Raw genomic sequence first — 56955 nt, 5'->3', positions numbered from 1 at the left:
CTGAGTCGAACCTGACATAACCTGCTCCTGTCTATACAAGGGTTGGGTTGCCACAGGGCATCTTTATTGACCCTGATCAACTGAATAAAGCGAGTGAAACATAACTGTCTATTCTTGTCTATACAAGTTGCAAGCGGCGTGCCAAACCGATCACAAAAATGATCGGGCGTCAGTACTGGGGAGGACAAACGATCACCGTTATTCCTGCACCTTTATCAGGCAACAGGTGCACGGATAAAGTGCTGATGGCGCGCCTGAATGTATATACATCCAGCCCTTCAGGCAGTAAACTCTGAGCATTATCAGTGAAAGGAAGACGTTATGGCCGAGCATACGGCAATTGCACAACTGGCGGCCGCCATGAGCGATGAACCGGCGCCCATTTATCAGCGGGTCAAGCAGGCCATCGTCAGCCAGATTCGTGAAGGACACTGGAAAGCCAATCAGCGGGTCCCCTCCGAAAGCGAGCTGGTCAATGAGCTTGGCGTAAGCCGAATGACCATCAATCGTGCTTTACGTGAGCTGACCAGCGAAGGGTTTTTGGTGCGTATGCAGGGCGTGGGGACGTTTGTCGCCGAAATGAAAGGCTATACGGCGATGCTCGAAGTCCACAACATCGCCGATGAAATTGCCCAGCGCGGCCATCAGCACAGTTGCAAAATCCTGACGATGGGCCAGAACAAAGCCGATCCTGAGCAGGCCTCTTTGCTGGGGCTGACCACCGGGCAAACGCTGTTTCATTCGCTCATCGTGCATTACGAAAACGAGTTGCCGGTGCAGTTAGAGGACCGTCTGGTCAATCCGCAACTGGCCCCGGACTATCTGGCCCAGGATTACCATACGCTTACACCTTATACCTACCTGATGCGGGCTGCGCCGTTAACGGCAGGCGAACACATTGTTGAGGCGGTGATGCCAGATGCGCGTCAACGTAAACACCTGGCGATTGATGAGCATGAGCCGTGCCTCCTGATCCGCCGCCAGACCTGGAGCGACAATAAGATTGTGACCTACGCGCGCTTGCTTTATCCAGGCTCGCGGTACAAGCTGCTTGGGCGCTTCAAAGCACACGGGTAAGGCGTACGAACAACAGCCTGGCATCGCTGCTGTCGGGTTGTAACAGGGTGGTGTGATCCACCCACCATGCACCCTGCTGTGCGTCTAACCGCGTGTCACCTGCGATGTGCCATTTTCCGGCTAAAACCCATGCCACGCCGTGCTCGCTCACCACGGCTTCCGTCACGACGTCGGCCTGCGCCCGCCATTCACCCCGCCGCGTCATCACGTTAAAATCCTGACTCGGCTCGTTGCCTTGCAGACTGGCCTCCAGCGCCCATTCACCTGCGAAAGCCCAGGGGGCTTCAGGCAGCAAGCGGTGTTCGCATGTCGCGCCGTGAAGCAGGACCGGGCTGCCGTTTAGCAGCGTAATAGTGCGATCCACCCCGTTGAAGGTCGAAAACGGGCCGTCGCAGGCAATGGTTGCGATACTGGCTCGCCAGGCGAAGTCGGCGGCATCAGGGGGAAAGCTGATAATTTCGCGTGTTTCGCCCCCGCCGTTGCGCCAGCGGCTAACGGGTAAACTTTGCAGGGAAAAAACATGTCTCATCGCAGGGCCGCCATTGCCTGGGCAAAACGGGCTGCGCAGGCGTCTTCTGCAGCATGATGCCCGTCGCTAATCACCCGGTTGCCTGCCACATACACGTCGCGAATCTGATCGCGCTGGCCCGCAAATAACCATCGGTTGAGCAGGGCGCGTTCATCCACGCTGCCCAGCCAGGCCGCATCACGTAATACCAGCCAGTCGGCGCGCTGTCCAACGGCCAGGGAACCACTCTTAATCCCGCAGGCCTGAGCGCCGCCCGCCGCCGCCTGCTGCCACAGCAGATCGCCAACCGAGGGCTGGTTTGCCAGCGTAATGCGGTTGCGGCGGCGGTCGCGCAGACGCTGTGCGTATTCAAGCCAGCGCAGCTCCTCCTGGACGCTGAGCGAAACATGGCTGTCAGAGCCAATTCCCCAGCGGCCGCCCTGGGCGATATAGTCCACCGCCGGGAAAATGCCGTCGCCAAGATTGGCTTCGGTGGTCGGGCACAACCCGGCTACCGCACCGCTGTCAGCGAGGCGCGTGACTTCGCTGTCATCAAGATGCGTGGCGTGAATCAGGCACCAGCGTGCATCGACCTCAAAACGATTCATCAGCCAGCTCACCGGACGCTCGCCGCTCCAGGCCAGGCTGTCGTTCACCTCTTTTTCCTGCTCGGCAATGTGAATGTGAACCGGTAGCGAGCGATCGCTGGCGGTTAACACCTCGTGCATTTGCGCCTCGCTCACTGCCCGCAGCGAGTGGAAACAGAGGCCCACGTTGTGCAGCGGCTTGTCTTTCACCCATGCCTCCAGGCGCGACTGCTGTTGCAGGTAGCGGTCGGTCTGCTGAATAAAGCGTTTCTGTCCCGCCACAGGAGGCTGCGCGCCAAAACCGCTGTAGCTGTAAAGCACCGGAAGTAGCGTCTGACCAATCCCTGCGGTATCGGCGGCGGCAATCAGGTGCTGCAGCATGGCATCATCCGCATAGGGCTGGCCGTTAATGTCGTGATGCAGGTAGTGAAACTCTGCGACCTGGCAGTAGCCACCTTTTAACATATCGATGTACAGCAGGGCGGCAATATCGCCGACCTGTTGTGGCGTCAGGCGCTGTACCATGCGATACATTAGATCACGCCAGGTCCAGAAACTGTCCTGCGGATCGCCCGCCACTTCCGCCAGCCCGGCCATGGCGCGCTGAAACGCATGGGAGTGCAGATTCGCGATAGCGGGGATCACCTCGCCGTCCAGACGTGTTGCCTGGCTGTCATCACTGTCGGGCGTGATGGCATCAATCAATCCAGCGGGACTGACGCTGATGCGGACCTGTTTATGCCAGCCATCCGCCAGCAGTGCGCGGGGCGCAAAAAAAATTGCCATAGTTGATCCTCAAGGGATGTGGTTGTATATACATATACATACTTTAAAACAGACTGTAAACGGCGAGAGCAATGAGAGGCAGGAATGGCAGAAGAACTCCAGGTAGACAGTGTGTGGACCGGTGCCGATGTGGTGACCATGCGCGGCGGCCGCTACGCGATTATTGAGCAGGGCGCGCTGGCGGTGAAGGCAGACAAGCTGGTGTGGGTAGGGGCCGCAGCCGATATGCCTGCCTTTATCGCGCAAAAACATCACCGGCTGGCGGGCGGTATCATCACACCGGGACTGGTCGATTGCCATACTCACCTGGTTTTTGGTGGGGACCGCAGTCAGGAATTTGAACAGCGTCTCAACGGGGTCAGTTATGCGGACATTGCGGCACAGGGCGGAGGGATTCTCTCTACCGTTCGGGCCACGCGCGCAGCCAGTGAAGCGGAACTGGTTACATCGGCCCGCTGGCGGCTGAATCGCTTACTGGCCGAGGGCGTGACCACCGTCGAAATCAAATCCGGCTACGGTCTGGATGAAGAGAGTGAATTACGCATGCTGCGCGCTATTCGTCAGTTGCGTAACACGGTGGCCGCAGATGTGCAGGCAACCTGCCTTGCCGCGCACGCTTTCCCGCCGGAATTTAAACAGAATCCTGATGGCTGGATCGCGATTATCTGCGAACGCCTTCTGCCTCAGGTCAAAGCCGAAGGCTTGGCTGATGCGGTGGATGCCTTTTGCGAACATCTGGCTTTTTCACCTCAGCAGGTTGCGCAGGTGTTTGAGCGGGCTAAGGCACTGGGGATACCGGTAAAACTTCACGCGGAGCAGTTGTCTGCGCTGGGCGGTGCGGCGCTGGCCGCGCGCTATGGCGCACTCTCAGCCGATCATCTGGAATATGCTACCGAAGAGGATGTTCAGGCGATGGCTGAACAGGGAACTGTCGCGGTGCTGTTGCCCGGTGCATTTTACCTGTTGCGGGAAACGCAGCGTCCGCCTGTGGCGCTGTTTCGACACTATGGCGTGCCCATGGCGCTGGCGAGTGATGCCAATCCGGGCACCTCTCCGGCCCTGTCGCTGCGTTTAATGCTGAATATGGGCTGCACCCTGTTTGGCATGACACCGGAAGAGGCGCTGGCAGGCGTCACCTTGTGGGGGGCGAAGGCACTGGGACTGGAGGCGAGTCACGGCTCGCTCGAAGCGGGCAAAGTGGCCAGTTTTGTCCACTGGCCGCTGGCACGTCCGGCGGAACTCGTTTACTGGCTGGGCGGCGAACTGCCCTGTACCGTCATCTATCGCGGAGAAACACAATGACCCCTTTTCATTTCACGCAGGGCAGCATTCCCTTACTGGTCAGCATTCCCCATGCCGGTACGCTGTTGACGCCGGACGTTGAGGACGGACTGAGCGAGGCCGCCCGCAGTTTACCTGACACCGACTGGCACATTCCTCAACTTTATGATTTTGTCCGTGATATGGGGGCAAGTATTATCATTGGCCGCTACTCACGATTTGTTATCGACCTCAATCGCCCGTCCGATAATCAACCGCTCTATACCACCGCCACGACCGGACTCTTTCCCGAAACCCTGTTCGACGGTACGCCCACCTTTGCTGAAGGTAAAACCCCCACGCAGGCGCAGCGCCAGGGCTACGTTCAGACTATCTGGCAGCCTTACCATCAGCAGATCCAGCAGACGCTGGCGCAAATGAAAGCGCAGTTTGGTTACGCCTTACTGTTTGATGCGCATTCCATTGCCAGTGAAATCCCGCGTCTGTTTGAGGGCCGACTGCCGGATCTCAATATCGGCACGAACGACGGGGCCAGTTGCAGCAGCGCCGTTATTAACGGGCTAACCTCGGTGTGCAGTGCGCAGGATCAGTTCAGTTGGGTGGTGAACGGCCGTTTCAAAGGTGGCTATATCACGCGCGCCTACGGCCAGCCACAGCAGCAGGTTCAGGCTGTGCAACTGGAGCTGTCGCAAATCAACTATATGGATGAAAGCCCGCCGTTTACCTGGCATGAAGCGCGCGCTGCGCAGCTGAAGAAGGTGTTAAAGCCGCTGCTGCATAGCTTTCTCGAACAGGGAAAAATGGGCTGAGACGTAATCCGATCAACCGAAACAGCCAGGCGGGTTGTTTCGGCGACATGAGACCAACGGGCGTGATGTGTGTCTGTCACGCCAGTCCCATTGTCATGGCATTGCCTCGCCGGGCGTGACGCGCGCCTACCGGCAGCCGCTTTTTACGCCTTTCCCGATAACGCGGAACGATGACGCTCAGCACAGCGTGCTGCACGTGGGATATCGCCCGTTCAGGTACTGTCCGCAGGTGGCGGGTGGCCTGAGCGGTCAGGTTAAACCCTGAGACGGTTCCCCAAAAACCCTAAGAAGTGCTGACAGAAACCCAGGGTGCTTATCCGCGCCGCTTAACATGAACCCACAACCTGCCGCCAGACGGTTTTTGCGCTAAATTCGTGCAGCCTTTGCACGTTTGTTGTGCATCCGTCTGTCGGCTGTTGCAACACACAACCCTTGTGCTGCTGGGGAGAATAACGACCAATCTGGCACGGCCTTTGCTAGCTTGTATGTACAAGTAACCTCTGAACGAAACCCCGTTGTTATTTATCGTGTCTGGCTCACAAAAACATCAAGCCGACAATGAACTCGATAACGTTAACTTGTATATACATGACTCATCATCTTGTGAATTTTTTGTTAAAACAACATCGATGCTGTTAAAACCTTTTTCATCCAGGAGAAGCCGTATGAAGCACCACGTAGCGTTTCGCCGTTTTTGCCTCACGACCCTGTTTTCCAGCCTGCTGCTCAGCACCGTTGCGGTGCAGGCAAAAGAGTGGAAATCGATCACGATAGCCACGGAAGGCAGCTATGAACCCTGGAACCTGACGCTGCCCGGCGGCAAACTTGGGGGTTTTGAGCCTGAGCTGATGGCCAACCTGTGCAAACGTATGGGCATCGAGTGCAAGCTGGTGGTTCAGAACTGGGATGGCATGATTGCCGGGCTGAATGCCGGCAAATATGACGTCATCATGGATGCCATCGTGATCACGCCGGATCGTAAAAAAGTGGTCAATTTCACCCTGCCTTACGCCTCCACACCCGCGACCTTTATTACCGTCAAAGGCACGCTGTTGCCGCCGGGCAAGGGCGTGACGAAGTTGCATGACGATGAGAAAGAGATTGAAGCCGCGCTGGCACCGTTAAAAGCCGCGCTGAAAGGCAAAACCATCGGTATTGCTTCCGGCACGGTATATACGCCTTTTATCGACAAATATTTCAAGGGCGTGGCTGACATACGCGAGTACACCACCTCCGCCGATGCCATTCTGGATTTGCAGGCCGGACGTATTGACGCGGTGTTTGATGACGTGACCTTTGCCAAATCGATGCTGACACGCAAAGACAACAGCAACCTGACCTTCAGCGGTCCACAGCTCGGCGGTCCCATCTGGGGTGAAGGCGAAGCCATGGGTGTGCGCATGGCGGACAACGACCTGAAGGCCAAACTGGACGACGCCATTAAGGCTGCGCTGGCTGACGGCACGGTAAAAGAACTTAGCGAAAAATGGTTTAAAACTGACGTTACGCCATAAGTGAGGTCGAGCATGATGAACCTGCTGGGTTTTGGCGCAGAGGGCTGGGGATGGCTGATTGTCAGCGCAACGCTTACCACGTTGCTGTTGTCGCTGGTCGCGCTAATGGTCGGTGCCATCGTGGGCTCAGCCATCGCCGCCGCGAAACTGTCGTCTCATCGCCCTTTACGCTGGTTAGGCGAGGGCTATTCGGTGATTTTTCGCGGCATCCCGGAGCTGTTAGTGATCTACCTGTTCTACTTCGGTGGATCGGGCCTGATCACGCAGATCGGTCAGTTATTCGGTGCGGAAGGGTTTATTGAAGCGCCGCCGTTTCTGATCGGTGCTCTGGCGATCGGGCTTATTTCAGGCTCCTATCAGGCAGAAGTCTATCGTGCGGCTCGGCTGGCGCTCTCCCACGGTGAAGTGGAAGCGGCGCTGGCGATAGGCATGTCACGCTGGCGTATTCGCCAGCGCATCCTGCTGCCTCAGGTGGCGCGCTATGCGCTGCCGGGCTTATCCAATGTCTGGCAAATGAGCCTGAAAGACTCTGCGTTGGTCTCGGTGACCGGCATCGTGGAACTGATGCGCGCCAGTCAGATAGCGGCCGGGTCGACGCGTGACTACTTCACCTTTTATCTGATTGGCGGGGGATGCTATCTGTTGTTAACCATACTGTCGAATCGGGCTTTTCTGCGCGCGGAAGCCCGGCTGGGCCGTGCCTGGCAAAGCCGGACAGCGGCACAGCATTAAGGAACTGCACCATGATCGATTTTGCCTTTCTTGCTGATACCTTTCTTAGGTTAAGCGCCGCACTGCCGGTCACGCTCGGCCTGTTTATCAGTTCATTCCTGTGCGGCGGGGTGCTGGCGGTGGGCATTCTGGCACTGCGGATGAGCCGCTGGCGTATCCTGAGCGGTTTTGCCCGTGGCTATATTCTGGTATTTCGGGGCTCGCCCTTAATGATCCAGCTGTTTTTAATCTATTACGGCCTGGGGCAGTTTGGCGTGATTCGTCACAGTTTTGTCTGGCCATTTTTACGAGAGCCGTTCAGCTGTGCCGTGCTGGCGCTATCGCTTTGTACCGCAGCGTATACGGCAGAAATATTGCGTGGTGCGTTGCTGGCGGTGCCAGCCGGGCAGGTGGAAGCCGGTATGGCATGTGGTATGTCGCGCTGGCTGCTACTGAGGCGCATTATTGCACCGGTCATGTTGCGCTATGCCTTGCCCGCCTATTCGACGGAAGCCATTCTGCTGGTCAAATCCACCGCACTTGCCAGCCTGGTCACCGTGTGGGATGTCACCGGGGTGGCGCAGCAGATTATTCAGCGCACCTACCGCACGATGGAAGTGTTCCTGTGTGCCGCCGCGATTTATCTGATCCTTAATTTTATTATCGTGCAGCTGTATGCCCTGCTGGAGCGTCGTCTGACGCCGGTTCATCAGCCCGCAAAGAAGCCGTTAGCGGCCGTTAAGCCCATCACTGGAGGGGAATGAGATGCAGGATTCATCCACCGTTACGCTGTCCGCCAGCGATATTCATAAATCATTCGGCACCATGGAGGTGCTGAAAGGGATTTCATTACAGGCCCATAAAGGTGATGTGATTTCTATTCTCGGGGCCAGTGGATCGGGAAAAAGCACCTTGCTGCGCTGCATTAACCTGCTGGAAACACCCGATTCCGGCGTGGTGAGCGTCGGCGGGGAAACCATTGAAATGAAGCGCCATGCGCGCGGGCATCAACTGGCCGCTAATCCCAAACAGGTCGAACGTTTGCGCTCACGCCTTGGCATGGTGTTTCAGAGCTTCAATCTCTGGTCGCATATGACCGTGCTGCAAAATGTGATTGAAGGGCCGCACTATGTCCTGAAACGCGATAAGAAAACCTGCATCGCTCAGGCCGAGCAATTACTGGATCGCGTCGGCCTGCTTAATCGCAAAGGCTTTTATCCGGCCCAACTGTCAGGCGGGCAACAGCAGCGCGTCGCCATTGCCCGCGCGCTAGCCATGGACCCGGAAGTGATGCTGTTTGATGAGCCGACCTCGGCGCTTGACCCGGAGCTGGTGGGGGAAGTGCTGAAGGTCATGCGCAGTCTGGCAGAAGAGGGGCGCACCATGTTAGTGGTGACGCATGAAATGGGGTTTGCCCGTCACGTGTCTAACCGTGTGGTGTTTATGCATCAGGGCACCATTGACTGCCAGGGCACGCCAGATGAGATGTTCGGCGAGGGCGGCTCGGCGCGCTTCAGGCAGTTTATCTCCAGCCACCATACACCGGAGTCTGTGTTATGAGTCGTGTTGTTACATGGGGGGATGCCCCCGTAACCTGGCAGGAGGTGGTCGCGGTGGCCCGCCATGATGCCGAACTGGTGCTGAACGAGCATGCCTGGCAGCGCATTGCCCAGGGCCGGGAGATTGTGACACACATCGTCGCGAGTGGTCAGATAGCCTACGGCATTAACACAGGGCTGGGTGCGCTGTGCAATATCATGCTGGCGGAAGAAGAATTAAGTCAGCTGTCGCGTAATACCTTATTAAGTCATGCCTGCGGCGTCGGGCCGTTGCTGGCGAAGCAGGAAGTCCGCGCCATCGTATGCGCCGCGATAGCGAATTACAGCCACGGGAAATCCGGCGTGTCGGTTGAACTGGTGCGACGGCTGTTGGCGTTGCTGAACCAGCACATTACTCCTCAGGTTCCCTCACAGGGGTCGGTGGGGTATTTGACCCATATGGCACACATTAGCCTGACGCTGATTGGCGTAGGTGAGGCGGAATGCGAAGGGCAGATCCTGCCCGCCAGCGAGGCCCTGACGCGCGCCGGACTTACGCCTTATCGACCCGGAGCAAAAGAGGGACTCAGCCTGGTTAATGGTACGCCGTGCATGACCGGACTGGCCTGCCTGGCGCTGGACGATGCGCGGCATTTGCTGGACTGGGCCGATGTCACGGGCGCCATGAGTTTTGAAGCGTTAAGAGGGCAACTGGTGGCTTTTGACGAAGAGGTGCTGTCCCTGAAAGCCAGTCCGGGTATCCAGCGCAGTGGCGAGCGGTTACGGCGGTTACTGGGCGACAGCCCGCTGTTAAAGATAAGCAGTGGCATTCGGACGCAGGATGCACTGAGCCTGCGATCCATGCCGCAGGTGCACGGTGCCTGTCGCGATCAGTTTGCACATGCAGAGCGTCAGATAGAAACCGAACTGAACGCCTGCACCGACAATCCACTGGTACTGGGCACACCGCAGGCCTGGCGCGTGGTCTCACAAGCCAATCCACATGGTGAATCCGTTGCCATGGCCTGCGATCTGCTGGCGATTGCGCTGGCGGAGCTGGGCAGTATTGCGGAGCGACGTCTGGACCGTCTGGTGAATCCACTGGTCAGCGGCTTACCGCCTTTTCTGGTTGCCCAACCCGGCGTCAACTCCGGCATGATGATTGCGCAATACGTGGCAGCCTCGCTCTGTGCTGAGAACCGTCAGCTGGCGCAGCCCGCCGTGCTGGATAACTACATTACGTCCGGGCTACAGGAAGATCACCTGAGTCTGGGGACCGGTGCGGCACTGAAATTGCTCAAGACCGTGAATAACGTTTATCAAATTCTGGCGATTGAATACCTGCTGGCCGCCCAGGCGCTGGAGTTTCACGGTGAAGCACAGCTGGCACGCAGAACCCTTCAGGCCTGGTGCCAACTGCGTCAGGTGGTGCCGAGCTGGCAGGACGATCGCTGGCTGGCACCAGAGATTGCCCGCGCAGTAAATGTCATCCGCGCGCATCCCGCGGATGCACTCTGACGCTTATCCCCGACGCGCATCCGGGCGCACCAAATCAAAGCGCTGCGCCTCACTGATACCGTAATAAGCGCTGGGGCCGCCAGCGCGTAAAATCGGTTCGGCTTTCGCCGTCTGATAAATGCCGTTTTCCAGTAGCGTTTCATCAATGTGGATGGCGACGGCTTCACCCAGCACCAGCCAGCTGTCGAGGGCGTTGCCCTGCGCATCCTGCAACTGAATAAGCTGCGTCAGTTTACACTCAAAATTCACCGGACTTTCCTGCACCAGACTGGCTTCAACCTGCGAGGCGGCAAGGGGCGTTAAACCGGCAAGGGCAAACTCATCCTGATCGGCGGGTGCAGAAATGGAACTTTCGTTCATGGCGTCAGCCAGCGGCCGGGTTGCCAGATTCCAGACAAACGCTTTGGTTTCAGCAATATTTTGCACACTGTCTTTCCAGCCGCTACTGGCGAAACCAATAATGGGTGGCTGGTAATTGAAACAGTTAAAAAAACTGTAAGGCGCAAGATTGCGGATGCCTTTGGCGCTGATGGAGCTAATCCAGCCAATGGGACGTGGGCCGATAATGGCGTTGAGTGGATCGTGCGGCAGCCCATGTCCGGCGCGAGGCTGATAAGAATAACGTTTGTTCATGGTTGTCTCCCTGTAAAAGCTGATTCAAGCGTAGTGGGTAAATGGCTGTTGCCGTGGCAAACCTGTAAAAAGGCCTCGATCAGGCACCGGATTATTCCTGAATAATAACAGCCGTTACTTTCTGTGCTAACGGGTGAATTTTTATTTATATCAGTTAGTTAAATATTATTTACCGATTTTGCTACTGAAAACAGGTGGTGCAAAAGTAAACGAAAAGTAAACGAGTACATTTTATACATTTCGTGCTAGCAAAGGTTTCGTATTTGTTTAACGAAAATAGCGCAATATACAACCTCATCAATTGTTCTCGTGGTCGATATGAAAAAAATTCTTGTTACAGGATCTTCTGGATTCGTTGGTGGTGCAGTCGTGGCAGAATTGCTGATGCGCCAGGATGTTGAGTTGCTGCTGCTTGTCAGAGCCAGCGATGCTACCCAGGGACTGGAGAGGGTTAAAGATAATTTATCTAAGTTTTCATGTTCGGCACAGGCTATTCAGCGCCTGACCGCAGATCAGATTCTGGTCGGCGATCTCCTGGCGCCTGAACTGTTTCTGGATGATGCGCGCATCGATCAGGTCAGCCACGTCATTAACTGCGCGGCGATTGCGTCATTTGGTGAAAATAACGATATCTGGCGGGTTAACGTTGAAGGAACCTTCAAACTGGCCGCCAGAATGGCAGCACTGCCTGCGTTCGTGAAATTTGTCCACGTTGGTACGGCCATGTCTTCCGCGCCGGATCAGGGTGAAATCGTAAAAGAGGATCTGGTGTTGTCTTCCCGTGAAGATCACATTGTCGATTACACCTATTCCAAATCCTACATTGAAAACAAGATCAAGCAGGAACTGCCTCACCTGCCGCTGGTCATTGCCCGTCCATCCATCGTGGTTGGTCATTCTCAGGAAGGTTGTACGCCGTCAGGCAGTATTTTCTGGGTATTCAAGATGGTGATGAAGCTGGAAAAATTCCTCTGCTCACTCGACGACCGCGTCGATGTGATTCCCGTGGACTACTGTGCTAAATCATTGGTTTTCCTGCTGGATCATGGCTGTACCAAAGAGATGGTTTATCACATTTCTGCCGGTGAACGCAGCAGCAATACCTTCTCTGAAATTGATTCGGCGTTTGCCACAGCAGAAAAAAGTGCACCGCTGGCACCTAACTATCTGCAGGTTGATTTCAGCGAGATCGTTAAAGAGCGCAAGAACTTCAAAAAGATTTATGGGCCTTGTAATGAACGCCTGATGCTGCGCGCGATGCGCCTGTACGGTGAGTTCGCCCGCCTGAATGTGGTGTTCTCTAACGACAAATTGCTGCGCCTGGGTATGAGTTCACCGCCAGGCTTTACCAGCTATATCGATCGTTGCGTAGAAACCACGAAAGGCATGCCAATCCAGGATTTAATGCGCGTCGATTTTAAATAATCCCGCAGGCTTATGATGCGCCGCCAGCACGTTTGCTGGTGGCGCATTTTTTATTGCTAAGCTAACGTCTTCCTCCTTTGCCTGCGCTTTTATTCCCTCATTGATACCGCAAACAGGCGGTTCCACCGCACAGGGCACATTGGCTTATCCGCCACCCTGTCTTCATGCAGCCGAGAATGCTGTTTATTTTCTGCCAGCCACAGCGTATTGTACGCGCGCCTGAAAACATGAGAGAACGTATGAAAAAGTCAGCCAGCCCGTCGCTATTCCACGCCCGAAACCGCCATCAAGGTGAATATGATTTTGCTGCCCTCACGGCGGCACATCCGCCGCTGGCCGCAAAAGTCCGGCCTAATGGTTACGGCGTGATGTCGGTTGATTTTGCCGATCCTGAGGCGGTGATGTTGCTGAACCAGGCGCTGCTCAAACTTTTCTACGGACTTGACTGGCAACTGGCCCCGGGATCGCTTTGTCCACCCGTGCCGGGACGTGCTGACTACCTGCATTATCTGGCAGATTTACTGGCACTGGATAACCAAGGCAAGATCCCTTCGGCGGACGTGTTGGATATTGGGTGCGGGGCAAACTGCATTTATCCGCTGATTGGGGCTGCTGAATATGGCTGGCGTTTTACCGGGACCGAAATTGATGAAGCCGCGCTGAAAGCTGCAGGTAAAATTGTTGCCGCTAACGCCGGTATGCAGCGCCTGATCCGCTTACGCCGACAAAAAAATCCGCAGGCGGTGCTGAATGGCGTGGTGAATAAAGATGCGTTTTTCCATGCGGTCATCTGTAACCCGCCGTTTCATGCGTCGGCCGAAGAAGCTGTGGCAGGTTCCCAGCGCAAATCGCGTAATCTGGGTTTACAGCCTGCCGCACCGCTTAACTTTGGCGGTCAGCACAATGAGCTGTGGTGTGAAGGCGGTGAAAAAGCCTTCGTGGGGAAAATGATTGCGGAAAGCGCCGGCATGGCGAACCAGGTGGTGTGGTTTACCTCGCTGGTGTCGCGTAAAGAGCATTTGCCTGCCCTGGAAAAACAACTAAAAGCACTGGAGACCGAAGTCGTGCGCGTGGTGAATATGGCGCAGGGGCAGAAGCAGAGCCGTTTTCTGGCGTGGAGCTTTATGCCCGCCGCCCAGCGCGCGCAACGGCTGTCTCGCTAACACAGCAGCCCGCAACAGGCTGCTGTGTTAATCACTCAGGAGACGTGCTGTAAAAATTCGCGCAGACGTTCGCTGGGAGGGTGACTGATCAGGCTGTCAGGATCACCGTCTTCGGCAATACGGCCTTTATCGATAAAGATCAGCCGTGATGCCACTTTCTGCGCAAAGCCGACTTCATGCGTGACGATAACCATCGTCATGCCTTCTTCAGCAAGGTCCTGCATCACTTTCAATACTTCATGACGAAGTTCCGGGTCCAGTGCCGAGGTCGGCTCATCGAACAGCATCATTTTGGGCTTAACCGCCAGCGCGCGCGCGATCGCCACACGCTGCTGTTGGCCGCCGGATAGCTCTGAAGGAAAGTGATGGGCGCGCTCGGCCAGGCCTACTTTAGCCAGCAGGCTCTGCGCCAGTTTATGCGCCTCTTCTTTGCTGGCACCGCGTACCCGAATCGGGCCGAATGCAACGTTATCCAGGGCACTCATCTGTGGGAAGAGGTGAAACTGCTGGAATACCATGCCTGCTTCCTGACGAATCAGACGGTCGTCGACTTTAGGATCGTTAACTTTCAATCCATCGACAATCAGCTCGCCGCTGGTAATCTCTTCTAATTTATTGATACAGCGCAGCAGGGTAGATTTACCGGAACCGGATGGACCAATAATCACCACCACTTCGCCCTGCTTAATATTCAGGTCGATATTGTGTAGCACCTGAGTTTTGCCAAAATGCTTTGAGACGTCTTTAAATTCAATCACAGGATTTTCACCCTTTTCTCAATGCGGCGCAGCACAAAGCTCAACACCAGCGTAATCACAAGATAAATAATCGCGACCGCACTCCAGATTTCCAGTGCACGGAAGTTACCGGCAATAATTTCCTGGCCCTGACGCGTCAGTTCGGCCACACCAATCACAATGAACAGGGACGTATCTTTAATACTGACAATCCACTGGTTGCCAAGCGGGGGCAGCATACGGCGCAGCGCTAAGGGCATAATCACATAGCGCAGGGTTTCACGGCTCGACAGGCCCAGCGCCAGTCCGGCTTCGCGAAAACCTTTATTGATCGACAGCACCGCACCGCGCGTAATTTCGGCAATATAAGCGCCAGAGTTAATCATGATGGTCACCACGGCGGCGGTGAAAGGATCGATACGCAAATCCGGGAAGGCCATTGGCAGGGCGAAGTAAATAAACATCACCTGCACAACGATAGGCGTGCCGCGAATAATTTCAATAAAGACCAGGGCAATATGATTGCTTATCCAGCCGCCGTACGCGCGCGCAAACCCCGCGACCAGACCGATAATTAACCCGCCCACCAGGCCAATGATGGAAATAATTAAGGTCATTTTCGCGCCTTCGAGCAGCGCTGGCATGGCTGGCCAAATGACGCTCCAGTCAAACTCCATGGTGAAACTCCACTTGTGTTGCGATGGAAAAAAGCAGGGAAATATTCCCTGCTGAAAAATGAACGCAGACTCAGTTATTATTTAGGATCGGTGCCAAACCACTTTTTATAAAGCGTGTTGTAGGTTCCGTTTTCTTTCAGTGTTTTCAGCGCGCCGTTTACTTTTTCACGCAGTTCGTCACTGCCTTTCGGGAAGGCAATACCGTACTGTTGTGCTTCAATCGATTCGCCTACCGCTTTGAAGCGGCCTTTACCGGCAGTATTAATGAAGTAAAGGATGTTTGGCGTATCATGCAGTACCGCGTCAGCACGATTGGTACCCAGTTCCATATAGGCGTTATCAATATTAGGGAACTGACGCAGGTCTTTCGTTTTGATGTGGCTCTTAGCGTAATCCACTGAACCCGTACCGCTCTTCACTGCGACCACTTTACCATTCAGGTCGTTAATGCTTTTGATGTCATTTTCATTGTTGCGAACCATTACCAGCAGACCACTTTTATAGTAGCCATCAGAAAATTCGATCGCTTTTTTACGCTCATCCGTAATGGTGATACCGGCTAACGCCAGGTCAACGTTGCGCGTTTGTAGTGCAGGGATGATGCCACTGAAGTCCATCGGTTTCAGGGTATAATCCAGTTTCAATTGTTTTGCGATTGCATCCCACAAATCCACATCAAAACCAACATACTTATCACCCTGTTTAAATTCAAAAGGGACAAATGCAGTATCGGTGGCGACGATGAGTTTCTTTTCGGCGGCGGTAGCAGAGAGGGAGAAGGCCAGCGCCAGCGCGGCCACAGAGATGTTAAACAACGATTTCATCATTTTTCCTTATTACGACCAGGCGTCAAGGCCCAGGTTTGCGAGCTATCATATGAAAAAAATATGCCAACTTTGCAAAATACATAAAATCGACTGCCTGACACAAAATCGCTGACACGATTCTGCACGGGGAAGTGAGTTTGCACTAATTGGGTGCTTCATGGTGGTGCGTAGTGCTACGGTGGTGCAGGGGTAGTGTGCATCAGAAGGGAAAAACAGGAAGAGCAGGAAGTGAAAACTGTTAACAAAGTCATAAAATTATAATAACACAGACGTAAAAAAGGCGGGTTTCCCCGCCTGTTTACAGTCTACTGTCTGACATTATTCAATGTTGGACTCGATAAACCACAGGAATTTATCAAGATCACGCGATGCGGCAGTGAAAATATCTGCGGTATCTTCATCTTTTACTTCAGAAATGGCTTTGCGCGTGTCGTTAGCGACAACGCTGTAGCGATCGGCCAGTGCCTTCAGGTGATCCTGAACGCTGTGAATATTCAGCGGATAGCTTTTCAGTGGCGTCTTGTCGTTCACCACCTGGGTTGTACCCAGTGCGACGCCACCCAGCTGTACCACGCGCTCTGCGATGGTATCCTGGTGATCGGTAATCGCGGTGCGGAAGCCGTCCAGCATTTCGTGCACACCGATAAAGTTTGCGCCACGCATGTTCCAGTGGGCTTGCTTAGTGATCAGTGACAGATCAATGAACTCCACTACCAGGCGATTGAGCACCTCAATGGTGGCTCTCTTTTCGTCATCTGCCACGTCATTACGGGTGTATAGTAGATCAGAAGATTTTGTTTTAACCAGTTTAGCGGTACTCATTGTTTCGGTCCTCTCTTTCAATGGTTGTCCTAATCAAGTACGAGATTGAGTATAGCAGTGATTCAGGGCTTTGCAGGATTGGCTTAATCAATGGCTGAAATAGTATTCGCCTTCGCAACGGTCAGACAGTGCGTAAACGAGTTAATAAAGTGTTAAATTTACCAGCAAGTAAAAGTATTATAAAATCATAAGGTTAAATAATTATTCAATGAGCAGGTTGTAGATGTTCTAAATATTAACTTTCTATTACATTTTAGATGAAAATAATTATCAGGATGATTTTTAGTGTTATTTAGCCTGTTTTTCAACATGCTGACGCGCATTATTTTTTAACGTTATCCGTCACTGCAATCTCATTCAGCTGGCTCTTTCTGGGACGCATCGTCAGGGTTGCACCTGCAGACGCCAGGATAATTGCCAGTAACGCCAGGCACTGCGTTCCCGACAGGCTCTCGTTCAGATACATCATGCCCGACAGGGCCGCCACTGCGGGTTCAAGGCTCATCAGCGTGCCAAAGATCCGCGCTGGCAGGCGCGTTAGCGCAATCATCTCCAGCGAATAGGGCAGCGCCGTGGAAAGAAACGCCACCAGAACCGCGACGGGAATGACGCTCCACTGCCAGATGCCACTTGCCGCAAATGTCAGCCCGACGGGGACAAACACCAGGGAGGCAATTAAGGAGCCGATGGCAACGGTGGCAGCACCGTGCTCTGCGCCTGCCCGCTGTCCCGATAAGATATAGCACGCCCAACAGGCACCCGCACCCAGCGCAAACAGCGCGCCCACCGGATCAACGGAGGCAATGCCGGTGCTAAACGGCAGCAGGAACCAGAGTCCCGCCACGGCAAGGATGACCCAGATAAAGTCCAGTGCACGGCGTGAGCCGAGCAGCGCCAGCGTCAATGGACCAACAAACTCCAGCCCCACGGCAATGCCCAGCGGGACAGTGCGGATAGAGAGATAAAACAGGAAGTTCATCGCACCCAGCGACAAGCCATAAATAATGAGTGGCGTGCGTTGTTCCCGGCTAAAACGCAACCGCCAGGGTTTAAATATGACGCACAGGATGAGCGTGCCAAATCCCAGACGCAGGGCAGTAATGCCGGTGGCACCGACAGTGGGAAACAGGGTTTTCGCCAGTGAAGCGCCGCCCTGGAGTGACAGCATAGAGATGAGCAGAACGACGACAGGAATGAAGACTGGCGTAAATGACTTTAACGAAGTGGCTGACATCCTGTAGGCGCTTCCCGATCAATTTAGCTAACAAGATGACCAGTGTAATGGAAATGCAGGTCAAAAAGAGGGCGCAAAGTGATTTTAATTTTTTCTGTTTGGTTGGTTTTTGAGCAAAATTACGGGCAGATAAGTAAATTAATGTCAGGATTTTTTAGGAATTAACTTAAAGCATGAAAATTTGTTTAAGAGGTTTGTTGCAATCATATGACGTATTTTATAAGAAAAAAGAATGACATAGGATACTTCATTAACTTCCTGTTACACCAAACTATGTGTTAGACAACAAAATGCGGGCAGAGTTTCTCGCTATTTTTTGTTATATTTTCAGCGTTGTCAGGAGAGAAGTACTTTCACATTTGAGGTGGTTATGAAAAAAATTGCATGTCTTTCAGCATTAGCCTGTGTGTTAGCAGTAGCAACAGGTTCCGCCATGGCACAGAGCACCGTAACCGGTGGCTACGCACAGAGCGACTACCAGGGCGTTGCTAACAAAGCAAACGGCTTCAACCTGAAATATCGTTATGAAGACGGTTCTAACCCACTGGGTTGGATCGGCTCATTCACCTACACCGAGAAAGATCGTACCGAAGATGGCATCTACAATAAAGGCCAGTACTACGGTATCACCGGTGGTCCAGCATTCCGTCTGAATGACTGGGCAAGCATCTACGGTGTGGTTGGTGTTGGCTACGGTAAATACCAGGCTAACGACACCACGTCACGCGACAAAGCAGACACCAGCGATTACGGTTTCTCTTACGGCGCGGGTATGCAGTTCAACCCAATGGAAAACGTTGCACTGGACGTTGGCTATGAGCAGAGCCGCATCCGTAGCGTTGACGTTGGCACCTGGATCGCTGGCGTAGGTTACAGCTTCTAAGTTAGCGTAGTCGAGTTTTAAAAAAACGGCCCTTTTCAGGGCCGTTTTTATTGGTAACGAAAAATAAGCCGTCAGAGAGTATCTGAGTAGCCATCGGGTAATGCCGGATCGGGTGTGAAGACCTGCGCGCAGATACCACAGCATCACTGTAGCCTTAGAGGCACGGATAGGGCGTAAAGACCTGCGCGCAGATGCCACAGCATCACAGTGGCTGATTGCCTGCCCATGAGTGCTGCCCCGTCGGAGAAATCTGCCGCTGGCGCAACCGTCATCCGCAACTGGACTTCGCCGATGCCAGAGAAGGGCGCGCTACCGCAGGCGACGGTCTCTGCCTGTTAAAAAGGGCGCAGGTAAGTGATGATTCAGGGGACGGAAGCAGTACAGACGTACATGGGGAGCACAGATAAACGGCAGGCGTGGTCAGCGCGGCAACAGAAGAAGCCCGCGCCTTCAGGCGGTCAGCCAAAAGGCGATATCAGCTATCAGCCGCGCCAGATCAGTTTTTGACAGTGACGTTCTTCCGGTTCATTACCCAGAAGTTTGTTTATCAACATCAGGCGCAGTGTAAAAGGGGAACGGGTCAGCAGGCACCACCAGGATTTCATACCTGATGTTGATTTTTCTGCCTGGAAGCATTTGCTGCAGTCAACACAGCTTTTCAGGGTGCTCATAACATCACCTCCCAATAAATTTAACGCAACGGTAAGCAGAGCGGCTTAATCGTGCTTTAATGCATCACTCTGTTTACATTATCGACAAATATAGCATTGGCTATATCATTTAGCCAAGGCTAACGACGAAAAATTTGAGCTTATTTGCGCCTGGTTTACAATGAGCGCAGCTAAAACCACATGGCAGGCCTGGTGTGGAAAAAATAAAGAGGAAGCTGAATGAGTCGTCGTGCCAAAAGCGTGGTTTCTGCCCCGCAAGGACCACTGAAAGATATTGAAGAGCATGTCGAAGGTTTTCGGCAGGTGCGCGAGGCGCATCGTCGTGAGCTAATTGATGACTATGTTGAGCTAATCTCTGATTTAATTGGTGAATTTGGTGAAGCACGTCAGGTCGATATGGCCGCACGTTTAGGTGTTTCGCAACCTACCGTAGCAAAAATGTTAAAGCGATTAGGTACTGCCGGACTGGTTGAGCAGGTGCCTTATCGTGGTGTCTTTTTAACACGTGAGGGGGAAAAGCTGGCTGAAGAGAGCCGTGCCCGCCATCATATTGTTGAAACCTTCCTGTTAGCGCTTGGTATCAGTCCGGAAACGGCCCGTCGCGATTCAGAAGGCATTGAACATCACGTGAGTGATGAAACGCTGGCTGTATTCCAGAAATTTTACGAAAACAATTAACCCTCAGTTAAGGCGCCGGACACCATGCCCATCGTGCTTCGCTCATTTTTGCATGACCATATATTGCACTTGTTAGTCGTTGTTGGGGTTGTTCTGCTGTTTCTTGCTGATTATCGCTGGCCGGATCTTCCCGCCGCGGTGGACTGGCATACCATCATCACCCTGAGTGGATTACTTATCCTGACGAAGGGGTTGGAAACCAGCGGTTATTTTGATGTGTTGGGTGGCCGATTAATTGCGGGCTTCAAGCATGAACGTACGCTGGCGCTGTTTATGGTGCTGGCGGCGGCCCTGCTGTCGACCTTTTTAACCAACGATGTGGCGCTGTTTATTCTGGTGCCACTCACGTTGACGTTACGCAAATTTTCGCATTTACCTATCTCGCGCTTGATTATCTTTGAAGCCCTGGCGGTAAACGCCGGATCGCTGCTGACGCCGGTGGGCAATCCACAAAATATTCTGTTGTGGAGCCACGGCTCACTGAGCGTTGGCGGTTTTATTTTGCAAATGACACCGCTGGCGGTGTGGCTTCTGCTGAGCCTGCTGGTCGTCACCTGGTTCAGCTTTGCCAAACGCACCATTGAAAAGCATGACAACAGTGAACAGCACAGCTGGCATAAACCCCTGTTTGCCGTGAGTGTGGTGTTGTATTTGCTGTTTATTGCCGCGCTGGAATGGCATGTCACCGGCTGGGCGCTGTTGCTGATTCTGGTGTGTTTCCTCATTATGGCTCGTCAGGTATTGCTGAATATCGACTGGAGCCTGCTGGTGGTCTTCATCGTGATGTTCCTGGATGTTTTCCTGCTGACGCGTTTACCGGTGATGCAGGCACATTTCGATGCCATTACCCATCTTGGCAAAGGGGAACTCTATCTGCTGGCTATCGGCCTGTCGCAGATCATCAGTAATGTCCCTGCGACGATCCTGCTGTTGCAAAAAGTGCCGCCAACGGAAGTGCTCGCCTGGGCAGTTAATATCGGTGGGTTCGGTCTGTTACCCGGCTCACTTGCTAACCTTATTGCGTTACGTATGGCCAAAGACCGCGCCATCTGGTGGCGTTTCCACCTGTTCTCCGTTCCTTTACTCGCCTGGTCCATGCTCACCGGCTGGCTGTTGCTAAAACTCGTCGCCTGATCCAGACACATCCTGCCACGGTGCAGGATGTGCTGCCTTTCTCAAGTTACGTAAAGTTGTACTGGATTTTGTCAGTTTTCGATCTAATGTTTAGTGGACTTTCTACGCCCAGGATAGAGGGCCTTAGCCAGCGACGGAAACTATGAGCGAGAACAACAACCGCGATTCACATCAGGAAGACGCAGAACACGCGCCGGATAACAACAGCCAGTCCCACGACAACCCAAGTAATAACGATGAAAAACCGCGCAAACGCCCCGGTAAAAAACCGTTAATTATTTTGGCCGTTATCGTGGTGGTGATGGTGATCGTGGCCTTTTTCTTTTGGTTTACCACCCGTAACGAAGAAACCACTGACGATGCTTTCACTGAAGGCAATGCGGTAACTATCGCCGCTAAAGCGTCTGGCTATGTCGTCAAGTTACTGGTGAAAGATAACCAACGGGTGAAGAAGGGCGATTTACTGGTAGAAATCGACCCCAGCGACAACGAAGCCCAGCGCGCCCAGGCTAAAGCTCAACTTGGTCTGGCAATGGCACAACTGCACCAGGCCCAGGCGCAGCTCGCGCTCTCACGTGTTCAGTATCCGGCCCAGCGCGATCAGGCTCTGGCAGACCAGGCGAAAGCCGAAGCAAATTACCTGAATGCGCAGGCTGACTACCGTCGTCAGCGTGGCGTTGATCCTCGCGCTACCAGCCAACGCAATATTGACGCTGCTTCTGCTCAGTTGCGTTCTGCGCAGGCCCAGTTGCAAAGTGCCAAAGCGCAGGTGGAAGTTGCCTCGCAGGTTGCGCTGCAAATCCGCCAGCAGGAAACCAATGTTGAAGCACGTCAGGAACAGGTTGAGCAGGCAAAAGCCCAGCTCAACGTGGCGGAGCTAAACCTCTCTTATACCCAGGTTCGTGCGCCTTACGATGGCTTTGTGACGAAGCGCAACGTGCAGATGGGCACCCTGGTGCAGGCAGGCAGCGCCTTGTTCTCGCTGGTTTCTCCGGATATCTGGATTACCGCCAACTTTAAAGAGTCGCAGTTGGAGCGGATGAATCCGGGTGACAAAGTGACGATCAGCGTTGATGCCTGGCCGGATATGAAGCTGGAAGGCCACGTCGACAGCGTTCAGATGGGCACAGGATCGCGTTTCTCAACCTTCCCCTCTGAGAATGCCACCGGGAACTACGTGAAAATTGTTCAGCGCGTACCGGTAAAAATCGTGATTGATAAAGGGCTTGATCCAAACCGGCCGCTGCCACTGGGATTATCGGTTGAACCGAAGGTAACCGTGGAATGAGCGAATCGCAGAGCTGGAAACCCGCCAGTAATCCCTGGCTAGTGGCCATTACGGTCACGCTGGCGGTATTTATGGAAATCCTCGATACCACCATCGTAAACGTGGCCCTGCCGCATATCGCGGGTTCACTCTCCTCCAGTTACGATGAATCGACCTGGGTGTTGACGTCGTATCTGGTGGCGAACGGTATCGTGCTGCCCATCTCTGCCTTTTTCAGCCGTCTGTTTGGCCGTAAACAGTTTTTTTTAATCTGCATCGTGATGTTTACCATCTGTTCATTCCTGTGTGGTATCGCCACTGAACTCTGGCAGATCATTCTGTTTCGCATCCTGCAGGGCTTTTTTGGCGGTGGCCTTCAGCCTGTACAACAGTCGGTCCTGCTCGACTATTTCAAACCGGAAGATCGGGGCAAAGCCTTCGGCCTTTCCTCTATCGCCATCATCGTGGCACCGGTTATTGGCCCGACGCTGGGCGGCTGGATTACGGATAATTACAGCTGGCGCTGGGTTTTCTTTATCAATATCCCGGTCGGCGTGCTGACCATCATGGCCATTTTACCTTTGCTGGAAGATCCGCCGTGGGAGCGTAAATGGGCTAAAGGTAAACTCAAGATCGACTATATCGGCATCAGCCTGATTACGCTGGGCCTGGGCTGTTTGCAGGTCATGCTGGATCGCGGTGAAGACGAAGACTGGTTCGCCTCGCACTTTATCGTTTTGTTTGCCGTGCTGGCGCTTGTGGGCATCGTCGGGGCTATTTACTGGTTAATGTATGCACGCAAGCCCGTGGTCGACATTCTGGTGATGAAGGATCGCAATTTCTGGGTCGCAGGCTTATTAATGGCCGGGATGGCGATGATACTGTACGGCAGCTCGGTGGTCTTGCCGCAGTTGGCACAGCAGGATCTTGGTTATACCGCCACCTGGTCGGGACTGGTGCTGTCCCCTGGCGCGGTGTTGATTGTCCTGACCATTCCGCTGGTCTTGAAACTGATGCCGGTGGTGCAGACCCGCTATATTATTGCCTTTGGTTTTAGCTGTCTGGCGTTAGCCTTTTTCTATTCGGCATCCTTAACGCCGAATGTGGACTTCACCACGCTGGTGCTGATGCGCAGTGCACAATCCATTGGCCTGGGTTTCCTGTTTGTGCCGCTGACCACCATTGCCTTTATTACGATCCCCCAACGGTTAAACGCGGACGCCTCGGCGCTGTTTACCATGTTCCGTAATGTCGCGGGGTCGATTGGCATCTCGTTGTCCACGGCGGCGATTACAGAGCGAGAGCAGGCGCGCTCGGCCCATATGGTGCACAACATGACGCCGCTGAATGAACAGTTCAATATTACGGTTCAGCACTGGGCACAGGCGATCCGCGACTTCACCTCTGCAGTGGGCGATCCCGTCACGTTGGCAACCGGTCAGCTCTATAAAGAGATGATTGTCCAGTCACGCATTCTGGCTTATATCGACGTCTTTTCAGGCTTAAGTATCGTTGCCCTGATTTTGATTCCATTTTGTTGGCTGCTGTCGCCTGTCAAAAGCGAAGGCAGTGCAGGAGCACACTGACATGAAAGTTATGAGTACGCATCGCCTGAATCCGCTCAACCTGATGCTGGTGTTAGCGCTGGCGGGCTGCAGCGTCGGCCCGGACTATCAGGCACCTAAGCCCCAGATGCCGGGCAGCTATCACGCCCTGGATTCGCAGGAAAATTCGAAGCCACAAACGTCAGCGGTGGATTCACGCTGGTGGCATAACTTTAAGGACCCGCAACTCGACAGCCTGATTGCACGCGCTATCGAAGGTAATCTGTCCTTACAACAGACGGTATTACGGATTGCCGGCGCGCGTGAGCAACTATCGCAGGCGCAGGGCGGATTATTTCCCAGCCTTAACGGTTCCGCCAAGGTCACGCGACAGCAACTTGGGCTGGAAGGGCTGCTGAAAGCAAACGGTGCCGACCAGCTCGACAGCAACGTTGCCAGCCAGCTGAACGGGCTGACGCAACCGGTCACCTTGTATCAGGGCAGTTTCGACGCCAGTTGGGAACTGGATCTGTGGGGCAAAGTGCGGCGCCAGGTGGAGTCAGCCAATGCCCAGCAGCAGGCGGCTATTGAGCAGCGCAACGACGCACTGGTGTCGCTCGAAGCGGAAGTGGTGCGCGCATGGCTTCAGCTACGCGGCGCGCAGGCAACGGTAAACACGCTGCAACAACAGATTGCCGTGGCCGATCAGACCTGGCAGTTGACGGAAAGCCAGCAGCGTAACGGCCTGGCACCGGTGACCAATGTGGAAAATGCCCGCGCGCAGTTAAGCAGCCTGCAGGCGCAGTTGCCGCAGTATCAGGCACAAACGCGCCAGGCGATGAACGGTCTGGCCGTGCTGCTGGGTAAAACGCCGGGTGCGCTGGATGCTGAACTGAGTGAGCCGAAAGCGCTGCCCACATTACCCGCGTTTGTCTCTGTCGGCATTCCGTCTACGCTGGCACGACGTCGTCCCGATATTCGTCAGGCAGAAGCCACACTTCATGCTCAAACCGCCGAGATTGGCGTTTCTGTCGCCCAGCTGTTCCCCAGTCTGTCGCTGACCGGTCAGTTGGGTGTCCGCAACACTGACGTGAGTTACCTTGACGACTGGAGCAGCCATTTCTACAGCGTGGGGCCGTCGTTATCCATTCCCATTTTCCAGGGCGGAAGATTGGTTTCAAGCGTGAAGCTGGCGCGTGCTCAGCAGGCCAACGCGGCACTCAACTATCGTCAGACGGTGCTGACGGCTCTGCAGGATGTGGAAAATGCCCTGGTCAGTTACCGTGCCGACCAGCAGCGCGTCACCGCACTGGATGAAACCACTGGCGCGCTGCAACGCACCTTCGATCTCGCCAGTGACAGCTATCGCCAGGGATTATCGACTTTCCTTGAAGTACTTGATGCCCAGCGTCAACTGGCGCAGGCGCAGGAACAGGCTACTCAGGCGCGCATGCAAAGTGGACTGGATCTTGTCGCCCTCTACAAAGCCTTAGGCGGTGGCTGGGAAACCTACCAGAACGTGCAACTGCCGCAGTACGACGTATTTGGTCCGGCAACGCAGGTGAATTAACCGGTCCGGCCGTGGCCCTGTAACGGGACACGGCCGGAAAAAACCGTACTGATACCCGCGATGTATTATTTATGCGTTACATCGTCAAATAAAAATCATCAAACTTCCCTGTGCAGTCCCGTGATAACCCGCATCCGAAATAGCCTCTGCTATTTATCTTTACAACGTTACCCAGCAAAAAAATGCGCAGCGGGTGTGAGCGCCAGACCTGCCAGCCCTTTATCTTCTGTCTGACGCGCCCACGTGCTTTTATGTCAGCAACACGCCAGAGAAGGGCGGCATAATCAACCTAGTTAGAAAAATTAACCCCGCTATTATCCGCGAGCCACGGGATAAATACCCCGTTATACGCTGGCTATTTCAGTGGAATTCACTCTGGCGACGGCAAGAAAAACGGGCAGCCGGGCAAGGCATTTAATCCAAATTCGTTGAGGATGATAAAAATAACCGGCAAGAACGTTATAAAATCTGAGGCATGATTCATGCAGTAAGCGTAATCAATGAAATCGTTTACATTGTGCGAGGATAGCCGCTATTTAGTGTTAATTCATGGTTAATAATCTCTCCACATAAGCATCCTGAATACTTCACGGGCATTTAAAAAACCTATCGGAATTATCTGTAGTAATAAATTAATTTATTTTTTTATTTGAATTAGGTAATCTTGTCGCTACAGTTTAATTAAACCCCCTTAATCAAGGATATTGTGATGAGTGACGCATTTAAAGTTCTAAACAACATTCGCACATTACGTGCCCAGGCTCGTGAACTGCCACTGAGCGATCTGGAAGAAATTCTTGAGAAATTGACGGTCGTTGTAACTGAACGCCGTGAAGAGGCTCATGCTGAAGAACAACAGAATCGTGAAAAAGAAGAGAAGTTATCTAAATATCGCGAAATGCTGCTGGCTGACGGCATCGATCCTAATGAATTATTAGGTGCCCTGGAGCAGGGTAAAAAACGCACTAAGCGTGCGCCACGTCCGGCTAAATATTCTTATACCGATGAAAACGGTGAGAAGAAATCATGGACCGGCCAGGGCCGTACCCCAGCAGCAATTAAAAAAGCGCTGGATGAAGGTAAAAGCCTGGACAGTTTCCTGATCGATTAATCGACACAATCCTTGTAAGCGGTAGCCGGAGACATTTATGTCTCCGGCTTTTTTTATTTAAAAAACCCCTTTGTACTCTCTGACTATTTCTGGCATCGGCTTGCTAATTAATCGCCTGTTGGGCCAGGCAGAAGCCGCGCCGTCAACGAATGCCACCGCGGCTTGCGTTTGCGCGGTGCTGAGCAGGCGAAAATCGGCAGGGGCAATAATTAAAAGCGTCGCGTTTTCAAGGGGCATTCAGGCAATCCTTGCCGGAGGCTGGCGTGCGCTACGTCACATCTGGCATAATAGCCGCCGTTTTTCCATCCACTCTCTTCACTAAGGTCAATGCCGTGTTAGTTAGCAGCAATATCACCATGCAGTTTGGCAGCAAGCCACTGTTCGAAAATATCTCCGTAAAATTTGGCGGCGGTAATCGTTACGGTTTAATCGGTGCGAACGGCAGCGGAAAATCCACCTTCATGAAGATTTTGGGTGGCGATTTGGTGCCATCGGGCGGCAATGTCTCTTACGATCCCAATGAACGTATTGGTAAATTACGCCAGGATCAGTTTGCCTTCGAAGAATATAGCGTGCTGGATACGGTAATCATGGGGCACCATGAATTATGGGAAGTGAAGCAGGAACGTGACCGTATTTATTCGTTACCCGAAATGACGGAAGAGGAAGGCTACAAAGTCGCTGACCTTGAAGTCCTGTATGGTGAAATGGATGGTTACAGTGCTGAACCGCGTGCGGGTGAGTTATTACTTGGTGTGGGTATTCCGGTAGAGCAGCATTATGGCCCGATGAGCGAAATTGCACCGGGCTTTAAATTACGTGTTCTTCTGGCACAGGCATTGTTCTCTAATCCTGATATTTTGCTGCTGGACGAACCGACCAACAACCTGGATATCGATACTATTCGTTGGCTGGAGCAGGTGTTAAACGAACGCGACAGCACCATGATTATCATTTCGCATGACCGTCACTTCCTCAATATGGTCTGTACCCACATGGCCGATTTGGACTACGGTGAGCTGCGTGTTTATTCCGGTAATTATGATGAATATATGACCGCTGCCACCCAGGCGCGCGAGCGACTGTTATCGGACAATGCCAAGAAAAAAGCACAAATTGCCGATCTGCAATCCTTTGTCAGCCGTTTTAGTGCTAACGCCTCTAAATCGCGCCAGGCGACATCACGTGCCAAACAGATGGACAAAATAAAACTGGAAGAGGTCAAAGCCTCCAGTCGTCAGAACCCCTTTATTCGATTTGAGCAGGACAAGAAACTGTTCCGTAATGCGCTGGAAGTCGAAGCGATCACCAAAGGGTTTGATAATGGTCCACTTTTTAAAAATTTAAATTTGCTGCTGGAAGTCGGTGAAAAACTGGCGATATTAGGGGCTAACGGTATTGGTAAATCCACCCTGTTAAAAACCCTGGTCGGCGAACTGACGCCGGAAAGCGGCAGCGTTAAATGGTCTGAAAATGCCAAGATTGGTTATTACGCCCAGGATCACGCAGACGATTTTGCCGACGACCTGACGGTATTTGACTGGATGAGCCAGTGGAAACAGCAGGGCGATGATGAGCAGGCCGTACGTGGCATCCTTGGCCGTCTGTTGTTTTCACAGGACGATATTAAAAAGCCCGCCAAAGTGCTGTCCGGGGGTGAGAAAGGGCGCATGCTGTTTGGCAAGCTGATGATGGAAAAGCCCAATATCCTGATTATGGACGAACCAACCAACCACCTTGATATGGAATCCATTGAGTCATTAAATATGGCGCTGGAAATGTATGAAGGAACGTTGATTTTCGTTTCTCACGACCGTGAGTTCGTGAGTTCACTGGCGACGCGCGTGATAGAGATGAAAGCCGATCGTATTGTGGACTTCACCGGTAATTACGAAGATTACCTGCGCAGTCAGGGCATCGTATAAACATAACGGGGTAGCAATAGCTACCCCGTTATCGTTTGGGTCTGTGCGTCAGGTTAGATTGCCTGCGACGACCCGGCTTAACATCCTTTTTTTACTGACCTGCAGCACCCTCCGCTTTACGCATGAACCCTATCAATTAACGGCTCAATCATGATGGCCGCACACTTCACACTCGGGGTCCTGCGATACCTTCATGGTGCGAAACTCAGCGCTCAGCGCATCGTACATCAGCAAACGTGAGCGAGCAGGGGAGCCGAAGTGCGTCAGCAGCTTGAGGGTTTCCATCGCCTGCATTGCACCCACCACGCCCACCAGCGGCGCCATGACGCCCGCTTCCACACAGCTCAGCACCTGAGATCCAAACAAACGGCTGATGCAGCGGTAACAGGGCGCACCGGGTTGCCAGTCAAACACGCTGAGCTGACCTTCCATACGGATTGCCGCACCCGATACCAGCGGCACTTTCAACTGATAACACAACCGGTTGATTTGCTCGCGCACCACCACATTGTCCGTACAGTCCACGACCACCTGCTGCTGGGCGATAAGCGCCTTGAGTGCCTCATCGTCCAGTTGGCCGTGCACCGGATGCAGCTGACAGTGAGGATTAATGGCCGCCAGGCTTTCACGGGCCGATTCCACCTTGTTGCGACCAATATCCGCATCATGATGCAAAATCTGTCGCTGCAAATTAGAGAGTGATACCGTATCAAAGTCCAGTAGCGAAAGATTCCCCACGCCCGCCGCTGCCAGATAGGGCGAGGCTGCACAGCCTAAACCGCCCAGCCCCACGACCAGCACGTGGCTGGCCTTTAAGGCTTCCTGACCGTCAAAGTCAAAACCACGCAACACAATCTGTCGGTTGTAGCGCAGCATCTCGTCGTGGCTCAGTTCGGGCAACATTATCCCTCCAGCAGCGGGTTAAAGGGTTCGACGTCCACCCATTCACCTGCTGCAACCGGGCCGCGCTCGCGTTCCAGCACAATAAAGCAATTGGCCTGAGAAAAAGAACTGTAAACGTGGGAGCCCTGCGCACCGGTGCTGATCACCTCTGGCTCACCCTGGCTATTCTGACGCAGAACGCCGCGCTGAAAATCCAGTCGACCGGGCGATTTTTTCAACGCGGTCGCCGTACGTACGCGCAGGCGAGCGGGCAGAGCGGAGGCGGTTTGCCCCGTCAGGGTGGCCAGCAGCGGCTGCACCAGTTGGTAAAAGGTCACGACGGCAGAAACCGGATTGCCGGGAAGGCCGCAGAACCAACTGTTCGCCAGGCGACCAAACGCAAAAGGTTTACCGGGTTTCATCGCCAGCTTCCAGAAGCTAATCACCCCCAGCTCTTCCAGCATCGATTTGGTAAAGTCGGCTTCACCCACCGAGACGCCGCCGGTGCTGATGACCACATCAGCCTGGCGATCGGCTTCAGTAAAGGCGCTACGCAGCGCAGTGGGATCGTCTTTAATAATGCCGAGATCGATGACCTCGCATCCCAGCTTGTGCAACATCAGCGAAATCGCAAAGCGGTTGGTGTCGTAGATCTGCCCGGCCGCTAAGGGCTGGCCCACAGGTTGCAGCTCGTCCCCAGTTGAAAAAATAGCGACGCGCAGTTTACGCAAAACCTTTACCGTGGCGATGCCCAGCGAAGCCAGCAGGGGCAGTTCGGCCGCGCCCAGGCGCACGCCTGCCGCCAGAACCTGATGACCGGCACGGATATCATCACCCGTTAGTCGAATATTTTGTCCGGCGTTGACCGGCGCGGTGATGACAATATTATTGTCCTGCAGGCGGGTTTCCTCCTGCATGACGACCGCGTCACAACCGGCAGGAACAGGCGCGCCCGTCATAATTCTGATGACGCTTCCCGCTGGCCACTCTCCGCTAAACGGCGCGCCGGCAAAAGCCTTACCGGCCACCCGCAAAGGCTGTCCGCTGGCAACCTCCGCCAGCCTGACGGCGTAACCGTCCATAGCGGCGTTGTTAAAGGGCGGTACGTCTATCGGTGAGGTGATGGCGCAGGCTGTGATGCGCCCGGCGGCTTCTGGCAGGGTCAGCTCAAGCGACTCTGTGATGGGCGTCAGCTGCGCCAGCATCTTATGTTGCGCGTCCTCAAGGGAAATCAGTCCGGCAGTAAAGCTTTCCATTCTATTCTTAGCCTGTCTGTTGCAATGGCTGTCTATTATGGTGACTTTTCCTTTCAGAGTCACATCGGCATAAGCCACAACGAAAGGTTATTAGCGCAATGTCAGTTTCCGCTTTACAACCTTTAGCGGGCTTTCTATATTCAAAAATGGTCTAAATTGACTTAAAACCATTCAAAATCAGTGTTTTTCCTTCTGATGCAACCACAGGGTAACGCTATGGCTAAAGCAGCGATCGCCATTCATGGTGGTGCGGGGGCAATAACCCGTGCGGCGATGAGCGCAGAAAAAGAGCAGGCATACCGTCAGGCGCTTTACGAGATAGTAACGCATGGGCAGAACATGCTGGCTCAAGGCGCATCTGCGCTGGATACGGTGACGGAGGCGGTACGTCGGCTTGAAGAGTGCCCATTATTCAACGCCGGTAAAGGTGCGGTGTTTACGCAGCAGGGGACGCATGAGCTGGATGCCAGCATCATGGATGGCAGGACGTTACAGGCCGGAGCCGTCGCAGGCGTTTCCCGGATTCGTAATCCCGTACTGGCGGCGCGTGCGCTGTTAGATAACAGCCCTCATGTCTTGTTAACGGGGACGGGCGCTGAAGATTTTGCCCGCGCGCAAGGCCTTGAACAGGTTGAACCTGATTTCTTTTCTACGCCCGAACGCTGGGAGCAGCTGCAGCGCGCGCTCGGCAGCGACACCGCGCTGCTGGATCATGATGGCGCGGCGCAAAGTGGTGATCCGCTTGATCCGGATCGTAAGTTCGGCACGGTGGGAGCCGTCGCCCTGGACAATGAGGGTAACCTTGCCGCCGCCACCTCAACCGGCGGTATGACCAATAAACACGTGGGCCGGATTGGCGACTCGCCGTTACCCGGTGCAGGCTGTTATGCCAGCAACGACAGCGTGGCCGTATCCTGTACCGGCACCGGTGAAGTGTTTATTCGCACGCTGGCCGCCTACGATGTGGCGGCACAAATGCGTTATGGCGGGCGCTCGTTACAACAGGCCAGCGTGAATGTTATTCACGACAGCGTGCTGGAGTTAGGCGGCAGCGGTGGGTTGATTGCGATCGATCGTGATGGCAACGTGGCGCTGCCCTTCAACAGTGAAGGCATGTACCGGGCTTTCGCCCGCGCAGATGAGGCCGCAGAGGTGGCAATTTACCGTGAAAGCTGACCGCGAGACCGCCCAGAACACGCCGCCCGGCGCAACACCGTTAACTGACGATCAGGTACTGGCCGTACGCGATCTCAACGTGCGTTTTCAGAACGATGGCATCGTGACGGAGGCGGTGCGCCACCTTTCACTCGACGTTTACCGGGGAAAGACACTGGCTCTGGTGGGAGAGTCCGGCTCGGGCAAGTCCGTGACCTCGCTGGCGTTGATGCGCCTGATTGAGCAGGCCGGCGGTGAGGTGAGTGGCGAGATTATGCTGCGCCGCCGCAACGGCGAGGTACGGGATCTGATGCGTCTGCCGCGCGGCCAGATGCGCCAGGTGCGCGGGGCCGATATGGCGATGATCTTTCAGGAACCCATGACCTCGCTGAATCCGGTGTTCTCGGTGGGTGAACAGATCGCCGAATCCATTCGTTTACATCAAGGCCAAACCCACGCCGGGGCGCTGGCAGAAGCGCGGCGCATGCTTGATCGGGTGCGCATCCCCGACGCGCAAAACATTCTGGGGCGTTTTCCTCACCAGCTCTCAGGCGGTATGCGTCAGCGTGTGATGATTGCCATGGCGCTGTCGTGCAAACCTGCGCTGTTGATTGCTGATGAACCGACCACGGCGCTTGACGTGACGATTCAGGCGCAGATTCTGCAGCTGATTCGTGAACTGCAAAAAGAGATGCAGATGGGGGTGATTTTTATCACCCATGATATGGGCGTGGTGGCTGAAATGGCTGACCGCGTGCAGGTGATGTATCGCGGAGAAGTGGTCGAGAATGCCGAGACGGTGCAACTGTTCAGCGCGCCGCAGCAGCCTTATACCCGTGCTTTACTCGCCGCCGTCCCGGCGCTGGGGGCGATGCGGGGCCAGCCGCTCCCTGCGAAGTTTCCCCTGATTGATAGTGATGAAAAGCCGGACGAGCCGCAAAATACCGTACGCCATGACCAGCCACCGATTTTACAGGTGCGTAATTTGGTCACCCGTTTCGATATCCGCTCAGGTTTATTGAATCGGGTGACAAGGCGGGTACACGCGGTCGAAAATATCAGTTTTGACCTCTATGCGGGCGAAACCCTGGCGCTGGTGGGGGAATCCGGATGCGGTAAATCCACCACCGGACGCTCCCTGTTGAAGCTGGTTGCCAGCCAGGGCGGTAGCATCACCTTTAACGGTCAACGTATCAACGATCTGTCAGGCCCCGCGCTGGCGCATCTGCGGCGCGATATTCAGTTTATTTTTCAGGACCCCTATGCGTCGCTGGACCCGCGCCTGACCGTCGGCTTCTCGATTATGGAGCCGTTACTGGTGCACAAGGTCATGCCGCGCCGTGAGGCGGAACAGCGCGTCGCGTGGCTGCTGGAGAAAGTGGGATTATTACCGGAGCACGCAAGGCGTTATCCCCATGAATTTTCCGGCGGTCAGCGTCAACGTATTTGCATTGCACGGGCGCTGGCGCTCAACCCCAAAGTCGTGATTGCCGATGAGTCGGTTTCTGCGCTGGATGTCTCCATTCAGGCGCAGATCATCAACCTGATGCTCGATTTACAGCGCGAGTTTGGCATCGCCTTTCTGTTTATTTCCCATGACATGGCGGTCGTTGAACGCATCAGCCACCGTGTGGCGGTGATGTATCTGGGACAAATTGTCGAGATGGGGCCGCGCCAGGCGGTGTTTGAACATCCGCAGCATCCCTATACCCAAAAGCTTATGGCCGCGGTGCCGATTGCCGATCCCGCGCACCGACAGCGCGAGCGTAGTTTATTAGTCGATGAGATTCCCAGCCCAATTCGTTCATTGGGCGATGAACCCGAAACGGTTTCGCTCAGGGAAGTGGCCCCCGGCCATTTTGTGGCGCGTCACGCCTGAGCGCGAGCTGAATAATTAAGCGGTCGCTGCGGCGACAAATCAGACAGGGATTACAAGGAGAAGACAATGCAGATAACGATGCGTAAAGGGTTACTGGCTGCGGGCGTACTGAGCAGCGCAATGGCGTTACCCGCGTGGGCAGCACAGGATGCAGTGATTGCCGTTGCCTCTAATTTCACCACGCTTGATCCCTACGATGCCAATGACACCTTGTCACAGGCGGTAGCGAAATCCTTTTATCAGGGGCTGTTCGGCTTCGATAAAGATATGAAGCGCATCAATGTGCTGGCCGACAGCTACCAGGTGAGCGAAGACGGCCTGATCTATACGATTAAGCTGCATTCAGGCGTGAAGTTTCAGGACGGCACCGACTTTAATGCCGAGGCGGTTAAAGCCAACCTCGATCGCGCCAGCAATCCTGATAATCATCTAAAACGCTATAACCTGTTCAAATACATCGCCAGCACTGAAGCTGTCGATCCCACGACGGTGAAAATCACACTCAAGCAGCCTTTTTCAGCCTTTATCAACAACCTGGCGCACCCTGCCGCGGTGATGATCTCGCCTGCAGCGCTGAAAAAATATGGCAAGGACATTGGTTTCCATCCGGTGGGAACCGGGCCGTTTGAGCTTGTGACCTGGAACCAGACCGATTTTGTTAAGGTGAAAAAATGGGATGGCTACTGGAAAAAGGGCTATCCAAAACTCGACAGCATCACCTGGCGTCCGGTGGTGGATAACAACACCCGTGCGGCTATGTTGCAAACGGGCGAGGCGAATTTTGCCTTTCCTGTGCCTTATGAGCAGGCCAAACTGCTGGAGAAAAACAGTAAGCTTGATGTTGTCACCACGCCATCGATCATGCAGCGTTATATCAGCCTGAATGTGACGCAAAAACCTTTTGATAACCCCAAGGTGCGTGAAGCGCTGGAATACGCGATTAACCGTCAGGCATTAGTCAAAGTCGCGTTTGCCGGTTATGCCACTCCGGCCACCGGGGTGGTACCGCCGTCAATTGAGTACGCACAAACCTATCCGCCCATTCCTTACGATCCCGCCAAAGCGAAAGCCTTGCTGAAAGAAGCGGGCTATCCGAACGGGTTCGACACCACGCTCTGGTCATCTCACAATCACAGTACGGCACAGAAAGTCCTGCAGTTTGTTCAGCAGCAGCTGGCGCAGGTGGGCGTTAAGGTGAAAGTGACGGCGATGGATGCGGGACAGCGTGCGGCGGAAGTGGAAGGCAAAGGTCAGAAAGAGAGCGGCGTACGCATGTTTTATACCGGCTGGTCAGCCTCCACAGGAGAAGCTGACTGGGCATTAACGCCGCTGTTTGCCACGGCTGCCTGGCCACCGGCGATCTTTAATACGGCCTTCTACAGCAACCCTAAAGTGGATAAAGATTTAGCGGATGCGCTGAAAACCACCGACAGCAAGCAAAAAGCCGAACGCTATAAAGATGCGCAGGATACTATCTGGAACGATCATCCGTGGATTCCACTGGTGGTGGAGCAGCTGGTTTCAGCCCACAGCAAAAACCTGAGTGGCTTTTATGTGATGCCGGATACGTCATTCAGTTTTGACGATGCCGAGCTGAAGTAATCCGGCGCGCCCGTTCAGGTTGTCGACAGCTGGGCGCTGCCCAAAGTTGGAACCTGAGCGGGTTTTTTGATGCCCGCTGTTTCAGTGCGTACTGAGGCTGCGCTGACGATACCGGGCAGGTCAGCTACGACGGCTGGCTGCTGTGTAGGATGTGACATGTTTAACTATTTTCTTAAACGACTGTTGGGCCTGATTCCCACCCTGCTTATCGTGGCGGTGCTGGTGTTTATGTTTGTGCACCTGCTGCCGGGCGATCCGGCGCGCCTGATTGCGGGTCAGGACGCGGATGCCACGGTTGTGGCGCTGGTGCGACAGGAACTGGGACTGGATCAGCCGCTGCCGCTGCAGTTCTGGCATTTTATCGTGAATGCCCTGCAGGGGGATTTTGGTCAGTCGCTGGTGTCAAGACGGCCGGTATCAGCGGAGATTGCCGCGCGTTTTATGCCGACCCTGTGGCTGACATTAGTCAGCATGGTATGGGCGGTGATTCTGGGGATGGCGATTGGCATTGTTTCTGCGGTATGGCGCAATCGCTGGCCGGATCGCCTGGGAATGACGCTGGCCGTGTCGGGCATTTCCTTTCCGGCGTTTGCCTTGGGCATGTTGCTGATGCAGGTGTTTTCGGTGCAGTTGGGCTGGTTGCCCACGGTGGGGGCCGATAGCTGGCAGCACTATATTTTGCCGTCTGTTACCCTGGGTGCCGCGGTCGCCGCGGTGATGGCGCGCTTTACCCGCGCCTCGTTTGTTGAGGTGATGCAGGAAGATTACATGCGCACCGCGCGAGCCAAAGGAGTGCGTGAGTCGCGTGTCGTGATTAAACACGGGTTACGTAATGCCATGATTCCGGTTGTCACCATGATGGGCCTGCAGTTTGGTTTCCTGCTTGGCGGCTCGATTGTGGTCGAGGTGGTATTCAACTGGCCGGGGCTGGGTCGTCTGCTGGTGGATTCGGTGCAGATGCGCGACTATCCCGTTATTCAGGCGGAGGTACTGCTGTTTTCGCTGGAGTTTATCCTGATTAACCTGTTTGTCGATATGTTATATGCCGTCATTAACCCGGCGATTCGCTTTAAGGACACCTGATGAAAAACTGGCGACGGGAAGCGGCACTTAAAACGATGCCGCTGTTAAACGGCAACCGGGTAAGAACACCGTGGCGGGAATTCTGGCGGCGTTTTCGCCATCAGCCCGTGGCATTGCTGGCTGGCGTCTTCGTGCTGGTGCTGATTGTGTTGGCCTTTACGGCTCCGGCTATTGCGCCGTTCGACGCAGAAAATTACTTTGACTATGACCGCCTGAACGACGGCCCTTCGCTTATGCACTGGTTTGGGGTGGATTCACTGGGGCGCGATATCTTTAGTCGTGTGTTGGTGGGCACCCGAATTTCGCTGATTGCCGGTTTTGTTTCCGTGGCGATAGGCGCGTTTATTGGCACCCTGGCGGGCCTGCTGGCGGGCTACTACGAAGGCTGGTGGGACAGGATAACCATGCGCGTATGCGATGTGCTGTTTGCCTTCCCCGGTATTCTGCTCGCCATTGCTGTGGTGGCCATTATGGGCACCGGTATCAGCAATGTGATTATCGCCGTGGCAATCTTCAGCATTCCGGCCTTTGCCCGTCTGGTGCGCGGCAATACATTGGTGTTGAAACATCAAACCTATATCGAGTCCGCACGAAGCATTGGTGCCTCCGACTGGACGATCATTCTGCGCCACCTGTTACCCGGCACGGTATCGTCCATTGTGGTGTATTTCACCATGCGCATCGGCACCTCGATTATCACGGCGGCGAGCCTGTCGTTTTTGGGGCTGGGCGCGCAGCCGCCGACACCCGAGTGGGGCGCGATGCTGAACGAAGCGCGAGCCGATATGGTGATCGCCCCTCACGTGGCGGTTTTTCCGGCGCTGGCGATTTTTTTCACTGTTTTAGCGTTTAATTTGCTTGGTGACGGGCTACGTGACGCACTTGATCCTAAACTCAAGACATGAAACCTTTTGATTACGAACAAGACTTCAGCACCATCGATTTTCGCAAGCAGCCTGAACGTTATCAGGTCGGCCGCGGGGAGCAGGGCGTGCTGATGGTCCAGCCCTATAAAGACGAAATCTTACCGCACTGGCGTTTTCGCACCGTTGAGGTGGCGAAAGCGTCTGCAGAAGAAATCATGACGTTGTTCGAAGCCTATCGCCAGCAGGATGACTTTGTGGGGATGGACATGGCGCGCAAATTTATCCAGATGGGTTATACCCGCGCCCGTCGCTACAGCAACCATAAAGGCGGCCGTAAATACGCTGCGGATGGCAAAGAACTGCCCCGAGGCAGGGACGAAGAAAAGGCCGCTGCGGCGGCCATTTTCAAAGCGTACTGGGACAGGTTACGTGCAGACGATGACTATCTGGCGCGCAAGAAAGCGCACCAGCAGAAGTACGGTTAAGCGCGGCTGGCCCACAAATCGTATTCGTCCGCGTGTTCAACCTTCACGCGCAGGACGTCGCCCGGCTTAACATTGCTTTCACCATTCAGGTAGACGGCGCCGTCGATTTCAGGCGCATCTGCCATGCTACGACCAATCGCGCCTTCTTCATCCACTTCATCAATGATGACCATAATTTCACGTCCCACTTTTTCCTGCAGGCGTTCGGCAGAGATCTGCTGCTGCAACTGCATAAAGCGGTCATAACGTGCTTGCTTAACGGCTTCATCGACCGGATCGGGCAGTTGATTAGCCGTTGCGCCCTCAACCGGGCTGTACTGGAAGCAACCAACGCGATCCAGACGGGCTTCTTTAATAAAGTCCAGCAGCATCTGGAAGTCTTCTTCGGTTTCACCGGGGAAGCCGACGATAAAGGTTGAGCGCAGCGTTAATTCAGGACAGATTTCACGCCAGCGCTTAATGCGCTCCAGCGTACGTTCTACCGCGCCAGGGCGTTTCATCAGCTTCAGGATGCGCGGGCTGGCATGCTGTAACGGGATATCCAGATACGGTAGAATTTTGCCTTCCGCCATCAGTGGAATGACGTCATCAACGTGCGGATAAGGATAAACATAGTGCAGGCGAACCCAAACGCCGAGTTTCGCTAACTGCTCACACAGGCTCACCATGCTGGTCTTAACCGGCGCACCGTTCCAGAAGCCCGTACGGTGTTTCACATCCACCCCATAGGCAGAGGTATCCTGCGAAATCACCAGCAGTTCTTTGACGCCGGCTTCAACCAGGCGCTTTGCTTCGTCCAGCACTTCACCAATGGCCCGGCTGTCGAGATCGCCACGCATTGAAGGGATGATGCAGAAGGTGCAGCGATGATTACAGCCTTCAGAAATTTTCAGGTAGGCGTAATGGCGCGGCGTCAGCTTCACGCCCTGTTCCGGCACCAGGCTCAGAAACGGGTTATGCTGCGGTTTTGGCACGTAGCGATGGACATGCGACAGCACTTGTTCATAGCTGTGCGGGCCGGTGATCTCCAGCACCTTTGGATGCACCTCACGAATCTGGTCGACTTTAGCGCCCAGACAGCCGGTCACGATGACCTTGCCGTTTTCGTTCAGGGCTTCACCGATCGCTTCCAGAGATTCCTGTACGGCGCTGTCGATAAATCCGCAGGTGTTGACGATAACGATTTCAGCATCGTCATAGCGTGGCACCACCTCATAGCCCTCGGTGCGCAGTTCCGTCAGGATGCGCTCGGAGTCGACAAGGTTTTTTGGGCAGCCAAGCGAGACAAATCCTACGCGCGGCGGCAGTGTATTCGTAGTGGACATAAGGTGGTTTCCGGTTCAGCACAGCAATGGCGCGCGATTTTACCTGTGTTGTGATGAAAATTGTAGCGTTATCTGTAAGGGATTGGTTAAGCGTAAAGTAACGCAAAAACCGGTAAAGGTCAGGCGCGGTTGCCGTTGACGAAACGGCAGAGCAGGCGGGCGGGGGGAAAGCACTAACTCACCGTTCTGTAAAAGAAATTCCAATAAACACCTAATAACTGGAGGGAATAAATATTTAACAATCCTGACTTTACTGGCGGGCTTTTGCCCAGATTCTCGGTTGATATTTGCTTGTTTTCATTAATAATGAATCGCTTAACAAGTACTGAAGGCACCGTTTCTTCAGATCATGACGTGGATAATGTGAGAGCGAAATAATGAAAGAGATCATCAACGGGTTTCTGAGTTTTCAGCAGACAGTCTTTCCCGAAAGAAAAGCGCTTTTTAAAAGTCTGGCATCAAACCAGAATCCAAAAGCGCTGTTTATCTCTTGCTCAGACAGCCGTCTGGTGCCGGAACTGGTGACGCAGCAGGAACCTGGGCAGCTGTTCGTTATCCGCAATGCGGGCAACATTGTGCCCTCTTTTGGCCCGGAGCCGGGCGGTGTGTCAGCGACCATTGAGTACGCGGTCATGGCGCTGGGCGTTTCTGACATCATCATCTGTGGTCACTCCAACTGTGGCGCAATGAACGCCATCGCCTCCTGTGCCTGTATGGATTCGATGCCAGCCGTTGAGCACTGGCTGCGTTATGCCGATGCTGCAAAAGCGGTGGTTGAGCAGCGTGAATACGATTCGCCTGAGAAAAAACTCAACGAAATGGTGCAGGAAAACGTGATTGCCCAGCTAAACAACATGAAAACTCACCCGTCGGTATCGGTCGGGTTACGTCAGGGTAAACTGCGGCTGCACGGCTGGGTGTACGATATTGAAAGCGGCACGATTCTGGCTCTGACGCCAGGCGGTAAAGAGTTTATCTCACTGGCGGAAAACCCGGACACCTGTTTCGAATAACCGCTTCCGCCCGCTATCTTACTGCGGGCGGTCTCTTCTCTTCACGATCCTTTTTCGGTCGGCTTCTCCCGCGCCTGCCATTACGCATCCTGCTGCCAACACCTTGTTTAATCTTTTGTAAATCCTCAACTGCATCCCCGACCCGCTGACTACGCTTAACAACACTGCACCCTGTGAGGAGAAGGCTATGTCCCGTGTTTCGATCCCGCTGTTATTCAGTGGCGCGCTACTCTTTTCCAGCCCGCTGTGGGCTGATGAACTCAAGGTTGAGGTGCTCCAGGATAAGCTGGATCATCCATGGTCAGTGGCGTTTTTGCCGGATAATCAAACCCTGCTGATCACCGAACGATCCGGTCAACTGCGCAGCTGGCGGCCAGACAGCGGCTTGTCCGAACCGATTCAGGGCGTGCCGAAGGTCTGGGCGCAGCGTCAGAGCGGACTGCTGGACGTGGTGCTGGCACCCGATTTTGCGCAGAGCCGCCGCGTCTGGCTCAGCTATACCGAAGCGGACAGCAACGGCAAGGCCGGCGCCGTGGTGGGCTACGGCAAACTCAGTAACGACAATCGCCAGTTAACCGATTTTCATGCGGTAATTCAGCAAACGCCGCGCCTCTCAAGCGGTAACAACATCGGGACCCGGATGGCCTTTGATCGTCAGGGCTTTTTATGGATTGCCTTTGGCGACAACTTTGTCAGCAGCGCCGCACAGGACCTCGATAAACTTCAGGGCAAACTGCTGCGCCTGAACGCGGACGGCAGCGTGCCAAAAGATAATCCTTTCGTTGACAGACAGGGCGCGCGGCCAGAAATCTGGGCCTATGGCCTGCGCAATCCGCAAGGTCTGGCGCTGAATCCCTGGACGCAGACGATGTGGGAAAGTGAACACGGTCCGCGCGGTGGAGATGAGGTGAATATCATCCAGAAGGGCAAAAACTATGGCTGGCCGCTGGCCACCTACGGTATTGATTACAACGGCAGTAAGGTCCCGGAATCTAAAGGCACGCACGTTGAGGGCACGGAACAGCCCGCGTTTTACTGGAAAGTCTCACCGGCGATCAGTGGTATGGCGTTTTATAACAGCGCGCGTTTCCCGCAGTGGAAAAACTCCCTGTTTATCGGGGCGCTGAAAGAGAAGAACCTGATTCGGTTGCACATTAACGGCGAGAAAGTGGTGGAAGAGCAACGCTTACTGGACGGGCGAAATGAACGCATCCGCGATGTCCGCCAGGGGCCAGATGGCTATCTTTATGTCTTAACAGATGAAGCCGAGGGTAAATTGCTGAAGGTAGGGTTGAAGCAGGACGCCAGCGCGTCCCGCGGTTAAATTAGCGGACCCAGTGGCAGACCTGCCAGCCGCGTTTTTCGGCTTCCTGGCGCAGCGGCTCGGCCGGGTTTATCACGTGTGCATAATCGGCCTGCGCCAGCATGGGCAGGTCATTCATGGAGTCACTGTAGGCCCAGGTATGTGCATACTGTTCCGCAGGGCGTTCAGCCTTCCATTCTTCCACCCGTTTCACTTTGCCCTGCTGAAACGTCATGGTGCCATAGGTATTGCCGCTGTAGCGCTCATCCACCACTTCCACGCCAATAGCCAGTGCGCCGCAGGCACCAAGCTGGCTGGCAATTGGATTCACCAGATGCTCGCCGCTGGCGGAAATGACGATAATTCTGTCTCCGCGCGCCTGATGCCAGTCGAGACGCGCCCGCGCTTCAGGAAAGACGCGCGGCATAATATCGCGGTGAATAAAGCGCCGAACCCATCCTTCCACCGTCATCGTTGCCATCCCGGCTAAAGGGGAGAGGGTTTTACGCATATACTCGTCAATGGACAGCGTTCCGGCATAGTACTGACGCATTAATTCCTGTTCTTCATCAAGCAGGTCACTGGAGGCGAAGCCTTGTGAGACCAGCCAGCGCAGCCACAGGCCGGTACTGTCCTCGCTAATCAGCGTTTCATCCAGATCAAACAGGGCTAAATCCATAGGGGGTTCTCCTCGATTGAATAAAGTCAGGTTAACCCAGTTTTGTGACGGCCTTAACTTTTTGATTAAAAAATCAGAATTTAGCGCATTTTTATGTGCGACATTCGTGAGGGAAAATGGCACGCGCGCGGCGCTCAGACCAGGGTTAATCTACTAAAATCTATAAAACTTTACGATTAAGCGGTTTTTTTCATTGACGCCAGCGGGTAGCGTTCTCACAGAAGGTGTTAAGCCTTTGACTTTCGTTTTACTAAGGACAATCCGGCCAAGCCCATGACAAATACTTGCTTTTCATCTCCCCTGCGGCGCATCGCTGCGACCTCGTTGTTACTCATCGCGCCGATGGCTGTTTTCGCTGAACAGGCACCCGCCGCGCCTCAAATTGATGCCAGGGCCTGGATCTTAATTGACTACGCCAGCGGTAAAGTTCTGACAGAGTCGAATGCCGATCAGCGACTCGATCCTGCCAGCCTGACAAAAATGATGACCAGCTATGTGGTTGGGCAGGCAATCAAATCCGGCAAAATTAAACCCGATGATATGGTGACGGTGGGGCAGGATGCCTGGGCTACCGGCAATCCCAAACTGCGCGGTTCTTCGCTGATGTTTCTTAAGCCCGGTGACCGCATTCCGGTGCATGAGCTGAACAAAGGCATTGTGATCCAGTCCGGAAACGATGCCTGCATCGCACTCGCGGACTATGTGGCTGGCAGTCAGGATTCCTTTATTGGCCTGATGAATAACTATGTCAACGCGCTTGGCCTGAAAAACACCCATTTTATGACGGTGCATGGCCTGGATGCCGAGGGGCAGTACAGTACCGCGCGCGACATGGCGCTGATTGGTCAGGCGTTGATTCGCGATGTGCCGGAAGAGTATGCCCTGAATAAGGAAAAAGAGTTTACCTTTAACAATATCCGTCAGATAAACCGTAACCGTCTGCTCTGGAGCAGCAATCTGAAGGTGGACGGTATCAAAACCGGTCACACCTCTGGTGCCGGTAATAATCTGGTGGCCTCAGCCACCGAAGGCGATATGCGGCTGATCTCGGTTGTTTTGGGAACCGCCAGCGATGCCATTCGCTTCCGCGAGAGTGAAAAATTACTGACGTGGGGTTTCCGCTTTTTTGAAACCGTGACCCCAATTAAAGCGGATGCCCCTTTTGCCCAGCAGCGCGTCTGGTTTGGCGAACAGAATCAGGTCAACCTTGGCGTGGAAAAAGACGCGGCACTGACCATTCCTAAAGGGCAGATGAAAAACCTTAAAGCCAGCTACAGCCTGACATCGCCGCAGCTAGAGGCGCCGTTGAAGAAAAACCAGGTGGTCGGCACCATTGATTTTCAACTGGACGGCAAAACGATTGAACAGCGTCCGCTGGTGGTGCTGCAGGATGTGCCGGAAGGCGGCTTCTTCAACCGTATCATTGATTTTGTGATGATGAAGTTTAACGGCTGGTTCGGGAAGTGGTTCAGCTAAAAAACGGAAGGGACGCCGCGGCGTCCCTTGTGTATTACCCTTGTGTCCAGCCTTTACGTATCGGTAAAGCGAACAGCGCCCGATAGAACGGGTTAATGATATTAAGCAGACGTTCGCCATACAGCTGCCAGGCAAGGTGCGACGCCAGGCAACTCAGCATTCCCACCAGAAAACCGCCCAGCATATCCATTGGCCAGTGCACGCCAAGATAAACACGCGACCAGGCAATCGCAGTGGCGACCACCATCAGGATAATGCCCGACCAGAGCCGGTGCCAGAACAGGAAAGCCAGCGCAAAGGTGAAAATCGTGGTGCCGTGATCGCTGGGATACGAGTCGTCGGCAGCGTGTGCCAGAAACTGATGGCCGAAATTGATCGCAAACGGACGCGGATGCGGGAACAGTTGTCCCACGCACCAGGAAATGGCTAATGCATAGAGCAGCGCGATGCCGGTTTTTAACACCAGCACTCGCTGTGACGCCACCTGATCGCGCGGTCCCCACAGCCACAATGCCACAATCAGCAGCGGGACAATGGCAATGACGTCTTTGGCTATGAAGAGGGCAAGCTGCAATAACCAGTGAGGTGAGTCTGAGGTAGCGTTAATCGCCATAAATAGTGTGCGGTTCAATTCTTCCATTACGTGGTCGGTTCCTCTTACTGATGTTCAGATTCTCTCAATCCCGGAAAAAGGGCTTAAGCCAACGGGCAAAAGCAGATTGAGTCTGTCGCATCTGCTAGCACATGTTGCTAACAAAATAAGCTGCCTATCCTGCGTGCAGACGGGCAGAGAGTCCATCACAAGGTTCTTAATCTGCACTAAGGTTGCAAAATGGTTTAAGTTTGGTGAAGTTTTAATGTTGAAGTGGGGCGGGCAGGATGCAAGGCATAAAAAAACCCGCTGGGAAAAAGACCAGCGGGCTCCACAATTTGGGGATTTCAAAGAAAAGCAGTGGCACTTATTCAGACTGTGGTCGGTAAAAAAAGTTCTGGACGTCAGTAAAAAAATTTTATAAGGGCAGTAACGGCCAGATAATAACGATTAATGTGCCCGCCAGCGTCAGCAAAACGTTCGCGATGGCGTAGGTGCCGGCATAGCCCAGCGCAGGGATATTACTGCGCGCCGTATCGCTGATAATCTCCATAGCCGGTGCGCAGGTGCGTGCACCCATAATGGCCCCGAAAAGCAGCGCGCGGTTCATGCGTAAAACATAAGCACCAAACAGGTAGCAAATCACTACCGGCAACAGGCTGACCAACAGGCCGCACAAGAGCATCAGCGCGCCGTTAGCCGATATGCCATGGTCGATACCGCTCCCGGCACTCAGGCCAACGCCTGCCATAAACACCATCAGCCCAAACTCTTTAACCATCGTCAGCGCACCTTGCGGAATATAGCCAAAGGTGGGATGGTTAGCGCGCAGGAAGCCCAGCATAATGCCGGCAAACAACAACCCAGCGGCATTACCGATGCCGAAACTGAAGTTGCTGAATTGAAACGTAATCAACCCGACCATCAGGCCGATGATAAAAAAGGCACAGAATGCCAGCAGGTCGGTTATCTGGCTGTGAATCGCAATAAAGCCAATGCGATCCGCCACACTTTTTACCCGCCGCGCCTCACCACTGACCTGCAACACATCGCCTTTATTGAGCATGATATTGTCGTCAATTGGCATCTCAATCTGGCTGCGAATCACGCGGTTTAAAAAGCAGCCGTGATCGGTAAGATTGAGTTTGCTCAGCCGCTTGTTTACGGCGTTGTGGTTTTTTACCACAATCTCTTCGGTCACAATCCGCATATCCAGCAAATCGCGGTCAAAGACTTCTTTTCCATTACGGAAGCTGGCATCCAGTCGCGCGTGCGCATCCGGATAGCCCACCAGCGAAATATCATCCCCCAGTTGCAGCACCGCATCGCCATCCGGACTGGCGAGGATGCCATTACGGCGGATACGTTCGATATAGCAGCCTGTCTGGCGATAGATCCCGAGCTCACGTAGATTCTTACCGCCGCTCCATGCCACCAGCTCCGGGCCCACACGATAAGCACGAATCACCGGCAGAAACACTTTGCGCTGGCTGTCAGCGTCAAGGCCGCGCTCACGTGCAATTTGTTGTGCGCTGGTGGGTAAGTCCTGATGTTGCAGACGGGGGAGATAGCGAGCGCCAAAAATCAGGCTGACTAACCCTATCAGGTAGGTAACGGCATAGCCCAGACTGAGTTGATCCTGCATCATGCTGAGCTGTTTAGGATCGCTGATGCTCTGGCGCAACGTATCGCCTGCACCGACCAGCACCGGCGTAGAGGTCATGGAACCGGCCAGAAGGCCCGCGGTCAGCCCGATATCCCAGCCAAAGAATTTGCCAAATCCCAGGGCCAACAGCAGGGCGCTGACCACCATCACGATGGCGAGCATGAAATAGTTTTTGCCGTCCCGAAAGAAAATAGAAAAAAAGTTGGGACCCGCCTCAATACCGACACAAAAAATAAACAACATAAAGCCCAGGCTTAGGGCATCTGTATTCATCGAGAAGTGCTGCTGGCCTAATAATAACGAAACCACTAATACGCCAATGGAATTGCCGAGTTGCACCGAGCCAAAACGTAATTTCCCCAGACAAAGTCCCAGAGCCAGCACGAAAAATAATAACAGAATGTCATTACCTCTTAACAATTCTGCGATGTTAACATTCAACATTTTAACTTCTTGTTTACTTGTAACCTATTGAAGAGAGGCTTGTTTTTCGCTATCTTGAGCAAGCCGTAAGATTACCTTCAGCGATCATCGATTTCTGAAAAGGTAACGAGGCCAATATTCTAATCAGAAAAACCATTCTCAGCCATTGGCGACTTTCATTCGTATGGCAAACGGCTGTTTATTTTTATTTCCACCGGGCTCAGCAAGGTCACAGACGATGTTTTGGCGAGTTTTTAATGAGTGGGGAGTTATGCCGCAGCGTTATTATTTCTGGGCAACCTGCCTGTCAGGTGGCGTGTTTTATTGTTTAGTCTTTATGTTTACCCAGGATTTCCGGCTGTTAGATAAGCAGGTGTTACACAGCCAGCCTGAACTGCTGTTTTTTTTGCTACCTGGTGCATTAATGGCGCTGATGCAGCAAGAGGCACCGCTAAAAAGCACGCTGATTATGGCGTTTACCGGGACGCTACTGGCCGCGCTGTTATTGCATGGCGTTTTCGCTGAGCCTACCCGATGGGATTATATTGCTATCTGGAGCCTGAGCGGCATGTTTTGGGCGGGATGCGGTGCACTACTCGTGCGGTTGCTGCGACTGATCGCCGCGTCCAGACGTTAAGTGCTTATACGGGGTTATGTACTGCCCGTTATCCTGTTGAGTCAGGTCAGCCATTTCATTAAGGCGCGGCTGGCATCACGCCAGCGCGCACATTCAGGTTACCGCCTCTGTTGCTCAGGCAACAAATCCCAGATTCTCTTTTGTCCACGCCGCAAACTCGGTGTAGCCACCGATATGCTGATCGTCCAGGAAAATCTGCGGTACGGTGCTGACCGGTTTGCCCGCACTGGCTTCGAGATCGGCTTTGGTGATGCCTTCCGCCTGAATATCAACATACTGGTAGTTGAAATCATCACGATCGGCCTGCAGTTTATCCGCCAGTTCTTTGGCGCGAACGCAGTAAGGGCAGCCGGGACGACCAAAAATAACAGCAATCATTGAGAACTCCTTGCGAGGTACGTTGTGTGATGATGATCACACGACAAAGTCAGGAAAGCCGATAATGATGCCCGCTCGTCGCGCTTAAAGAAAGCAGGATTTACCTGTTAGTCTGATGCCTGCATCCTATGAATCCACAAAGTGAGTCAGAGCGCGATCTGAAACCGCTGATGTGCAATTTAAGGGATGTTATCCATAATTGAGAGTCAATTAGCCTTGAGGCAGGAGAAAGCTATGCGGAACATCGCAACGTTGCCTAAGACCATACTGGCAATGGAAGCGCTGGGCGGTTTGCTTATTGTCGGCGCGCTGGTCGTGGTTAACCGTTGGTTACCTGGCCTGCCCAACGGTGCCGGAAGTAAGCACTTAGCGACCGCGCTGTTTATCATCGGCATTATGCTGATGTTACCTGCCGCCTGGCTGTTGATGTGGCGCTGTGCCAAAGCACTGGCGCCGCAGTTGTTCAACCAATCTGAAAAAAAAGATAATTAGCTGGAGATTTTATGACACCGACTATCGATTTACTGTGCAGCCACCGTTCAATCCGTTCTTTCACTGACCAGAAGGTGAGTACTGAACAGCGTGACGCGATTATTGCTGCGGCGCAATCGGCGTCCACATCCAGCTTTTTGCAGTGCTCATCCATTGTACGCGTGACCGATCCGGCGTTACGCGATCAACTGGTTACCCTGACGGGCGGCCAGACGTGGGTGGCCGATGCGGCGGAATTTTGGGTATTTTGCGCGGACTTTAATCGTCATCTGCAAATCTGCCCGGATGCCCAGTTAGGGCGGGCAGAACAGCTGCTGCTCGGCTGTGTGGATACAGCACTGATGGCGCAGAATGCCATGGTAGCAGCAGAATCCCTGGGGCTGGGCGGCGTATTTATTGGTGGTATTCGTAACAACATCGCCCAGGTAACCGAGCTGCTGGGGCTGCCAAAGTTTGTGCTGCCGCTGTTTGGTTTCTGCCTGGGCTATCCTGAATCCGTGCCGGATGTGAAACCACGTATTCCGCAGTCGATGCTGGTACATGAAAATCGTTATCAACCTGTGGACCCGGCTGTGCTGGCTGATTACGATAGCCGTACGGCGATCTACTATGAACAACGCGACAGCAATCAGCGTAGCGAAACCTGGAGCCAGTTGATTCAGCGCCTGATCATCAAAGAAACCCGCCCGTTTATGCTGGATTACCTGCATCAGCAGGGCTGGGCAACACGCTAATTTAACGCAAGGATTTTGATGGATGAAAATGGCCATTCTGTCGCGCGATGGAACGCTTTATTCCTGTCGCCGTTTACGTGACGTCGCCGAACAGCGCGGTCATTTTGTGCAGATCATTGATCCTCTCTCTTGTTATATGAACATTAACCCCGCCTCGCCCGGTATTCACTACCGCGGCGAGCTGTTGGGGCATTTCGATGCTGTTATTCCGCGTATTGGCACCGGTATTACCTTTTATGGCACCGCGGTGTTACGCCAGTTCGAAATGTGCGGCAGTTATCCGTTAAACGAATCCGCCGCTGTGACCCGCGCGCGCGACAAACTCCGTTCCCTGCAACTGCTGGCCCGGGACGGGATAGATATGCCGGTAACGGGTTTTGCCTCTTCTCCGGATGATACTCAGGACCTGATCGCCATGGTGGGCGGTGCGCCGCTGGTGGTGAAACTGGTCGAGGGAACCCAGGGCATTGGCGTCGTGCTGGCCGAGACGCGCCAGGCGGCAGAAAGCGTCATTGATGCCTTTCGCGGGCTTAATGCACATATTTTAGTGCAGGAGTTTATCCAGGAAGCGCGCGGACGCGATGTGCGTTGCCTGGTGATTGGCGATCGTGTCGTGGCAGCCATTGAGCGTCAGGCGAAAGAAGGGGATTTCCGTTCGAATTTACATCGAGGCGGTACCGCCTGTACGGTTGACATCAGCGAGCAGGAACGTGAGATGGCGGTAAAAGCTGCCGCTGTACTGGGGCTGGATGTGGCAGGCGTGGATATTCTGCGCTCAAAACGTGGCCCGTTGGTCATGGAGGTAAATGCGTCTCCCGGCCTGGAAGGCATTGAAACCACAAGCGGTCTGGACATTGCAGGCATGATGATCGACCACATTGAACGACATGCTACCCCCGGGCTCCGTCCTAAAACCGCGGGTTGACCCGCGTTTTCCAGTGGTTTTCGTGGAATCTCACCCGGTTTTTCCGTAAGCTAGGTCGCTTATTTATCACCCCATGGGATTTTACAATGGATTCTCTTGTCGTTCCGGATATCGACCTGCTGCGTCGTTGGCTGGATCAGCAAAATATCACTTGGTTTGAATGTGATGCTTGCCAGGCGCTTCATTTGCCGCATATGCAAAACTTCGACGGGGTGTTTGACGCTAAAATCGACCTGGTCGATAACGTCATTCTGTTTTCAGCACTGGCGGAAGTCAAACCGACCGCATTAATTCCGCTGGTGGGTGACTTATCGCAAATCAACGCCAGTTCGTTGACGGTTAAGGCGTTCATCGATATACAGGATGACAATCTGCCTAAGCTTATTGTTTGCCAGTCAATGATGACCACGGCCGGGTTAACCTTCGGTCAGTTCTCGCATTTTATGAAGCAGAGTGAAGAAGAGATTTCCATGGTCATCATGGAAGCCTTTGCCAATAATTTGCTGATGATAGGTGAAGATGAAGAGCATGTTGCAAGCAGCGCCATGCATTCTGTCCTGCATTAAACATCTGCGTTGATTAAGCCGTCATCATTGACGGCTTTTTTATTTCCGACGCGCCCTTTGTTACCTGCCACGTATTTCCCCTCCTGGCTGACGCCACAACGACGATTTTTGCGGTTCCGCGCCTGTAATTCTTAATGTTATCAATTGTGAACAACACAGGTTAATTTATAACCGTAATGTTTTATTCTGCATTAAGCCCTTAATTGCCAGATTAATGACGTTGTTTATGCCATAAAAGCCGAACCTCATAGCTTAAACATGCATAAAATATTGAGTTCAGGCGTTTTTTACGCTGAGATCTGGTTAACCCTGAATGGGGGGGCTATGCTTGCGGGGCGGCGACAACAGTGACAATGCCGTGCAGGTATAGGTTTTTACTATTAAACGTCCACTGAATAATGATTCATTGTGTAACTGATTTTTAATCACTAAACGCAAAACCGAATCACTGATGTGCAGCGTTGTTATAACCCGCTCAGGAGGATTAAAAGCATGTTCAACCAACGTCAAAAATGGTTGTCAGGTGTGGTGGCTGGGGTGCTGATGGCTGCTTCAGCCAGTACCATGGCGGAAGATAAGACGCTGCACGTTTATAACTGGTCGGATTATATTTCGCCAGATACCGTGCCTAATTTTGAAAAGCAGACCGGTATTAAAGTGGTCTATGACGTGTTTGATTCCAATGAAGTCCTGGAAGGCAAACTGATGGCTGGTAGCACCGGCTATGACATCGTGGTGCCTTCATCGAGTTTCCTGGGACGTCAACTTCAGTCTGGCGTGTTTCAGCCGCTGGATAAAAGCAAACTGCCAAACTATAAAAATCTGGACCCTGCCTTGATGGCGAAAGTCGCCCAGCATGACCCGGATAATAAATATGCCATTCCATATTTGTGGGGCACCACCGGAATTGGTTATAACGTCGAAAAAGTTAAAGCCGCGCTGGGCGCTGATGCGCCGGTAAACAGTTGGGATCTGGTGATGAAACCAGAAAACCTGGAAAAACTGAAAAGCTGTGGCGTTTCTTTCCTGGATGCGCCCGAAGAGATCTTTGCCACCGTACTTAACTACCTGGGCAAAGATCCTAACAGCAGCGATGCGAAAGATTATTCCGGTGCTGCGACAGATCTCTTGCTGAAGCTGCGTCCCAATATTCGTTACTTCCACTCTTCGCAATATATTAACGACCTGGCGAACGGCAATATCTGTGTAGCCATTGGCTGGTCGGGCGATATTCTTCAGGCGAAAAACCGCGCGGAGAAAGCGAAGAATGGCGTCAACATTGGTTACAGCGTACCGAAAGAGGGCGCACTCGCGTTCTTCGATATGATGGCGATTCCTAAAGACGCAAAAGATATTGATGCGGCTTACGCCTGGCTGAACTACATCATGGATCCGAAAGTCATTGCTGACGTGTCCAATAAAATGAATTACGCCAACGGCAATAAAGCCTCACTGCCGTTAATTAATGCCGATATCCGTAACAACCCGGGTATTTACCCCACACCGGATGCGATGGCCAAACTGTTTGTGCTGAAGATTCAGGACCCGAAACTGGATCGTGTACGCACACGTGCATGGACTAAGGTTAAAAGCGGTAAGTAATTCGACAGCATATGTTATGCAACAGCAACAGAGGCGCAGTACAGGCCTCTGTTGTGCCATTTTTAGCGGCACTGTTTGCCGCGTTGTTCCGCCTGGCTCCGGAGAACTACATTCGTGAACGATGCCATCCCTCGCCCGCAAAATAAAACAGCAAAAGCGTTAACGCCGCTGCTGGAAATTCGTAATCTGACCAAATCCTTTGACGGCCAGCATGCCGTGGACGACGTCAGCCTGACCATTTATAAAGGCGAGATTTTTGCCCTGCTCGGCGCGTCCGGCTGTGGCAAATCAACCCTGTTACGCATGTTGGCAGGGTTTGAACAGCCCACCAGCGGCCAGATTGTACTGGATGGTCACGATCTCTCGCATGTCGCGCCCTATCAACGTCCTATTAATATGATGTTCCAGAGCTACGCGCTGTTTCCCCATATGACGGTAGAGCAGAACATTGCTTTTGGCCTGAAGCAGGACAAACTGGCAAAAGGGGAAATCACCCAACGCGTCGAAGAAATGCTGTCGCTGGTACACATGCAGGAATTTGCCAAACGCAAACCGCACCAGCTTTCGGGTGGTCAACGTCAGCGCGTGGCGCTGGCGCGCAGCCTGGCGAAGCGGCCGAAACTGCTGCTGCTGGATGAACCTATGGGGGCGCTGGACAAAAAGCTACGCGACCGCATGCAGCTGGAAGTGGTGGACATTCTGGAGCGCGTTGGGGCGACCTGTGTAATGGTGACGCACGATCAGGAAGAAGCCATGACGATGGCAGGGCGTATTGCCATCATGAACCGCGGCAAATTCGTGCAGATCGGTGAGCCGGAAGAGATTTACGAGCATCCTACCAGCCGCTACAGCGCCGAGTTTATCGGCTCGGTAAACGTGTTTGAAGGCCTGCTGCGCGAACGTCAGGAAGACGGTTTGGTGATTGACAGCCCCGGCCTGAAGCATCCTCTTAAAGTCGATTCAGACGTATCGGTGGTGGATAACGTGCCGGTTCACGTCGCCCTGCGCCCTGAAAAAGTGATGCTGTGTGAAGACGTGCCTGCCGATGGTTGTAACTTTGCTGACGGTGAGGTGGTCCACATTGCCTATCTGGGCGATCTCTCCATTTACCATGTTCGCCTGCACAGTGGCCAGATGCTCAGTGCCCAGCTACAAAATGCACATCGCTACCGCAAAGGGTTACCGACCTGGGGCGATCAAGTGCGCCTGTGTTGGGACAGTGACAGCTGCGTGGTATTGACGGTTTAAGGAGGCGCGATGAACCAGATTTTTCAACGCACGAAAGCCCCGGCTAAGCTGCTCGGTACGCCGTTGCAGCGCTGGGCAACGCGCATAAAGATGCAGCACGGGCGCAAGCTCGTCATTGCATTACCTTACCTGTGGCTGATTCTCTTTTTTCTGCTGCCGTTCCTCATTGTTTTGAAAATCAGCTTCGCGGATATTGCCCGGGCGATTCCGCCTTATACCGAACTGGTCAACTGGGCTGACGATCAACTCAGCCTGGTGCTGAATCTGGGCAACTATGTCACGCTGAGCGACGATCCGCTGTATATCGACGCCTATTTACAGTCGTTAAAAGTGGCGGCTATCTCCACCGTGATCTGCCTGCTGATTGGTTATCCGCTGGCGTGGGCCGTGGCGCACAGCAAGCCTTCGATGCGTTCTGTCCTGCTGTTACTGGTGATCCTGCCGTCGTGGACGTCGTTTCTGGTGCGGGTTTATGCCTGGATGGGACTGCTGAACAACAACGGTATTCTCAACCGTTTTCTGTTGTGGACGGGCGTGATCGACCATCCGTTAGTGATTCTGTATACCAATACGGCGGTCTATATCGGGATTGTCTACTGCTATCTGCCCTTTATGGTGCTGCCTATTTATACCGCGCTGACGCGAATCGATTATTCGCTGGTGGAAGCCTCACTGGATCTGGGCGCGCGCCCGCTGAAAACCTTCTTCAGCGTGATCGTGCCCCTGACAAAGGGCGGTATCATTGCCGGTTCCATGCTGGTGTTTATCCCGGCGGTGGGCGAGTACGTGATCCCCGAACTGCTGGGCGGTCCGGACAGTATTATGATTGGCCGTATTCTTTGGCAGGAGTTCTTTAACAATCGTGACTGGCCTGTGGCCTCTGCGCTGGCGGTGATCATTTTGCTGATTTTGATTCTGCCGATTATTTGGTTCCACAAACATCAAAACCGTGAAATGGGAGAGAAGGGATGAACAATCTGCCAACGATCCGCTCTCCCTGGCGTACGGCGATTTTAGCCTGCTGCTTTTTGTTTCTTTACGCGCCGATGCTGCTGCTGGTGGTTTACTCCTTCAACAGTTCGCAGCTGGTGACGGTCTGGGAAGGGTTTTCATTCAACTGGTATCGGGTGCTGTTTCAGGACAATGCCATGATCGATGCGGTGCTGCTGAGCCTGACCATTGCCGGGCTTTCAGCCTCGATGGCGGTGGTGCTGGGCACGATGGCGGCGGTGATTATCGTGCGGTTTGGGCGCTTCCGTGGTCATAACGGCTTTGCCTTTATGCTGACCGCACCGTTGGTGATGCCTGATGTGATCACCGGGCTGTCGCTGTTACTGCTGTTTGTCGGCTTAGGGAATGCGCTGGGCTGGCCAACGGAACGCGGTACGCTCACCATCTGGCTGGCACACGTGACGTTCTGTACCGCTTATGTGGCGGTGGTGATTAACTCGCGCCTGCGGGAGCTGGACCGATCTATCGAAGAGGCGGCGATGGATCTGGGCGCGACGCCGTTGAAAGTCTTCTTTGTGATTACGGTCCCGATGATTGCGCCAGCGATTGTGACGGGCTGGCTGCTGGCCTTTACGCTGTCACTGGATGACCTGGTGATTGCCAGCTTTGTGACCGGGCCGGGCGCCACCACTTTGCCGATGGCTATTTTCGCCACGGTGCGACGTGGGGTGAATCCGGAGATTAACGCGCTGGCTTCCCTGATCCTGTTCGTCGTGGGCATCGTGGGCTTTATTGCCTGGCGCGTGATGGCGCATGAAGAAAAGCAGCGTATAAGCGATATTCAGAAAGCGAAACGTGGCTAAAACCGCCGACTTTTGCCATTCTGTGACGAGGCTGGTTAATCCAGCCTCTTTATCGTCATGGTGGAGTAAAAGACATGTCGGAAACCCTTAAGCACGGCTCTGTTTTACCCTCAGCCCCGGTGCCCGTCACGGTGGCTGGCGTGGCGATTATTGCCACGCGCTGTCTGAGCGTGTTAATGCTGGCGAATGCGCTGGGTTACGCCGAAATAGCTAACTTTGTGCACCGCAGTGCGCAGTCATGGGATTCCACGCTGATCTTTATCGCCAGTCAGGTCATTTTCTTATTTGAACTGCGTTGTGCTTTTACCCTGATGCGCGGCAGCAACCGGGGACGCTGGGGATTCGTGGTGGCGCAAATCGTGGTGCTGTTTTATATGCTCATGGCTTCCACCGGCTGGATCTATCCGGAAATTTTCAGCATTCAAGGGGATAATAACCTGCAGATTATCCATCGCACGCTGCTGCAAAAACTGCCCGATCTGGTGGTGCTGTTGCTGCTTTTTCTCCCCGCCAGCAGCCGCGCATTTTTCCGTAAGCGGTGATACAATCGCGCTCCGCCAACCCTTCCGACCGTTAACACAGGCTTTACCATGCACTGCGCGCTCTATGACGCTAACCGTTGCCGCTCTTGCCAGTGGCTCGAAAAACCTTATCCCCAGCAGCTTGATGAGAAACAGTCCCAGCTGACCCAGCTGCTGGCCGTGTTTCCGGTTAAACACTGGCTGCCGCCGGTCACGTCGGCCCAGCAAGGATTCCGTAATAAGGCAAAGATGGTGGTGAGCGGCAGCGTTGAGCGCCCGATTTTCGGTATCGTACAGCGTAACGGTGAGGCGACGGATCTTTGCGCCTGTCCGCTCTATCCCGACAGCTTTTCCCCGGTACTGGCGAGCTTAAAACCCTTTATCGCGCGCGCAGGCTTAACCCCTTACAACATCGAACGGCAACGCGGTGAACTGAAGTATTTGCTGCTGACCGAAAGTACCCAGGGCGGGATGATGCTGCGCTTTGTTCTGCGATCGCACACCAAGCTGGAGCAACTGCGAAACGCACTGCCCTGGCTACAGCAGCAGTTGCCGCAGCTGAGAGTGATTTCAGTCAACATCCAGCCGGTGCATATGGCCATTCTGGAAGGGGATGAGGAGATCGCGCTGACGCCAACGCAGTCGCTGGCCGACGTTTTTAACGGTGTTCCGCTATGGATACGGCCCCAAAGTTTTTTCCAGACCAATCCCCTGGTGGCCAGTGCGCTGTACGCGACGGCGCGCGACTGGGTGCGTCAGCTGCCGATTACCAGCATGTGGGATCTGTTTTGCGGCGTGGGAGGATTTGGCCTGCATTGCGCTTCACCAGAGATACAGCTGACCGGGATCGAGATCAGTGCTGAAGCCATTGCCTGCGCACAACGCTCAGCACAAATGCTGGGCCTGGATAACGTCAGTTTTGCCGCACTCGATTCCACCGCCTTTGCCACTGAGCGTGATGCGGTGCCGCAGCTGGTGCTGGTGAATCCGCCGCGCCGGGGGATTGGAAAGGGGCTGTGTGATTATCTCCGCACGATGGCGCCTGACTATGTGCTCTATTCAAGCTGTAATCCGCAGACGATGGCGCAGGATATTGCCCGGCTGAGCGATTACGATGTGACACAGGTACAGCTGTTCGATATGTTCCCGCATACGGCGCATTTTGAAGTACTGACGCTACTGACGCATCAACGGCTGGGTGGGCCAGTCAGGTAATCTGCTGAACTGAGGACAGTGCAGAACCGGTCAGCAGAACACGCCGCTGGCCCATAATACTTATTCAGGGAACCATTTCTGATTAATTTTCTGCCAGCTACCGTTCGCTTTTAACGCCGTCAGAGCCTGATTAAATTTATCGCGCAGTGGGTCATTACCTTTGCGTACTGCAATGCCCAGGCCGGTACCAAAGTAATCGGCATCCGTTACGTGCTCACCGACGCTGGCCAGTTCGCTGTTACTTTTTAACCACTGATTGACGACTGCGCTGTCACCAAATACGCCGTCAAGGCGACCGCTTTTCATATCCAGAATGGCATTCTGATAGCTGTCATACGCCACGACTGTAATTTCTGGGTGCTTGTCCTGCAGATATTTCTGGTGCGTCGTACCATTCTCAACGCCAATTCGTTTACCTTTCAACGCATCGACAGAACTGAACTTCCCTTTCGGCGCAATCACGATGGCGGAGTTCGCGTAATAGGGTTGAGTGAAATCAACCTGCTTG

58 protein-coding genes (2 of these 58 only partly in view) are annotated in these 56955 nt (G+C 53.8%); 40 read left to right on the top strand and 18 right to left on the bottom strand.

The genetic code is table 11. The features are described 5' to 3' along the window. Window positions 1–18, bottom strand: the 5' end (the start) of a protein-coding gene (hutH, locus tag QNH99_RS15220) for a histidine ammonia-lyase (protein WP_410516873.1). Its footprint begins 1539 nt before the window's first position; the window shows 18 of its 1557 coding nt (coding positions 1–18); its start codon is at window positions 16–18; the stop codon falls past the left edge of the window. Between the two features lie 303 nt (window positions 19–321). Between hutH (QNH99_RS15220) and hutC the strand changes: the two genes are divergently transcribed. Then, window positions 322–1077, top strand: a complete 756-nt coding sequence (hutC, locus tag QNH99_RS15215) for a histidine utilization repressor (protein WP_063878873.1) — start codon at window positions 322–324, stop codon at window positions 1075–1077. Here hutC and QNH99_RS15210 read toward each other — a convergent pair. Continuing rightward, window positions 1061–1606: a HutD family protein gene (locus QNH99_RS15210; RefSeq protein WP_410516872.1), complete on the bottom strand. Its 546-nt coding sequence runs from the start codon at window positions 1604–1606 to the stop codon at window positions 1061–1063. The two genes, hutC and QNH99_RS15210, sit on opposite strands and share 17 nt — an antisense overlap. Further along, entirely contained in the window at window positions 1603–2958 is a 1356-nt protein-coding gene (locus QNH99_RS15205; protein WP_410516871.1) for a formimidoylglutamate deiminase, read from the bottom strand. Before QNH99_RS15205 ends, QNH99_RS15210 begins: the two co-directional genes overlap by 4 nt. An 84-nt stretch (window positions 2959–3042) precedes the next feature. Here QNH99_RS15205 and hutI point away from each other — a divergent pair, with 84 nt between their 5' ends. From hutI to hutH (QNH99_RS15165), 8 genes are all read left to right on the top strand, one after another. Further along, a complete protein-coding gene (hutI, locus tag QNH99_RS15200; RefSeq protein WP_172897768.1) occupies window positions 3043–4260 on the top strand; it encodes an imidazolonepropionase in 1218 nt (405 codons plus the stop codon). Then, complete coding sequence (gene hutG / locus QNH99_RS15195) at window positions 4257–5048, top strand: N-formylglutamate deformylase (protein WP_063878877.1); 792 nt, start codon at window positions 4257–4259, stop codon at window positions 5046–5048. Before hutI ends, hutG begins: the two co-directional genes overlap by 4 nt. Before the next feature lie 67 nt (window positions 5049–5115). Continuing rightward, complete coding sequence (locus QNH99_RS15190; RefSeq protein ID WP_156506654.1) at window positions 5116–5313, top strand: hypothetical protein; 198 nt, start codon at window positions 5116–5118, stop codon at window positions 5311–5313. Between the two features lie 400 nt (window positions 5314–5713). Continuing rightward, window positions 5714–6562, top strand: coding sequence for a transporter substrate-binding domain-containing protein (locus QNH99_RS15185; RefSeq protein WP_283355935.1), 849 nt, complete (start codon window positions 5714–5716; stop codon window positions 6560–6562). 12 nt (window positions 6563–6574) lie between these two features. Then, window positions 6575–7294 carry an ABC transporter permease gene (locus tag QNH99_RS15180; RefSeq protein ID WP_096012183.1) on the top strand — a complete coding sequence of 240 codons (720 nt, stop codon included), beginning with the start codon at window positions 6575–6577 and terminating at the stop codon, window positions 7292–7294. Between the two features lie 11 nt (window positions 7295–7305). Next, window positions 7306–8037: an ABC transporter permease gene (locus tag QNH99_RS15175; protein WP_063878880.1), complete on the top strand. Its 732-nt coding sequence runs from the start codon at window positions 7306–7308 to the stop codon at window positions 8035–8037. Between the two features lies 1 nt (window position 8038). After that, entirely contained in the window at window positions 8039–8833 is a 795-nt protein-coding gene (locus QNH99_RS15170) for an ABC transporter ATP-binding protein (RefSeq protein WP_096012184.1), read from the top strand. Further along, on the top strand, window positions 8830–10329 hold the full coding sequence (hutH, locus tag QNH99_RS15165; RefSeq protein WP_410516870.1) for an HAL/PAL/TAL family ammonia-lyase: 1500 nt from the start codon (window positions 8830–8832) through the stop codon (window positions 10327–10329). Before QNH99_RS15170 ends, hutH (QNH99_RS15165) begins: the two co-directional genes overlap by 4 nt. A gap of 3 nt (window positions 10330–10332) precedes the next feature. Here hutH (QNH99_RS15165) and QNH99_RS15160 read toward each other — a convergent pair whose 3' ends face one another. Further along, window positions 10333–10962, bottom strand: coding sequence for a flavin reductase family protein (locus QNH99_RS15160; protein ID WP_256852427.1), 630 nt, complete (start codon window positions 10960–10962; stop codon window positions 10333–10335). 318 nt (window positions 10963–11280) lie between these two features. On the opposite strand from QNH99_RS15160, the gene QNH99_RS15155 reads away from it, so the two are divergent. Then, entirely contained in the window at window positions 11281–12387 is a 1107-nt protein-coding gene (locus QNH99_RS15155; RefSeq protein WP_096012187.1) for an SDR family oxidoreductase, read from the top strand. Window positions 12388–12626: 239 nt separating this feature from the next. Beyond that, the gene (gene rlmF / locus QNH99_RS15150; protein WP_241536832.1) at window positions 12627–13550 is read left to right on the top strand and encodes a 23S rRNA (adenine(1618)-N(6))-methyltransferase RlmF; all 924 of its coding nucleotides are present in this window, start codon (window positions 12627–12629) and stop codon (window positions 13548–13550) included. Between the two features lie 35 nt (window positions 13551–13585). Here the strand turns inward: rlmF and glnQ are convergent, their stop codons facing one another. The 5 genes from glnQ to rhtA form a co-directional block, all read right to left on the bottom strand. Further along, window positions 13586–14308: a glutamine ABC transporter ATP-binding protein GlnQ gene (gene glnQ / locus QNH99_RS15145; RefSeq protein ID WP_096012188.1), complete on the bottom strand. Its 723-nt coding sequence runs from the start codon at window positions 14306–14308 to the stop codon at window positions 13586–13588. Further along, window positions 14305–14964 (bottom strand): glutamine ABC transporter permease GlnP, encoded by a 660-nt coding sequence (gene glnP, locus QNH99_RS15140; protein WP_014593272.1) that lies wholly within the window; start codon window positions 14962–14964, stop codon window positions 14305–14307. The genes glnQ and glnP overlap by 4 nt, the downstream gene beginning before the upstream one ends. Window positions 14965–15041: 77 nt before the next feature. Then, the gene (gene glnH, locus QNH99_RS15135; RefSeq protein ID WP_063878885.1) at window positions 15042–15788 is read right to left on the bottom strand and encodes a glutamine ABC transporter substrate-binding protein GlnH; all 747 of its coding nucleotides are present in this window, start codon (window positions 15786–15788) and stop codon (window positions 15042–15044) included. 321 nt (window positions 15789–16109) lie between these two features. After that, window positions 16110–16613: a DNA starvation/stationary phase protection protein Dps gene (gene dps, locus QNH99_RS15130; protein WP_063878886.1), complete on the bottom strand. Its 504-nt coding sequence runs from the start codon at window positions 16611–16613 to the stop codon at window positions 16110–16112. A 322-nt stretch (window positions 16614–16935) separates the two neighbouring features. Further along, window positions 16936–17847: a threonine/homoserine exporter RhtA gene (gene rhtA / locus QNH99_RS15125; protein ID WP_172897765.1), complete on the bottom strand. Its 912-nt coding sequence runs from the start codon at window positions 17845–17847 to the stop codon at window positions 16936–16938. A gap of 370 nt (window positions 17848–18217) precedes the next feature. Between rhtA and ompX the strand changes: the two genes are divergently transcribed. From ompX to QNH99_RS15090, 7 genes are all read left to right on the top strand, one after another. After that, window positions 18218–18730: an outer membrane protein OmpX gene (gene ompX / locus QNH99_RS15120; protein WP_033737684.1), complete on the top strand. Its 513-nt coding sequence runs from the start codon at window positions 18218–18220 to the stop codon at window positions 18728–18730. Between the two features lie 890 nt (window positions 18731–19620). Then, complete coding sequence (mntR, locus tag QNH99_RS15115; RefSeq protein WP_013025174.1) at window positions 19621–20079, top strand: manganese-binding transcriptional regulator MntR; 459 nt, start codon at window positions 19621–19623, stop codon at window positions 20077–20079. A gap of 24 nt (window positions 20080–20103) precedes the next feature. Continuing rightward, window positions 20104–21213, top strand: coding sequence for an SLC13 family permease (locus QNH99_RS15110; RefSeq protein ID WP_241536830.1), 1110 nt, complete (start codon window positions 20104–20106; stop codon window positions 21211–21213). Window positions 21214–21355: 142 nt separating this feature from the next. After that, complete coding sequence (locus tag QNH99_RS15105; protein ID WP_145395061.1) at window positions 21356–22501, top strand: HlyD family secretion protein; 1146 nt, start codon at window positions 21356–21358, stop codon at window positions 22499–22501. Continuing rightward, window positions 22498–24066 carry a DHA2 family efflux MFS transporter permease subunit gene (locus tag QNH99_RS15100; RefSeq protein WP_063878891.1) on the top strand — a complete coding sequence of 523 codons (1569 nt, stop codon included), beginning with the start codon at window positions 22498–22500 and terminating at the stop codon, window positions 24064–24066. Before QNH99_RS15105 ends, QNH99_RS15100 begins: the two co-directional genes overlap by 4 nt. Before the next feature lies 1 nt (window position 24067). Then, the gene (locus tag QNH99_RS15095; RefSeq protein WP_096012191.1) at window positions 24068–25594 is read left to right on the top strand and encodes an efflux transporter outer membrane subunit; all 1527 of its coding nucleotides are present in this window, start codon (window positions 24068–24070) and stop codon (window positions 25592–25594) included. 709 nt (window positions 25595–26303) lie between these two features. Next, window positions 26304–26705 (top strand): H-NS family nucleoid-associated regulatory protein, encoded by a 402-nt coding sequence (locus QNH99_RS15090; RefSeq protein WP_014606234.1) that lies wholly within the window; start codon window positions 26304–26306, stop codon window positions 26703–26705. Between the two features lie 57 nt (window positions 26706–26762). On the opposite strand, the gene QNH99_RS15085 is transcribed toward QNH99_RS15090, so the two are convergent. Continuing rightward, the gene (locus tag QNH99_RS15085) at window positions 26763–26942 is read right to left on the bottom strand and encodes a hypothetical protein (protein WP_109717216.1); all 180 of its coding nucleotides are present in this window, start codon (window positions 26940–26942) and stop codon (window positions 26763–26765) included. Between the two features lie 95 nt (window positions 26943–27037). On the opposite strand from QNH99_RS15085, the gene QNH99_RS15080 reads away from it, so the two are divergent. Continuing rightward, window positions 27038–28630: an ABC-F family ATPase gene (locus tag QNH99_RS15080; RefSeq protein WP_063878894.1), complete on the top strand. Its 1593-nt coding sequence runs from the start codon at window positions 27038–27040 to the stop codon at window positions 28628–28630. Between the two features lie 144 nt (window positions 28631–28774). On the opposite strand, the gene moeB is transcribed toward QNH99_RS15080, so the two are convergent. Then, complete coding sequence (moeB, locus tag QNH99_RS15075) at window positions 28775–29533, bottom strand: molybdopterin-synthase adenylyltransferase MoeB (RefSeq protein ID WP_063878895.1); 759 nt, start codon at window positions 29531–29533, stop codon at window positions 28775–28777. Beyond that, window positions 29533–30768 carry a molybdopterin molybdotransferase MoeA gene (gene moeA, locus QNH99_RS15070; RefSeq protein WP_063878896.1) on the bottom strand — a complete coding sequence of 412 codons (1236 nt, stop codon included), beginning with the start codon at window positions 30766–30768 and terminating at the stop codon, window positions 29533–29535. Before moeA ends, moeB begins: the two co-directional genes overlap by 1 nt. Before the next feature lie 216 nt (window positions 30769–30984). Between moeA and QNH99_RS15065 the strand changes: the two genes are divergently transcribed. The 6 genes from QNH99_RS15065 to QNH99_RS15040 all read left to right on the top strand — a co-directional run bounded on the left by QNH99_RS15065 (window position 30985) and on the right by QNH99_RS15040 (window position 37838). Continuing rightward, window positions 30985–31944, top strand: coding sequence for an isoaspartyl peptidase/L-asparaginase family protein (locus tag QNH99_RS15065; RefSeq protein WP_109717218.1), 960 nt, complete (start codon window positions 30985–30987; stop codon window positions 31942–31944). Beyond that, window positions 31907–33802, top strand: a complete 1896-nt coding sequence (locus tag QNH99_RS15060) for a dipeptide ABC transporter ATP-binding protein (protein WP_410516869.1) — start codon at window positions 31907–31909, stop codon at window positions 33800–33802. Before QNH99_RS15065 ends, QNH99_RS15060 begins: the two co-directional genes overlap by 38 nt. Before the next feature lie 66 nt (window positions 33803–33868). Beyond that, on the top strand, window positions 33869–35404 hold the full coding sequence (gene gsiB / locus QNH99_RS15055) for a glutathione ABC transporter substrate-binding protein GsiB (protein ID WP_283355941.1): 1536 nt from the start codon (window positions 33869–33871) through the stop codon (window positions 35402–35404). A gap of 156 nt (window positions 35405–35560) precedes the next feature. Beyond that, a complete protein-coding gene (gene gsiC / locus QNH99_RS15050; protein ID WP_063878899.1) occupies window positions 35561–36487 on the top strand; it encodes a glutathione ABC transporter permease GsiC in 927 nt (308 codons plus the stop codon). After that, complete coding sequence (gene gsiD / locus QNH99_RS15045; RefSeq protein WP_063878900.1) at window positions 36487–37392, top strand: glutathione ABC transporter permease GsiD; 906 nt, start codon at window positions 36487–36489, stop codon at window positions 37390–37392. Before gsiC ends, gsiD begins: the two co-directional genes overlap by 1 nt. Next, the gene (locus QNH99_RS15040) at window positions 37389–37838 is read left to right on the top strand and encodes a DUF4385 domain-containing protein (protein ID WP_063878901.1); all 450 of its coding nucleotides are present in this window, start codon (window positions 37389–37391) and stop codon (window positions 37836–37838) included. The genes gsiD and QNH99_RS15040 overlap by 4 nt, the downstream gene beginning before the upstream one ends. Here QNH99_RS15040 and rimO read toward each other — a convergent pair. Further along, the gene (gene rimO, locus QNH99_RS15035) at window positions 37835–39163 is read right to left on the bottom strand and encodes a 30S ribosomal protein S12 methylthiotransferase RimO (RefSeq protein WP_063878902.1); all 1329 of its coding nucleotides are present in this window, start codon (window positions 39161–39163) and stop codon (window positions 37835–37837) included. The genes QNH99_RS15040 and rimO overlap by 4 nt on opposite strands. Window positions 39164–39540: 377 nt before the next feature. On the opposite strand from rimO, the gene QNH99_RS15030 reads away from it, so the two are divergent. Together QNH99_RS15030 and QNH99_RS15025 are read left to right on the top strand one after the other, a co-directional pair. After that, window positions 39541–40176 carry a carbonic anhydrase gene (locus QNH99_RS15030; protein WP_013025190.1) on the top strand — a complete coding sequence of 212 codons (636 nt, stop codon included), beginning with the start codon at window positions 39541–39543 and terminating at the stop codon, window positions 40174–40176. 187 nt (window positions 40177–40363) lie between these two features. After that, a complete protein-coding gene (locus QNH99_RS15025) occupies window positions 40364–41500 on the top strand; it encodes a PQQ-dependent sugar dehydrogenase (RefSeq protein WP_283378190.1) in 1137 nt (378 codons plus the stop codon). 1 nt (window position 41501) lies between these two features. On the opposite strand, the gene QNH99_RS15020 is transcribed toward QNH99_RS15025, so the two are convergent. Then, a complete protein-coding gene (locus tag QNH99_RS15020; protein ID WP_063878904.1) occupies window positions 41502–42158 on the bottom strand; it encodes an HAD family hydrolase in 657 nt (218 codons plus the stop codon). 273 nt (window positions 42159–42431) lie between these two features. On the opposite strand from QNH99_RS15020, the gene QNH99_RS15015 reads away from it, so the two are divergent. Continuing rightward, complete coding sequence (locus QNH99_RS15015; protein ID WP_063878905.1) at window positions 42432–43634, top strand: serine hydrolase; 1203 nt, start codon at window positions 42432–42434, stop codon at window positions 43632–43634. A gap of 34 nt (window positions 43635–43668) precedes the next feature. Here QNH99_RS15015 and ybjG read toward each other — a convergent pair whose 3' ends face one another. After that, window positions 43669–44274, bottom strand: coding sequence for an undecaprenyl-diphosphate phosphatase (gene ybjG, locus QNH99_RS15010; protein ID WP_063878911.1), 606 nt, complete (start codon window positions 44272–44274; stop codon window positions 43669–43671). Window positions 44275–44491: 217 nt separating this feature from the next. Here ybjG and QNH99_RS15005 point away from each other — a divergent pair, with 217 nt between their 5' ends. Beyond that, a complete protein-coding gene (locus tag QNH99_RS15005; RefSeq protein ID WP_156506656.1) occupies window positions 44492–44650 on the top strand; it encodes a hypothetical protein in 159 nt (52 codons plus the stop codon). Here QNH99_RS15005 and QNH99_RS15000 read toward each other — a convergent pair. Next, complete coding sequence (locus tag QNH99_RS15000; protein WP_109717278.1) at window positions 44645–46333, bottom strand: aspartate:alanine antiporter; 1689 nt, start codon at window positions 46331–46333, stop codon at window positions 44645–44647. The genes QNH99_RS15005 and QNH99_RS15000 overlap by 6 nt on opposite strands. 253 nt (window positions 46334–46586) lie before the next feature. Between QNH99_RS15000 and ybjM the strand changes: the two genes are divergently transcribed. Further along, window positions 46587–46952, top strand: a complete 366-nt coding sequence (gene ybjM, locus QNH99_RS14995) for an inner membrane protein YbjM (RefSeq protein ID WP_256852433.1) — start codon at window positions 46587–46589, stop codon at window positions 46950–46952. Window positions 46953–47066: 114 nt separating this feature from the next. On the opposite strand, the gene QNH99_RS14990 is transcribed toward ybjM, so the two are convergent. After that, the gene (locus QNH99_RS14990; protein ID WP_063878913.1) at window positions 47067–47330 is read right to left on the bottom strand and encodes a GrxA family glutaredoxin; all 264 of its coding nucleotides are present in this window, start codon (window positions 47328–47330) and stop codon (window positions 47067–47069) included. 234 nt (window positions 47331–47564) lie between these two features. On the opposite strand from QNH99_RS14990, the gene QNH99_RS14985 reads away from it, so the two are divergent. From QNH99_RS14985 to rlmC, 10 genes are all read left to right on the top strand, one after another. Further along, the gene (locus tag QNH99_RS14985; protein ID WP_063878914.1) at window positions 47565–47822 is read left to right on the top strand and encodes a DUF1418 family protein; all 258 of its coding nucleotides are present in this window, start codon (window positions 47565–47567) and stop codon (window positions 47820–47822) included. A gap of 11 nt (window positions 47823–47833) precedes the next feature. Then, window positions 47834–48556 (top strand): oxygen-insensitive NADPH nitroreductase, encoded by a 723-nt coding sequence (nfsA, locus tag QNH99_RS14980; RefSeq protein WP_063878915.1) that lies wholly within the window; start codon window positions 47834–47836, stop codon window positions 48554–48556. A 22-nt stretch (window positions 48557–48578) separates the two neighbouring features. Continuing rightward, a complete protein-coding gene (rimK, locus tag QNH99_RS14975) occupies window positions 48579–49481 on the top strand; it encodes a 30S ribosomal protein S6--L-glutamate ligase (RefSeq protein ID WP_063878916.1) in 903 nt (300 codons plus the stop codon). Between the two features lie 86 nt (window positions 49482–49567). Then, window positions 49568–50047, top strand: a complete 480-nt coding sequence (locus tag QNH99_RS14970; RefSeq protein ID WP_063878917.1) for a YbjN domain-containing protein — start codon at window positions 49568–49570, stop codon at window positions 50045–50047. Between the two features lie 492 nt (window positions 50048–50539). Then, window positions 50540–51649, top strand: coding sequence for a spermidine/putrescine ABC transporter substrate-binding protein PotF (gene potF, locus QNH99_RS14965; RefSeq protein WP_063878918.1), 1110 nt, complete (start codon window positions 50540–50542; stop codon window positions 51647–51649). A gap of 114 nt (window positions 51650–51763) precedes the next feature. Further along, a complete protein-coding gene (gene potG, locus QNH99_RS14960) occupies window positions 51764–52897 on the top strand; it encodes a putrescine ABC transporter ATP-binding subunit PotG (protein WP_063878919.1) in 1134 nt (377 codons plus the stop codon). A gap of 9 nt (window positions 52898–52906) precedes the next feature. Then, window positions 52907–53869 carry a putrescine ABC transporter permease PotH gene (gene potH / locus QNH99_RS14955; RefSeq protein WP_063878920.1) on the top strand — a complete coding sequence of 321 codons (963 nt, stop codon included), beginning with the start codon at window positions 52907–52909 and terminating at the stop codon, window positions 53867–53869. Beyond that, window positions 53866–54711 carry a putrescine ABC transporter permease PotI gene (potI, locus tag QNH99_RS14950; protein ID WP_096012207.1) on the top strand — a complete coding sequence of 282 codons (846 nt, stop codon included), beginning with the start codon at window positions 53866–53868 and terminating at the stop codon, window positions 54709–54711. The genes potH and potI overlap by 4 nt, the downstream gene beginning before the upstream one ends. A 74-nt stretch (window positions 54712–54785) precedes the next feature. Next, window positions 54786–55253, top strand: coding sequence for a YbjO family protein (locus tag QNH99_RS14945; RefSeq protein WP_063878922.1), 468 nt, complete (start codon window positions 54786–54788; stop codon window positions 55251–55253). 48 nt (window positions 55254–55301) lie between these two features. Further along, the gene (gene rlmC, locus QNH99_RS14940) at window positions 55302–56447 is read left to right on the top strand and encodes a 23S rRNA (uracil(747)-C(5))-methyltransferase RlmC (protein WP_410516868.1); all 1146 of its coding nucleotides are present in this window, start codon (window positions 55302–55304) and stop codon (window positions 56445–56447) included. A gap of 60 nt (window positions 56448–56507) precedes the next feature. Here rlmC and artJ read toward each other — a convergent pair whose 3' ends face one another. Next, window positions 56508–56955, bottom strand: the 3' portion of a protein-coding gene (artJ, locus tag QNH99_RS14935) for an arginine ABC transporter substrate-binding protein (protein ID WP_063878924.1). Its footprint extends 284 nt past the window's final position; 448 of the gene's 732 nt are visible here — the last part of the coding sequence; its start codon lies off the right edge, out of view; it ends in the stop codon at window positions 56508–56510.

The sequence above is a fragment of the Pantoea allii genome, assembly GCF_046529425.1.
GTDB classification, from domain to species: Bacteria; Pseudomonadota; Gammaproteobacteria; order Enterobacterales; family Enterobacteriaceae; genus Pantoea; species Pantoea allii.
The sequence above is the reverse complement of the archived record's forward strand: the minus strand, read 5'-3'. Positions and strand labels throughout refer to the sequence as shown.

Bases quoted from the DNA above. Each gene is read 5' to 3' on its own strand.
- hutC (WP_063878873.1), top strand. From the start codon at position 322: ATGGCCGAGCATACGGCAATTGCACAACTGGCGGCCGCCATGAGCGAT.
- QNH99_RS15210 (WP_410516872.1), bottom strand. From the start codon at position 1,606: ATGAGACATGTTTTTTCCCTGCAAAGTTTACCCGTTAGCCGCTGGCGC.
- QNH99_RS15205 (WP_410516871.1), bottom strand. From the start codon at position 2,958: ATGGCAATTTTTTTTGCGCCCCGCGCACTGCTGGCGGATGGCTGGCAT.
- hutI (WP_172897768.1), top strand. From the start codon at position 3,043: ATGGCAGAAGAACTCCAGGTAGACAGTGTGTGGACCGGTGCCGATGTG.
- hutG (WP_063878877.1), top strand. From the start codon at position 4,257: ATGACCCCTTTTCATTTCACGCAGGGCAGCATTCCCTTACTGGTCAGC.
- QNH99_RS15185 (WP_283355935.1), top strand. From the start codon at position 5,714: ATGAAGCACCACGTAGCGTTTCGCCGTTTTTGCCTCACGACCCTGTTT.
- QNH99_RS15180 (WP_096012183.1), top strand. From the start codon at position 6,575: ATGATGAACCTGCTGGGTTTTGGCGCAGAGGGCTGGGGATGGCTGATT.
- QNH99_RS15175 (WP_063878880.1), top strand. From the start codon at position 7,306: ATGATCGATTTTGCCTTTCTTGCTGATACCTTTCTTAGGTTAAGCGCC.
- QNH99_RS15170 (WP_096012184.1), top strand. From the start codon at position 8,039: ATGCAGGATTCATCCACCGTTACGCTGTCCGCCAGCGATATTCATAAA.
- hutH (WP_410516870.1), top strand. From the start codon at position 8,830: ATGAGTCGTGTTGTTACATGGGGGGATGCCCCCGTAACCTGGCAGGAG.
- QNH99_RS15160 (WP_256852427.1), bottom strand. From the start codon at position 10,962: ATGAACAAACGTTATTCTTATCAGCCTCGCGCCGGACATGGGCTGCCG.
- QNH99_RS15155 (WP_096012187.1), top strand. From the start codon at position 11,281: ATGAAAAAAATTCTTGTTACAGGATCTTCTGGATTCGTTGGTGGTGCA.
- rlmF (WP_241536832.1), top strand. From the start codon at position 12,627: ATGAAAAAGTCAGCCAGCCCGTCGCTATTCCACGCCCGAAACCGCCAT.
- glnP (WP_014593272.1), bottom strand. From the start codon at position 14,964: ATGGAGTTTGACTGGAGCGTCATTTGGCCAGCCATGCCAGCGCTGCTC.
- glnH (WP_063878885.1), bottom strand. From the start codon at position 15,788: ATGAAATCGTTGTTTAACATCTCTGTGGCCGCGCTGGCGCTGGCCTTC.
- dps (WP_063878886.1), bottom strand. From the start codon at position 16,613: ATGAGTACCGCTAAACTGGTTAAAACAAAATCTTCTGATCTACTATAC.
- rhtA (WP_172897765.1), bottom strand. From the start codon at position 17,847: ATGTCAGCCACTTCGTTAAAGTCATTTACGCCAGTCTTCATTCCTGTC.
- ompX (WP_033737684.1), top strand. From the start codon at position 18,218: ATGAAAAAAATTGCATGTCTTTCAGCATTAGCCTGTGTGTTAGCAGTA.
- mntR (WP_013025174.1), top strand. From the start codon at position 19,621: ATGAGTCGTCGTGCCAAAAGCGTGGTTTCTGCCCCGCAAGGACCACTG.
- QNH99_RS15110 (WP_241536830.1), top strand. From the start codon at position 20,104: ATGCCCATCGTGCTTCGCTCATTTTTGCATGACCATATATTGCACTTG.
- QNH99_RS15105 (WP_145395061.1), top strand. From the start codon at position 21,356: ATGAGCGAGAACAACAACCGCGATTCACATCAGGAAGACGCAGAACAC.
- QNH99_RS15100 (WP_063878891.1), top strand. From the start codon at position 22,498: ATGAGCGAATCGCAGAGCTGGAAACCCGCCAGTAATCCCTGGCTAGTG.
- QNH99_RS15095 (WP_096012191.1), top strand. From the start codon at position 24,068: ATGAAAGTTATGAGTACGCATCGCCTGAATCCGCTCAACCTGATGCTG.
- QNH99_RS15090 (WP_014606234.1), top strand. From the start codon at position 26,304: ATGAGTGACGCATTTAAAGTTCTAAACAACATTCGCACATTACGTGCC.
- QNH99_RS15085 (WP_109717216.1), bottom strand. From the start codon at position 26,942: ATGCCCCTTGAAAACGCGACGCTTTTAATTATTGCCCCTGCCGATTTT.
- moeB (WP_063878895.1), bottom strand. From the start codon at position 29,533: ATGTTGCCCGAACTGAGCCACGACGAGATGCTGCGCTACAACCGACAG.
- moeA (WP_063878896.1), bottom strand. From the start codon at position 30,768: ATGGAAAGCTTTACTGCCGGACTGATTTCCCTTGAGGACGCGCAACAT.
- QNH99_RS15065 (WP_109717218.1), top strand. From the start codon at position 30,985: ATGGCTAAAGCAGCGATCGCCATTCATGGTGGTGCGGGGGCAATAACC.
- QNH99_RS15060 (WP_410516869.1), top strand. From the start codon at position 31,907: ATGAGGCCGCAGAGGTGGCAATTTACCGTGAAAGCTGACCGCGAGACC.
- gsiB (WP_283355941.1), top strand. From the start codon at position 33,869: ATGCAGATAACGATGCGTAAAGGGTTACTGGCTGCGGGCGTACTGAGC.
- gsiC (WP_063878899.1), top strand. From the start codon at position 35,561: ATGTTTAACTATTTTCTTAAACGACTGTTGGGCCTGATTCCCACCCTG.
- gsiD (WP_063878900.1), top strand. From the start codon at position 36,487: ATGAAAAACTGGCGACGGGAAGCGGCACTTAAAACGATGCCGCTGTTA.
- QNH99_RS15040 (WP_063878901.1), top strand. From the start codon at position 37,389: ATGAAACCTTTTGATTACGAACAAGACTTCAGCACCATCGATTTTCGC.
- rimO (WP_063878902.1), bottom strand. From the start codon at position 39,163: ATGTCCACTACGAATACACTGCCGCCGCGCGTAGGATTTGTCTCGCTT.
- QNH99_RS15030 (WP_013025190.1), top strand. From the start codon at position 39,541: ATGAAAGAGATCATCAACGGGTTTCTGAGTTTTCAGCAGACAGTCTTT.
- QNH99_RS15025 (WP_283378190.1), top strand. From the start codon at position 40,364: ATGTCCCGTGTTTCGATCCCGCTGTTATTCAGTGGCGCGCTACTCTTT.
- QNH99_RS15020 (WP_063878904.1), bottom strand. From the start codon at position 42,158: ATGGATTTAGCCCTGTTTGATCTGGATGAAACGCTGATTAGCGAGGAC.
- QNH99_RS15015 (WP_063878905.1), top strand. From the start codon at position 42,432: ATGACAAATACTTGCTTTTCATCTCCCCTGCGGCGCATCGCTGCGACC.
- ybjG (WP_063878911.1), bottom strand. From the start codon at position 44,274: ATGGAAGAATTGAACCGCACACTATTTATGGCGATTAACGCTACCTCA.
- QNH99_RS15005 (WP_156506656.1), top strand. From the start codon at position 44,492: ATGTTGAAGTGGGGCGGGCAGGATGCAAGGCATAAAAAAACCCGCTGG.
- ybjM (WP_256852433.1), top strand. From the start codon at position 46,587: ATGCCGCAGCGTTATTATTTCTGGGCAACCTGCCTGTCAGGTGGCGTG.
- QNH99_RS14990 (WP_063878913.1), bottom strand. From the start codon at position 47,330: ATGATTGCTGTTATTTTTGGTCGTCCCGGCTGCCCTTACTGCGTTCGC.
- QNH99_RS14985 (WP_063878914.1), top strand. From the start codon at position 47,565: ATGCGGAACATCGCAACGTTGCCTAAGACCATACTGGCAATGGAAGCG.
- nfsA (WP_063878915.1), top strand. From the start codon at position 47,834: ATGACACCGACTATCGATTTACTGTGCAGCCACCGTTCAATCCGTTCT.
- rimK (WP_063878916.1), top strand. From the start codon at position 48,579: ATGAAAATGGCCATTCTGTCGCGCGATGGAACGCTTTATTCCTGTCGC.
- QNH99_RS14970 (WP_063878917.1), top strand. From the start codon at position 49,568: ATGGATTCTCTTGTCGTTCCGGATATCGACCTGCTGCGTCGTTGGCTG.
- potF (WP_063878918.1), top strand. From the start codon at position 50,540: ATGTTCAACCAACGTCAAAAATGGTTGTCAGGTGTGGTGGCTGGGGTG.
- potH (WP_063878920.1), top strand. From the start codon at position 52,907: ATGAACCAGATTTTTCAACGCACGAAAGCCCCGGCTAAGCTGCTCGGT.
- potI (WP_096012207.1), top strand. From the start codon at position 53,866: ATGAACAATCTGCCAACGATCCGCTCTCCCTGGCGTACGGCGATTTTA.
- QNH99_RS14945 (WP_063878922.1), top strand. From the start codon at position 54,786: ATGTCGGAAACCCTTAAGCACGGCTCTGTTTTACCCTCAGCCCCGGTG.
- rlmC (WP_410516868.1), top strand. From the start codon at position 55,302: ATGCACTGCGCGCTCTATGACGCTAACCGTTGCCGCTCTTGCCAGTGG.